A 55,980-nucleotide genomic window follows, 5' to 3' on the forward strand; every position below is an offset into this window, starting at 1 on the left:
GCTCCTCGTTGAACGTCCAGAGGTCCTCCACGGAGCCTCCGCCGCGCGTCACCACGATGACGTCCACGTCGGTGCGCGACAGCCGCTCAATCGCCCGCGCCACGTCCACCGCGGCACCCTCGCCCTGCACGCGCGCGTCCGCCAGCAGCACGCTCTGCCGGGGGTTGCGCGAGTGCAGCACGCGCAGGAAGTCCTGGAGCGCCGCGCCGGTGCGGCTGGTGACGATGCCGATGCGCCGGGGCAGGAAGGGCAGCGGGCGCGGCGCGCGCTTGCGCCGGTCGCCGATGAGCCCCTCCGCCGCCAACCGCTCCTTGAGCTGCTCGAAGGCGAGCGCCAGCGCGCCCTCCCCCACCGGCTCCAGCCGCTGGACGATGAGGCTGTAGCGCCCCTGCGGCTCGTACAGGTCCACGCTGCCCTCGGCCAGCACCTCCATGCCGTCGCGCAGCGCGAAGCGCAGCCGGGCCGCCAGCGACGCCCACACCTTCGCGTCGATGGCCGCGGACGCGTCCTTCAGCGAGAAGTACCAGTGCCCGCGCGCGTTGGGCCCGCGAAAGCCCGTCACCTCGCCGCGCACGATGACGCGCGCGAAGCGCGACTCCAGCGTCTGCTTCAGCTGGCGCGTCAGCTCGCCCACCGACAGCACCAGGCGCTCGGGCTTGGGCGGCGGCGGAGGCGCGCCCTCCAGCGGCCCCAGCAGCGCGGTGCCGTCCGCATCCACCGGCGGCGGAGGCGGGGGCGGCTTCCTGGGCATGGCCACCACGCGGCCCGCGGGCCGGACCTCACCCGAGTCCACGGAGGCCTCGGGAGCGGAGGCCGGCAGGCCGAACAAGTCGCCCTGGCCGGGGATGGCCGGCGGAGGAGCCCCGCCCGCGCCCTTGGACTTCTTCATCGCGAGAGCTTCTCGACCCAGGTCTGCGCCTTCTGGTGGTACTCGTCCTCGGCCGGCGTCATCGCCACCACGTCCTTGAACTTGGGCAGCGCCTCGTCGGGAGCGGAGTCCTTGATGGAGTAGGCGGAGAGGTACAGGTCCTTCGCCTTGGTCTTCATCTCGCTGATGATGTTGGTGGCGCCGGCATGGCCGGAGTCCGCCTGCAGGGCGCGCCGCGCGAACTCCATGGCCCGGCCCCACTGACCCGCCGCCTTCGCCGCGGTGGCGCTCTTGTAATAGATGGTGGCCGCGCGCGTGCCCGCATTGCGAGCCATCTTGCTGGGCCGCCCGTCGGTGATGTCCTTGTCCAACGCCAGCAGCTTCGTCAGCAGCTTGCCGTCCAGGTCCTCCAGGCGCTTGTACAGGTTGCTGAACTCGGTCATCTGCCCGAGCAGCTTCTTGCACTGCGGCGTCTTGCCCGAGCACGCGTTGAGGATGGCGCTCGCGCCGGACACGTCGCCGTCGCGGAAGCGGTCCACGGCCGGCTCCCACGGCTTGGGCGCCGCCGCCTGGTAGACCGGCTTGGGCGCGTCGCGCACGAGGATGGCCTGCGCCGCCTGCTCGTTGATGAGCTTCGCGTCGCGGTCCTCCGGGAAGGCCAACAGCACGTCGTCGGTGATGGCCTTGGCCTCGTTCAGCTGGTTGCCGTCCAGCGCCTTGCGCGCCTCCAGCGTGCGCTTCTGGGCCGCGGTCACCAGGTCGCGCTTCGCCGTGCGGACATGGTCGTCCAGGAACTGCGTCCTGCCCGTCTTCGCCAGCGCCGCCGAGGCCTTGCCCAGCTCGTTCTTCGCCAGCGCGGCCCGCGCGTCCGCCAGGCTGCGCTGGATGGGAATCTCCCGCTCCGCGTGCCCGAGGTAGTCCGTCACGCCCGGATACTCCGGGGCCTGCGCCTGGAGCTCCTCCAGCTTCGCCTGCGCCTCAATCCACTTGCCCTCGCGCACCAGGTTCTTCGACTCCTGGAACAGCGCGCTGAGCGCGTCGCGCCGGGCCTTGCCCTCCATGGCCTCCTGCATCTCCGCGGCCTGCTGGCGGCTCACGTTCATCCGCACCACGCCCAGGCCGGCGAACAGCAGCACCACCACGCCGGCCGCGGCCAGCTTGATGCGCATCTTCTTCTTCAGCTCCTCCGGGCTCGGCGGCGTGACGGCCGAGGTGCGCGAGGTGCGCACGCGCCCGCCCTCGGTGCGCGGCGGCGGACGGGCCGGCACCCCGGCGCGAGCGCCGGACGCGGAAGTCGAGGGCCGGGGCCGCGAGCCACTCGGGGGCGCGGACACCGACATCGTGGAGTTCGCCACGTCCTCGAAGCGCAGCTCCGTGTCGCCCAGCGTGACGACGTCGCCGTTGGCCAGCGGCGTCTCGTCGTTGATGACGTCGCCGTTGACGAGCGTGCCGTTGCCGGAGCCCATGTCGCTCACCGCCCAGCCCGCACCCAGCTTGCGGACCATGACGTGCTTGCGCGACACGGACGTGTCGGGGATGCAGATGGGGTTATCGGTGGCGCGGCCGATGGTGTACTCGCCGTCCTCCAGCGAGAACTCCTCACCGGCCTTGGGGCCGGCGATGCACACGAGCCGCGACGCGGCGGACACGGGGGCGGACCGGGAAGCGGAGGCGCCAGGGGACGTCCTGCGCACGGGCCGGGAGCCCGTTCCACCCGAGGGCGGGCCGCCGCCGGAAGGCGTTCCGGAAGTGGGCCTGCGACGCGCCGGAGGGGAACCGTTCGACATGGGAAATCACCGACTCACTGCGAGGGGGGCACGCGACTACAGCTCGTGCTCGTAAGCCAATTCCAACGCCCGATTGTGGCAGCGATGCTCGGCCGTAGGGAAGCGCCTGCTCACCTCTTGCAGGGCCGCCCGGGCCTTCCTGGCGTTGCGGTACTGTACGCTGCGTTGGAAATCGAGCATCAGCTGGCTGCACTTGTGGTCCAGCTCGGTTGTCACCTGACCAAGCTGGAAGCGCACGTCCTGGTACAGGTCCGGCTTCTCGTCCAGGGCCTCCAGGGTGATCCACGCGAAGCGGTACTGCTGCCATGCCTTGAAGAGGTTCTCCGCGCCCACGGCCTTCGTCTCGTAGAAGCGGGCACCCGTCTGGGCGTACTGTCGCGCCTTGGACAGCACGTCGTCCCGTGACAGCTCCGGCACGGGGATGATTTCCAGCCGGAGGTTCCACACCCGCCACGTCTCGTTGCCCGGCGGGTTGCGGACGTTGTCGAAGACGAGCGAGTTCTGCTCGCCGCGCTTGAGCGTGATGACCGGGAGGATGGACTCCAGCTCCCGCTCCGCGGTGCTCGTCGTATCCGGAGGCACCCAGCCCAGGTTGACCCCGTTGAGCACCAGCGCCACCTCCTCCTTGGAGATGCCGCTCGCCTGGTAGTGGATCAGCGCCACCGCCCGGGTGGGCGTGACGAACTGGAAGTCGAAGGCCTTCTGGTCCGGGCGCTCCCACTGGACGCCCTCGCCCAGGCCGAACGAGTCCGGCACCAGCTCCAGCCCGAGCTCCATCGGCTCGGGTCCGCTCGAGCCCAGGACTCCGCCGTGCGGCAGGAACACCCAGCCCACCGCGCCCAGGCCGCCGAGCAGCACCAGCAGCACCGGCACGCCCACCGCGATGCGGGCCCCCAGCGACAGCGCGCCCCACCACAGCGCGAGCTGCCCGCCACTGCTGCCGGCCAGCTCGCGGCGGCGGCGCGCGCGGTCGGCGGCGGACAGCCCGTCGGCCCCGGCGGGCACGGGCGCAGGCGCCGGAGCAGCCCTCGCGGGCACCGGGAGCGACGCCACCGGTGCCAGCGCCGCCGGAGCGGGCGACGGCGAGTCCGCGGGCCTTACCGGGCTGACGGCGGGGAGCCGCCCCGTGGGGACGTTCTCCGCCACGCCGTCGATGGGCGCCCCCAGCGGCGGGTGGCGGCGGATGGGGCGGGTGGCGTCCTCGTCGCCGTCGGGCGGAACCCAGACGAAGGTGAACTCCACCGGCCCCACGGTGATGCGGTCCCCGTCCCTCAGCTGCTGCTCACCCGGGAGCAGCGTGCCGTTGAGCGCGGTGCCGTTGGAGCTGCCCACATCCGCGGCGAAGTACAGGCCCGCACGCTCGAGGATGCGAGCATGCCGCCGGGACACGCCATGGTCATGCAGCACCAGGTCGTTCTCCGAGGTGCGGCCGATCTTCACTTCGGCCTGCTCGAAGACGAGCTCCCTCCCTTCCTGGAGCCCCTTGGTGATGGTCAGACGGATAGGCAGGGCAACAACCTCAGGAGATCTCGCCGAAGAAGAACTGGAACACGATGGGCCCGAACAGCACCATGAACACCGTCGGGAAGATGCAGGCGATGAGCGGGAAGAGCATCTTCACCGGGGCCTCGCCGGCCAGCTTCTCCGCCCGCTGGGTGCGGTCGATGCGCATCTGCGTGGACTGGATGCGCAGCACCTTGCCAAGGCTGGTGCCCATCTTGTCCGCCTGGATGAGCGCGGTGATGAACGTCGTCAGCGGCGGCAGGTCCACCCGGACGATCATGCTCTTCATGCCCTCTTCACGCGTCTTGCCCATCTTCAGCTGCTTGAGCACCAGCTGCAGCTCCTCGCGCAGCGGGCCCGCCTTGCCCTTCTCCACCACCTTCGCCAGCGCGGCGGTGAAGTCCAGGCCCGCTTCCACGGACAGCGTCAGGAGGTCGAGGCTGTAGGGCAGCGCGCGGCTGATCTGCAGGTGGCGCTTCTTCACCTGGTCGTTCAGCCACATGATGGGGTAGTAGGTGCCGAGCAGCAGGAACAGCACGCACCACGCCAGGTTCTGGCCCGTGCCGTTGAGGATGAACAGGCCCATCAGCAGGCCCACCACGGCGCTCACCTCCTGCAGCGCCATGATGTCCTCGGGCTTGTAGCCCTGCGGCTCACCGGCCTTGATGAGGTTGCGGCGCGCCTTGGCCTCGTAGCCCGGCCACATGAAGCGCCGGTTCATCGCGCCCAGCCGGCGGATGACCACGCCACCCGCGCCCTTCACACCACCCGCCGACTCCTCGCGAACCTCCGAGAGGAAGCGCTCCAACAGCGTCTGGTACAGGCCCAGGCCCAGGAAGCCCACGGCCCCCGCGAAGAGCAGCGCCGAGCTGCCGACCAGCACTTGCGTCAGGACATCCACGGTGCACCCCTCAGATATCGATGTTGACGATGCGCCGGATGATGAGGATGCCCATCACTTCCATGATGGCGATGATGACCACGAGGATCCATCCGAAGATGTGGTTCATCATGGGCTCCATCAGGTCCGGCCGCATGTAGTTGAGCACCATGCCCAGCACGCCCGGCATGGCCGCGACAATCCACCCCTGCAGCTTGCCCTGCGAGGTGAGCGCGTCGATCTTCCCCTCCAGGCGGAACCGCTCGCGAATCACCGTGGAGATGGTCTCGAACATCTCGGCCATGTTGCCGCCGAGCTGCCGGGCGATGTTCGTGGACACCACCACCAGCTCCAGGTCGTCGCTGCCCACCCGGCGCCCCATGTTGATGAGCGCCTCTTCCAGGGGCACGCCCAGCTTCACTTCCTTCACGAACAGGCCGAACTCCTGGGACAGCGGCGCCATCGCCTCGCGCGCCACGTGCTCAATCGCCTGAGGGAAGGTGAGGCCCGCCTTGAAGGCGTTGGCCATGGCCTGCAGCGCGTCCACCAGCTGGACGTTGAACTTCTTGATGCGCCGCTTGCGGTAGTGCTTGACCATCAGCATCGGCAGGAAGAAGCCGAACACCGTGGCCACCACCGCGAGGATGGGGTTGAAGATGATGTAGGAGAGGATCCCCAGCAAGCACATGCAGGCGATGTTGAGGATCAACATCTGCCGGGGGTCGATGAAGAGGAACATGTCGCTCAAGTCGTTCATCGACTTGGCGACGTAGCGCTCCTGGTACTGCTCATACGCCTTCGACAGGACGCTGAAGATCACCAGGCTGAAGAAGAAGACAGACCCGGTGACGAGGAGGAGGACGATTCCGGCGAGCATGGGCGTGGTTCCCTGGGAGGGGGGGAGGACCCGCGAGGAGCGCCGTTACGGCGCTCCGGCGCCGGCGGCCTTCTCCGCTCCGCCCTTGATGATCTGGATGATCTCCCGGCGCTTCTGCTCCAGCACCCGGGTGCGCTCGCCGGACAGCAGCGTGCTGATGGTGGCGCGGCCGCGCTCCTCGATGAGGTCCACGTCGTCCTCGTTGCGCAGGGTGAGCGTCAGCGCGCCCAGCTCCGTCGCCAGCACGAGGATTTCCGCCTCTTCCGGCAGCACCATCAGCGAGATGTTGTTGTACTCGCGCTGGCCCTCCGGAATCAGGTTCACGTTCGTGGTGCCTGTGATCTTGCCCGTGGCCACCACGATGACGTTCTGGAGCAGCGTCACGGCCACGCTCTCGTCCGTCTGCGGATCACGGAACGTGCCGATGACGTCCACCTTGTCGTTGGGGCGGATCCACCCGCCCACCGACGTGGTGTTCTTCGCCTCGATGGTGATGGCGCGAGCCTTGCGCTGCACCTTCGAGGACAGCCGCTCGGCGGCCTTGGTGGTCTCGAACTGGCTCCACAGCAGCGGATCACCCGACTGCAGCGCCACCAGCACCTTCTGGTTCACCACGTAGGAGGCCGAGTCCGGACGCACCACCGACGAGGTGACGAACTGCTCCGGCACCGAGCGCTGGGAGATCATCTCGAAAGTGATGACCGTGCCTTCGGGGACATCCTGGGCCGCGACGACAACCGGCACCAGGTTCCAACCGCGGCGGACATCCGCCTCCTTCTTCTTGATGGCGGAATACGCGATGACGCCGGCCAGCAGGCCCAGCACGAGCGCGACGACAAGCGGAGTCTTGCCCTTCAGCATGATTCAGGAACCTCCAAAACGGGGGGTGCCGTTCGGCGGTGAGGCGGGGTCCAGAGGGGGTGTTCGAATACAGTCAGGCGCAACAGGCGCGAATGGCGCGGGATGTTAGCCGTGCAATACGGCAGGTGTCAAAACCACCTCCCGCGATAGCCCCGCATCCCGCGCCAATCCGGAACGAAAGTCCCGGGGTTTTCAGAGGGAGTGCTACAGGTCGTCGATGTCGTCGCGGTCCGACGCCGTGAGGCCCTTGCCCTCGGTGATGCTGTAGATGGCGTCCTGCACCACGTCGGCGTCGTCCTCGCTGTCGATGCGCTTGTCCGCCAGCAGGCCGAGCAACTCCTGGAGGGCGGCGTCGCTGGTGACGGGCCCGATGCGGTAGGGGGTGCCCCGCTCGTTGGGGTTCTGCGACTCGTTGAGGCAGTACGTGAAGAGGGGCACCACCTCGGCCTCGGGGTCCGTGCCTCCATCCGGCGGCCCGCCGGAGCCATTGTCCGTGGGCGGCACCGTCACGACGACGCGCTCCACCAGCAGGCCGTTCTGGAAGCCCTCGGAGGCGGAGACGATGACGAGCCCCGGGGGGAACACCACCTGCACCGGCGCGCCCGTGCTGTTGCGCAGCGGCACGCAGACCTGCACGTACTCGCCGGAGCCGTTGCCCGGAACGCCGTTGCCACAGTCCGACGACAGGTCGTCCGCGCCGAACACCGTGCCGCTGACCGTCACGCCCGCCGGCAACGTGAAGGGCGTGCCCCGCGGCTCGCCCGGGTCGTCGCCCAGGCCGGGGCGGACTTCATTCTCGCCGGTGCCGGGCGGGTCGTCCGTCCCCTCGTCATCATCGCCACTGCACGCCAGCACTCCCGCTCCCACACCCACCGCGACGACCAGCCACTTCCAGGCCGCATGCGCCATTGCGCGCTCCTTGGTTTTCGTCAGTGCTGCGAGGGCGGCCCGTCCGGCCGCGAGCCGCCCCGTCCTCTGCCGCGCCAGGCCCGCCCCGCGAAGGGACGGAGGGCCTCGCGCGGATTACAGGTCCTTGAGGGCCTCGCGGTCCTCGGCCGTGAGGCCGTCGCCATCGGAGACGCTGAAGACGGCCTCCTGGACGGCTTCCACCGGATCTCGCTGGTTGGAGATGTCCTTGCCCTCCATCAGCGTGAAGATTTCACGCATCTTCGGGTGGTCGGTGATGGGGCCCAGCTCGAAGCGCGCGGACGAGTCGGACGGGTCACTCGACTTGTTGATGCAGTACAAGTGCAGGGGGATGCTCACCGTCTCCGACTCGGCGCCCCCGTCGACCCCACCGGGCCCGTTCGAGGTGGGAGGTATCGTGACGACCTCTCGCTCCACCAGGATGCCGTTCTGGTACGTCTCCGAAGCGGAGACGATGACGAGGCCCGGGGGGAAGACCACCTGCACCGGAGCGCCCGTGGTGTTCCTCACCTCGAGGCAGCCCCGCACATTGAGGCCACTGCCCACGGGGGCCACCTGGGACTCCGAGCAGTCGCCGTCATCGTTCGCGCCCTTGATGGTGCCGGACACCACCTGCACGCCCGCGGGGAACGAGAACGGCGTGCCCTTCGGCGCGCTCCGGTTCTTGCCGAAGCCGGGCTCCACCCCCGCCGGCGTGTCGTCATCCGGGTCCGTCCCGTCCCCATCGTCCTTACAACCCGCCGCCCCCACCAGGGCCGCGACCATCAGCCACGTCCAACGCGCCTTTGCCATATGCGCCTCTCCCTGAGCTGCCAGCAGCGCCCTCCGAAGGGAGGTGCCGCCGGGTCAGTATGAACCCGGAGCCTCGCCGGGCCTGCTTTCCGAGGCAACCCCGCAAGCATCCCCTCGTCAAGGAAGCAATGAAGCGGGGGGTTCAGCGGCAGGCAGGTCGGGGTTGAAGAGGCCGGTGAGGACGACAGGCTCGCCGGTGTCGTCGCGAAGGAGCGCGGGCTGCCCCTGCTCCAGGCCGACCACGCGCAGGGTGAAGGTGACGCCATCCGGGGAGACGAAGAGCCACACGTCTCCCGGGGTGGGCTGCTCCACCCGCGAGTCCGGCGCCTCGACGCGCACCACCCGCGGCGGCACGGCCTGGAAGGTCCGGTTCCGCACGCGGGCGTCCGCGCGGAGTCCCTGCTCCAGCAGGGCCTGCCAGGGCGCGGTCTCCACCGGCACCTCGGCCCGCGTCTGCAGCCGCTGCACCATCTCCAGGTGGACGCGGCGCGCGGAGGCGAGGATGGCCAGGTTGGCCCGCTGCTCGGAGCGCGCCGCGGGCGGCTCACGCCCCAGGGCGAGCGTCCCTCCAAGGCCCGCGAGCACCGCCAGCGAGGCCCACAGCGGCGCGGAGCGGCGCAGCACCAGTCCCACCAGCAGCCGTGCCGCGCCCACCGCCGCCGCCACCGAGCCCAGCAGCAGCACCCCCCGTGGCGGAGCGCCCACGTGGAAGGAGCGGGAGAGGGCGTCCAGCAGGTGCCGCCACTCGGGAAGCGCGGCGCCCAGCGGCACCGCCGACAGGGCGAGGAAGACGCCCGCGTGCACCAGGCGCAGGCCCCAGGACGAGGGGCCCCCTTCCCTGCTCCGGACCACCGCCGTCATGGGAACGGCAGGTTGAGCACGAAGTAGAACGAGTCGTAATAGACCTGGTAGGCCTCCATGAACAGGTCGATGACGTTGGACTGCCGGTCATCGGTCCACCGGACCTTCACCGACGCTCCGACGATGAGCGCCACGACGAGGACCCAGTTGAGCAGGGAGTATTCCAACATCGCCTGTCCACGCGAGGCACGGCGGCTGGAGCGCGGCATCTTCGTCGCGGGATTCATGGGCTCTCCTCTTCCTCTTCGCCTTCCTCCGACTGTAGCCAGGGAAGGTTGGCGAACTTCTGTTCGGCGTACTCGAGGCGGATCTGCGGCTCGTTCGGCAGCGGCATGCGGATGCGGGACTTCGCGTCCACACCATACTCCGCCACCTCCATGCTCTGGCCGATTCCTGGAATCTCGATTTTCGCCAGGTTGATGACGGGCAGCTCGCGGCTGATCCACATGCGCTTGATGACGGTGGAGCGCAGCACCACCTCCACCGGGACGGCGGTGACGGTGCCCGCGTGCGTCATCAGGCGCGACTGCTTGCCGGCGCGGACGGACGGGCGGGGCATGGCGCTCGGCGGCGGGGACGCCTTCGCCCGGGGGGCCTCCTCCGGGGGTGGCTTCTTCTTCAGCGAGTGCTCCAGCGCCTCGGGCGAGTACTCCTGCGGCTTGCCGTAGCCCGCGGAGGCGATGAGTCGGGTGATGGGGTGATGCTTCGGGTTCTCCTCCTCACCCAGGGCGACCAGCATCTTCATCTGCCCGAGGGGCGAGCGCATCGCCGGGTGGGTTCCGAACTCCACCTCCAGCCACACCGCGTCCCGCTCGTACCGGTCCTTCTCCTGCCCCACGACGGCCATGCGCCAGTAGTGCACGCGCGCGCCGCCCCCATCCATGCGGTAGGTGACCCAGTCGCCCACCCGCGAGGTCCGCGCGCCCTTGGACATGTGGTCCATCAAGGCCTGCATCGCGGGCTGCGGCGGCGCCGCGGCGCGGGCGGGCGCGGCGGACAGCAGCAGGGCCAGTGCGAGGCAGGTCACCCGGGCGTTCACTTCGAGCCCTCCTGGGGCGTGCGCTTCGAGCGCTCGTGGGCCTGCCGGCTCTCCCGCACGGCGTCGTTGTTGGGCATGGCATCGGGCCGGTCGGAGCCCACCCACATCTGTACCATGGCCGTCAGCCCCGCCTCCACGGGCCGCAGGGTCGTCACCACCTGCTCGCCCTTCCGGGCATGCTCCAGGGTGAGCTGCGTCTCCCCGCCCAGCTTCAGGGCGGCCTGGCGCACCGGCTCGTAGCCCTGCTTGCCGAGCTCCTGGCTGACACGCAGGCGCACCTCCTCCATGCTGCCTTTGACGAGCGAGGAGCGGTTCTGCGAGCCCCCGGGCGCGTCCCGCGTGGACATGTCCTGGGTGAAGAGCATCCCCTCCACCTTGACCAGCCCGGGAGACGGATTCTTCGGCGCGCTCACCCACAAGTCACGCAGCACGGTGAAGCCCACCGTCTTGCCCAGGTGCCGGCGGAGGACGACGCCCCGCTGCAGGCCCTCGCGCGTGTAGAGGGCGGACACCACCGCCTCGTTCTCCAGGTCCCCGTCCACCGACGTCGGGTAGCCCTGCGAGCGCCAGTGGCGCGTGAAGTAGTCCGCCACCTTCTGCAGGGAGTCGTCCGTGGTGAAGTACGCCATGCGGTAGTACTCACCGGCGATGACCAGGTCATTGCCGATGCGCGTGTGCACCGTGCCCGGGTAGACGGGCAGTTCCTGCTGGGCATGGGCGGCCAGGGCCCCCACCGTCAGCAGCAGCGCGCAGAGCCGGGCGAGAAGGCTACTCACAGTTGATGATGTCCTCGTTCTTGTCGCCCTGGGTGGAGTCGTTGCTGGTGGGCGCCGACGCATCCTCCGCCTGGGGGTTCTTGCAGCCCATGAAGTGCTCACCGCGGGCCGCGAAGATCTTCGCGTACTGCGCGTTCGCATACGTGTTGTCCCGGAACGGAGCGGTGTCGAAGCACTGCGGCCGCTCCGTGTCGAGCAGCTCGACGTCGTCCGACATCTGGTCCTGGAGGCCGTGCGCCGCGGGCAGTGGATAGCTGTCGACACCGGTGCAGTCGGACGGAGGCGCGTCCGGCAACCCGTAGTTCTTGGAGATGACGAAGGTGCCGAGGAAGGCCGGCGCGAAGGACTTGAAGAAGTCCAGCGCGGCCCCCACCGGCGAGCTCTCGATGCGCTCCTTGACGCCCAGGAAGGTCATCCGGTTGACCTGCGCGTACAGGCCATGGGGGTCGCTGCCCTCGGTATGACCGCCCGCCCGCCGGCCATTGATGACAGCATCGCCGCCGTCCGGCAGGTGCCACCCGGTGGCGTACATGGAGTGGCGGGTGCTCAGCTGCAGGCTGGCGAGCGACTGGCCTCCGAAGGTGTCCACCTGGGCGAAGCCGCCCTGGCCCCGCTCGAGATAGCGCTGGGGGAGGATGACGTTGTCGAAGCTCATCGACACCCGCGACTCCACCCAGCCCTTGGTGTTGAACCGCCAGAAGCCCAGCAGGCCGTTGGCGCCGCCGTTCACCGCGCCGAGGATGGTGTTGGCCATGCCGTCGCTGCTGTTGCCCAGCACCAGGCCGGCCTCGATGAAGGGCACGTCCTTGTTGGTCACATCCGCCTGGATGTTGGCGTAGCGCGCGATGAAGGAGCCGGGCTGGGCATTGGTCTCCACCGAGTCCATGTCCCTGAAGCGCTCCTGGACCTCTTCCATGGCCTCGCGCTTCGCGTCCTCGAAGGCGCCGTCATGGTCCGCGTTGCCGAAGTCGGACAGGGTGTAGCTGGTCATCTCCCAGGAGGAGTAGCGCGCCAGCTCCAGGAGCTTCACCTTCGCCCGCACCAGCTCGGTGAGATACATGCTGAACATCAAAATCATCACCAGCACCGGCACGGCGAGCGCGAACTCGACGGTGGCGGCGCCCCGGCGCGGGGCCCTGCGCTGTCTTGGAGAGTGCATCCGCGGGCTCCGCATCAGTGGGTGATGATCTTGGGGGCGATGCTCTGGAGCATGCCCGGCAGGCTGTCGTGCAGGCTGCCGACCAGGGGCAGGTTGTGGCGGCCCTGGTAGACGGAGGCCAGGCGCGGGCGCCAGTACGGATTGAAGAAGTTGGGGTGCTCCGTCCAGTTGCCGGGCCGGTGGTAGTAGGTCTGCCCGCGGGTGATGACGTTGAGACCCTCGGAGAAGCTGAGGAACTTCTTCCGGTTGTTCTCCATTTCCAGCCCGTCCGTGTCGGCGGTGAAGTTGAAGCGCACCTTGCCCTCCTCGTTCAGCAGCGCGGGGGCGTTGGTGCCGGCTTCCTTGTCCTTCAGGTCCCGGTTGGTGATTTCGTCCGGGGACTTGTTGAGCGCGACCCAGGTGGACGGCTGGTTGAAGTCGAACCTGTAGCGCGGCGCCGCTCCGTTGGTGGCCGTGCGGCCGCACACGCCCTGGAACTGGCCCGGCTCGAAGTGCATGAACGGGATGACGCCCTTCCACGGGTGGTTGCCGTCCTCCGCCGGGTGCACGTTCGCGGTGTAGACGTCCATCTCCCCAGCGCCGAGGATACAGACGGGGAGGACGCAGACCTCGTTCTTGGTGACGCCCACCTCGCCCTCGGGGCCCTCGGGGCGCCGGCGGTCCCGCCAGCGGCTGTCACCCGTCGGCAGCCGGTCGGGATGGACACGCCAGTGCACGCCGCCGTCGCGGTACGAGCCCTCCTGGTCGTTCATGGCCCAGATGCTCGTCTTGGCCATGAACTGGTAGGGCAGCTTCTTCCGAGAGGTGTCGTCCAGGCCCTTGCGAGGGTCACCCCAGCAGCGCCCGACGTTCCTCTCGTCGGTCTTGCAGGACAGCGGGTTGGTGACGCCGGGGAAGCCCGCCGGACCGAACTTGATCCAATACAGGTCGTCAGAGCCGAGGTTGTCTCCCTGGGCCATCATGCCGAGTGACGGAATGATGCCGTCATTCCAGTCGCGGATGGTGTTGCGCGTCCTGCGCGTGTTGACGGCCTTGTCGCGGTTCGGGTTGTTGTGCGTCAGCAGGCGCGTCTGCCCCAGCTTGCCGAAGCTGAAGACCCCGGGGATGTCGACCTCGTTGTTGAGCCACTCCCCGATGATGCCCAGGAAGTCCGGCAGGGGGATGAGGTCGCCCAGCCGACGCGAGGTGATGAACTTCTGCTGGCAGGAGATGAGGTCCACCCCGCCGACTCCCAGCCCGCCCTTCGAGTCACACGCATAGCGGGTCGCATTGGAGATGCCGCCCATGGAGCGCTTGGCGCGCGCCTCCTTGGACTCATAGGAGGTCGCCTTCGGGTCGATGGGCTTGAACGGATTGACGGGCATGCCCAGGGGGCGGCCTCCGGCCTCGGCGAAGTGGGCCTGGTCGAACAGGCACTGACTGATGACGCCGGTGACGCCCTGACTGATGAGCGAGTCGATGTTCTTGTCGTTGTCCGCGATGACCGAGTCCGTCGTCTGCAGCACGTGCGTGGAGGCGGACATCATCACCGCCTGCGAGGCGAAGAACAGCACGCTGTTGAGCACCCAGTGCGTGGGGATGACGAGCTTGCCGATGAGCTTGTCCGGGTTGGTCGTTGTTATCAGCGTATGGAAGGCCATCACGACGGCACGCCACGCCTCCATCGCCGTGTCGATGACCTTGAGCACCTGCCCCACCACGGGAATCAGCTTCAAGGCGGGACAGGCTATCTTCCAGAAGAGGCCGTCATCGTCTCCCGCGCAGGGATTCAAGGTCTTCATGAACCCGTAGGTGTCCGCCAGGAACGCCTCGGCGAAGTAGATGAGTGACAGCAACGACTGCCACAGCATCGCCGAGACGTAGTGGGACACCTGCGTGCGGTTGGCGTACGCGTAGAAGTTGAACGCGCGCGCCTCCATGGCGGCCATGGAGTAGGCGGCGGAGTCCGCCGTGTTCTGCAGGCGGATGCGCTCGTGCACCGTGTGGCCGATGTTGACGGTGGTCAACACGGCGATGGACATGACGAGCACCATCAGCGCGGCCAGCACCAGCGCCTGGCCTTCCTGGCGGCGGAAGCTCTGTCGGAGGGTCCGGGTAATCATGGTTACAGGCCCCAGTCGGGGTTGAGGTGCATGATCCACTTCCGGTGGAAGTTGGACTGCATGCGCATGGTGTACGTGGCCGTCAGCGGGATGAAGTAGCGCTTGCCGGCAAGGTCTGAGACGAGGGGGATGCTGCCGGTGGCCAGGCCCCAGAGCACCGCCATCTCCAGCGGGTAGACGGAGTCATAGCCCTTCTCGTGCTGGATGCCCCGGACGGACGCGGCGGCCAGGCCGGTGAGGTTGCCGTCGCTCATGATGTTGCCGCGAGGGTCCATCGTCGCCCGGTCGATGGCGCCGTGGAGGGCGAGGCCCGCGTTGGAGGCGAACCACGAGGTGAAGATGATCCAGTTCGCGAAGGGCACCCGCAGCTGGTACCAGTAGCGCAGGCGGATGGTGAGCCGCGTCGACTTGCGGAAGACGAGCTCCGACTCGTCCGGCTCCGGCAGGTTGAAGAACTTGCGGATGTGGTTCTCCAGCGTGGGCACCTCGGGGAAGCTGTCCGCCCCGTCGAAGTCCAGTTCCTGCCAGTTGACGCCGCTGCGCAGCTTCCAGATGGTGTTGATGGGCGTGAAGTAGGCCGGGTTGATGGTGTCCACCCGGATGATGCCCAGCAGGTTGGAGCCGTTGACGGTGCGGGGCACCACGCCGCCACCGAAGTTCAGCGCGCTCATGCCCGTGTCGTAGGCCGCGTGCAGCGCGAACGTCTTCGCGAGGTTCGGCAGGTCGTTCGTGGCGCCCATGGTGGGCAGCAGCGCGACGATGGCCGCGTCGTGCATGCGCTCGTTGTTGCCGTTCCACACGCTGCCGGCCCGCGCCGCCTGGTACGCGGCGTACTCGGTCATCAGCTTCGCGTGCTGCATCATCGTGAGCTGGATGATGCCCAACGTCATGAAGACGGTCAGTGGCATGATCATCGCCGCCTCGACAGCGGCCTGACCCGACTGTCTGCGGCGCGGCGCCCCCTGTGCCCGCCCTTCCTGTGCTTCCTGTCCCATGCCCACATTATCCGGGCAGGCAGCCTTCGAATGCATCGGTCAAATGGACAGCGATGCGAGCCCGCCTGCTCGCGATTTCTCAGTGCTCAGTAAGTCGCAGACCTTCATTTTCCGGGAGCAGCGGATTTCGCGGGTGCTTCGAGGCTCGTGGGCTCGCGGGAGAGACGACGGCGGGCGGCCTGGGCGGCACTGGAGCCCGGGGCCTCTGTCAGGATCTGGTTGCAGGCGGCGACGCCCGCGGCCTGACGCCCCAGGAACAGCTCCGCGTCACACAGGCGGTTGAGAAGGCCCAGCCGCTCCGTGCCGGTGGCCCCGGCCGCCAGCGCCGAGCGCAGCAGGCCCGCCTCCATGGCGCGGTCCCCGTCGTCGAACGCTTCCCGGGCCCGGCGTGACAGCTCCGCCACGCTCGGACGCGGCTCCGCCGCGGCGACCTGGGGGCGAGACGTCGGCGCCCTCGTCGGCGCGCTCACGGCCTCGCCCTTCTTCCGCTTCGCCGTCGAGAAGTCCTGCTCGGCGTTGGAGTCACTGCGCTCGGCCAACGCCTCCTGCACACTGGCCGCGCCACGGCCGGCGCTCGGAGCCGTGGGCATGGGGGCCGCCGCCACGACGGGCGCGGGAGGCGGCGGCGCGGCCGTGGCGGGCCCCGCCGCCGCATACCCGAGGGCCCCAGCCTGCGACTGCGCCGCGAGGGACTCGGGCTCGGCCTCCTCCGCCTGGGCGGGCTCGCCGTCGTCCGCGACGCCCCCGTAGGCCGGAGACGTTCCCCCCAGCCGCAGCGAGTCGCGCGGAGGCACCAGCTTCGGAGCCTGCGAGTCGGCCACGCGGCCTTCGGGCGCGGACAGGGCGTCTTCCTCGTCCAGGTCCTTCTGGAACAGGGCCATCTTCTTGCCAGGCGCCGGCTTCATCGTCGCCGCCTTGTCGCTCACACTGCGCGCGCGCTCCTTGCTGCTTCCGAAGTCACGCTTCGCCTTCGACTCATTCTCACGGACGAGGCGGGCGTCGAGTCCGCCCCCGCTGCCCTCCTTCTCCCAACCCTCGGCACGTCGCGGCGCCTCGTCCCCGGCGACCAGGGCCGAAGCGACCTCGGCGGGCGCCTCCTGCATCGGCGCGCCTTGAAGAGCGGGAGCGGGAGCCATGGGTCTCGGCTCCTGGCGCGCGGGAGCGGACTCCGCCTTCCGCGCCAGCTCCGGCTCCGCCGCGGCCATGCTCAGGTTGGGCCGCGTGAGGTCGGGGTTGCGCTGCTGGATGGCGAGGATGCCGAAGGTGCTCACCGAGGCCAGCCCCACCACCGGCAGCAGCCAGCGACGCCAGCGCGAGGGCCGGGGCGCGGGGCCGGCGGCGGCGCGACGCGCGGACTGCTGCGCGTAGGCCAGGAGCGACTCCAGGCCGGCGTCCGGCGCGGACTCCGAGGAGAGCTGGGACATGGTGGCGCGCACGCCGCGAATGTCGTCCAGGGCCTGGGTGCAGCGGGCGCAGCCCTGCAGGTGCGCTTCCACTGCCCGGGCCTCGGGGACGGGCAGCTCGCCGTAGACGAAGTCGAGGAGTCTGTCCTCGTGCGCGTGGAGGTTCTGCGGATTCATCCCGTCACCGTCCTTCCGTCCTCGGCGAGGTCGCCGTCCACGCCCATCTCCGCCAGGCGTCGGCGCAACCCGTCGAGCGCGTAGCGCATCCGGCTCTTCACGGTGTTCTCGGACACGCCCGTCACCTCGGCGATGTCCTTGAAGGGGATGCCGCTGTACTCACGCAGGATGAACACTTCTCGCTGCTCCTCCGGGAGGGACGCCAGGGCCCGTTCCAGCATCGGCCGCAGACGTGCGTTGTAGGCCCCCCGCTCGGGGCTGGCTCCGGTGTCCGGCAGCCCCTCGCCCAGCGGACGTCCCTCGTCCCCGTCCACTCCCGCGGCGGGGGCTTCCAGGGACGACGCCTGGCGGTAGCTCTCTTTGCGCGCACTGTCCACGCAGAGGTTCCTCGCAATCGTGTAGAGCCAGGTCGTGAACTTCGCCTTGGGCGTGTACTCGCCGGCGCTCCGTACCACCTTCAGCCACGTCTCCTGCAGCACGTCCTCCGCCCGTGCCCGCTGCCCGACGAATCGGAGGACGAAGTTGAACACCGGCGTCCGGTGCTTGCGCACCAACGCCTCGAACGCGCGCGCGTCCCCCGCCTGGAAGGCGAGCATCAGCCGCTCGTCTGAGGTCTCCGGTCCCAACACTCCCCCGTCTCTCCTGGAGCACCCGCTACCCCGACCCCTCCTCAACCCGTGCCGTCATAACGGACGAGGGGCCAAGAGGGTCTATCCCGAGCGCGGTCTCCGGTAAGTGGCGAGAATGACAGGGACCGCCACGGCTGTCACCAGGGCGGCCTGGGCCAGCAGCACGTCCGGAAGGGGCCGCTGGACATGCACCTGGAGCGAGCGTCCGAGCGCCAGCCCCAGCAGCACCCCGGTGAGCGTACGCACCGCGTTGGAGCCGGCCGCCGGGCGGAAGCGCCCCACCGCCCAGTCCACCAGGGCGGGCAGCGTGAGGCCCAGCACCACCGGCACGTCCCAACGCCACTCGCGCGGCGCACGCAGAATGAAGAGGCCCACCAGCGTGGCGAGCATCACCGGGTACGTGCCCAGGCAGCGCGCGCACACGCGCACTCCGCCCAGCACGTAGGTGCGGTTGTACTCATCCGGGTGGTGGTGGCTGAGCCAGAACACCGGCATCACCTCCGGAGGTGGGGGCGGAGCTGACTTCCCGCGCGTCTCCTTCCACGAGAAAACAAGCGGCCGTGTGCCCATCCCCGAGCGGGTACAGCGGCGGGGACTCGCGCCGGCAGCGCTCCATGGCGTGGGGGCAGCGCGGGTGGAAGGCGCACCCGGACGGCGGGTTGAGCGGCGACGGCGGCTCGCCCGGCACCAGCAGGCGGGTGCGCGCGCGGCCCGGGTCCGGCACCGGCACGGCGGACAGCAGCGCCTGCGTGTACGGGTGGCGCGGTCGGCGGTACAGCTCCGCGGCGGGCGCCAGTTCGACGATGCGGCCCAGGTACATGACGGCCACCCGGGTGGAGACGTACTCGACGATTTTCAGGTCGTGCGCGATGAAGACGTAGGTGAGGCCGCGCTCGCGCTGCAGGTCCACCAGCAGATTGACGATCTGCGCCTGGATGGACACGTCCAGCGCGCTGATGGGCTCGTCCGCCACCACCAGGTCCGGGCGCAATGCGATGGCGCGTGCAATGCCGATGCGCTGGCGCTGCCCGCCGGAGAACTCGTGGGGGTAGCGCTCCAGCGCCTCGCGCGGCAGGCCCATGGCGTCCACCAGGGCGGCCACCTCGCGCTCCCGCTCGCCGCGCTCGCGCGCGAGGCCGTGGATGGTGAAGGGCTCGCCCAGAATCTCCCGCACCGTCATCCTCGGGTTGAGCGAGGCATACGGGTCCTGGAAGACGAGCTGCATGCGCCGGCGCAGCGGGCGCAGCCTCCGCTGGGACTGGCCCGTCAGCTCCTGTCCGTCGAAGCGGATGGAGCCGGCGGTGGGCTCCACCAGCCGCAGCAGCGCGCGCCCGAGGGTGCTCTTGCCGCAGCCGCTCTCCCCCACCAGCCCGAGCGTCTCCCCGCGCACCACGTCGAAGCCCACGCCGTCCACGGCCTTCACCGCGCCGCGCACCCGGCCCAGCAGCCCGCCGCGCACGGGGAAGTGCACCTTCAAGTCCTTCACCTGGAGCAGCGGCCCGGAGCTCATGGCGCGGGCACCGGGTTGTGGCAGGCGGCGAGCTGCCCGTCCCGCTTCGGCTCCAGCGGCGGCACCACGCGCGCGCACACCTCCAGCGCGCGCTCGCACCTGTCGCGGAAGGCGCAGCCCGAGGGCAGCCTGCCCAGCGAGGGCACCATGCCGGGAATGGCCTGGAGCCGCCTGCGGCCCCCTGCCCCGCCCGCGTCCGTCGCCACCTGCAGGGACGGAATCGAGCGCAGCAGGCCCGCGGTGTACGGGTGCGCCGGCCGGGCGAACAGCTCGCGCACCGGGGCGCGCTCCACCACGCGGCCCGCGTACATGACGACCACGGTGTCGCAGCTCTCCGCCACCACGCCCAGATCGTGCGTAATCAGCATCACCGCCATGCCGCGCTCGGCCTGGAGCCGCTTGAGCAGGTCCAGAATCTGGGCCTGGATGGTGACATCCAGCGCGGTGGTGGGCTCGTCGGCGATGAGCAGCGCCGGGTCGCACGCCAGCGCCATGGCCAGCATCACCCGCTGCCGCATGCCGCCGGAGAGCTGGTGCGGATACGCGTCCACGCGCTCGCCCGGGGCGGGGATGCCCACCTGCCGCAGCATCTCCACCGCCCGCTCACGAGCCTGCGCCCGCGAGGCGCCCAGGTGCAGCCGCACACCCTCGGCAATCTGCTCCCCCACCGTGAAGACGGGGTTGAGCGACGTCATCGGCTCCTGGAAGACCATGGCCGCGTGACGGCCGCGCACGCGGCGCAGCTCCGCCTCCGGCAGCTTGAGCAAGTCACGTCCCTGGAAGCGGACCTCGCCGCCCACCACGCGCACGGGCGGCTGGGGGGCCAGCCCCAGGATGGACAGGGCGGTGAGGCTCTTGCCACAGCCGCTCTCCCCCACCACGCCCAGCGTGCCGCCCGGGGGCACGGCGAAGGACACCCCGTCCACCGCGCGCGCCGGGCCTGCCTCCAGCGACAGCTCGACGGTGAGCCCGCGGATGTCCAGCAGGGGCTCCCCGGCGGAGGGACGCTGAGCGGCGACTGTCACTTCCGCGCCAGCTCGTCCAGGAACTCCCCTTCCTGGATGAGGCCCTTGCGGATGAGCAGGCGGATGAGGCTCGCCACCATGCGGGCGGGCTTCACCTTCTCCGTGTCCAGCATGGCCTCCTCGCCCCGGGAGATGCGCTCGAGGTCGTCGAGGACGGCCAGGTCCTCGTCGGAGAACTGAGGCGTGGGCGTGAGCGGCACGGAGGGACGGGCACCCTGCGCCGCGCCGCCGAACAGCACCACCGGCACGCGCGGCTTGCCCCCGGCCCCGTCCGCGTCGGGAGGAGGAGGCGGCGGCCGTGACGGTGGCGTGGCCTCCATGCCCAGCAGGTCATCCAGCACGTCCACGCCCGGCGCGGGCGGCGGGGACTCCATGGGCGGAGGCGGCGGAGACGCCGAGCCCCGGAGCGTGGGACGCGCGGGCGCGGCCGGAGCGGCGGCCACGGGCCTGGGCGCGGGCTTCGCGGCGGGCGGAGGCGGCGGCTTGGGGGGCTCGGGGAAGTCCCACTCCAGGGACTGGCCCGCACCCACCGGCGGAGGCGGAGGGCCCTCCTCGTCCAGCGGCTCGGCCTCCACGATGTCCAGCGGCTCGCCCCGGGCACGCGCCAGGGCGGTGTCCAGGTCATCCGAGGCGACGACGAAGACGCGCACCTGCTTGCGCAGCTGGAAGCGCAGCTCGTCCACCAGCGTCAAATCCCCCGGGTCCTCCACGGCGATGTGGATGCGCTCGCTGCGCCCCTCCACCTCCACCCGGAAGGGCATGACCCGGTGCTCGGTCTGGAAGTCCACGGACACCAGCGCGGTGACGGCCGGGGGGATGTCCTCCGGCAACTCCACGAAGGGCAGGCCGTGCTGGGCGGACAGGGCGCGGGCGATGTCCGGGGGCGTGCACAGCCCCTGGGACAGCAGCACCTCGCCCAGCCGCTGGGCACCGGGAGCGCCACGGCGCCCGAGCGCTGCCCGCACCTGCTCCTCCGTCACCACTCCCGCCTCGATGAGCAGCTCGCCAATCTTCTTGCGCATGGGTCGGGCTACCGCTTGACCTTGGCGAGGTACTCCTCGCGGGAGAACACGCCCTTCTCGATGAGCAGCTCCACCATCGCCTTGAGGGCGGCGACCTCCTTGCGCTGCACGTCCTCCACGCTGCGCAGCAGCTCCGCGGGACTGCCGGTGGCGGCGGGGCGCGCGGCCTCCGGAGGCGGCGTGGGCGGGCGGGCGACGGGCGGAGGCGTGGGCCGGGACGCGGGGGCGGCGGCCACGGCGGCGGCGGCCGGGTCCAGGTCCTTCAGGTTCTTCACCACCGTGCGGCCCTGGGCGTCCACCACCTTGAAGTTGGTGTCCGCGTCCTCCAGCTCCGCGTTCTCCTCGTAGATGCGCGAGAAGGCACGGGCAATGGAGCTGCGGCCCGCCACGTTGGGGACGATGCGGCACTTGGTGACGGCGCGCAGCTCGTCCAGCATCCGCACGTTGAGCGGATCGGACATCGCCACCACCAGCGTCTTGCCGTCGTCGCGAAGCTGCAGCGGCAGCACGGAGAAGTCCCGCGCCATCTGCGAGGAGATCTTCGCCTTCACGTGCGGCGGCACCATCTGCACCGCGTCCAGGTTCACCGCCGGCATGCCGAGCTGCTTGGACAACGCGCGTACCAGGATGTCCTCGGAGACGAGGCTCATCCTGACCAGGATTTCGCCCAGCTTTCCGCCCCACTTCGCCTGTTCGGCGAGCGCGGCCTTGAGCTGGCTCTCCTGCAGCACGTTTGCCTTGATCAGCAGTTCTCCGAGCTTGATCTGTGCCATGTCGTGGGGGGCACTCTAGATCGACTCGGCGGGCAGCGCCCCTTCTTCCGCGCCTGCCCGGTCAGGAACCCGGCACGGCGGGCCCGGGGGAGGCGGGGGGCCCCGAGGGCACGGAGGACCCGGCCGGCAGCTCCCGGCCCCGCTCGTCCACCTCCACCACCTTGGCCCCCTCGGGAGGGAGCAGCTCGTAGAGCGTGAGGTCCGGCCGGCCGTTGAGGGTGATCTGCTGGTAGCTCAGCTGGAGCCGCGTGTCGGCCTGCGCGGCCACCAGCTCCACCTTCCCGGGGAAGATGAGGGTGCCCTTCTCCAGGAAGTCGTCGAAGGCCAGGTCGTACCCGGGGACGCCCCGCACCTGGCTCTTCACCACGCGCAGGTACTTCGTGTGCACCTGGAGCACCTGGGTGGCCTGCCCCTGGTGGAGTGTCAGCACGTAGAAGCCTTTCTTACGGTCCAGCTCCAGCTCCATCCGCTCCGGGGGGATGAGCGGCACCTGGCCGAGCATGATGGCCACCAGTTCCTGGCTCGGCAGCACCACCGGGAGGAAGCGCGACACGTTCTCCGGGCTGGCCGGCCCTTGATAGAAAGTGTTCGTTTCCGTCTGGTACAGCCCGAAGCCCTGCCCATCCGACACCAGGGAGGCGAGCGGCCGGTTGAAGAAGTCGAACGTCTCCAGGTGCAGCATGGCCGGCCGGGTGACGGAAACGAACATGCTGAGGGTGCCGCTGCCCTGTGGGGACTCGACGCGCAGCTTGGAGTCGCCCTCCAGTTGCACGATGTTGTCCTGGTTCTCCTTGACGCGTTGGTAGACGACATTCGCGTCGGTGAGCTCGCCCTCGGGCCCGAACTCGATTCGCTTGGGGCATGCGGAACTGAGGACTGCCAGGAAGATTGCGGCGGCTGCGCGGTTCATATCTCCTAGTCTGGGCCATGCCGCCCTGCCTGGTCACCCACCAATGAGCCTGAACGACATCCTCCATTACCTTCGGCTGGGCGGCGTCACCCTCGCCCTGCTGCTGCTGGCCTCCGTCGTCGCGCTGATTGTCGCCGTCGAGCGGCTCATCGCGCTGTGGGGGGTGAGCGAGCGCTCCCGCCTCCTGGGCGAGACGGTCAACAAGCACCTGCTGCGCGGGGACGTGGCCGCGGCCCGCACCGCCGCCGAGCGCTCGGACTCGGTGGCCGCCGACATCTTCCTCGCCGGCTTCGACCGGCTGGAGCGCGCCCGCACCACCGGAGGCGCGGGCGTGGAGGCCGCCGTGGAGCGCGAGCGCGCCCAGGTGGGCCTGAAGCTGCGCCGCAACCTGTGGGTGCTGGCCACCATCGGCTCGATTACCCCCTTCGTGGGCCTGTTCGGCACCGTGGCGGGCATCATGCGCTCCTTCAAGGACCTGGGCCTGGACGTGGAGGCCGGCGGCACCGGCGGCAGCGCGGCGGTGATGACGGGCATCTCCGAGGCGCTCGTCGCCACCGCGGTGGGCATCCTCGTCGCGGTGCAGGCCATGGTCTTCTACAACTACTTCCAGGCCCGCCTGTCGCGAGTGCTGGTGGAGCTGCGCCTGCTGGGCGACGAGTTCGTGGAGCTGCTCAAGGAGCGCGCCTCGGGCGCCCCCCTGCCCCCGGAGCCCGCCCCCACCCGCGAGTCCCCGCCGCCCGCGGTGACGCACCCCGACCCGAAGCTCGCGTAGGCCCGAGGACACGCACCATGGCCATGGGAAGGACTCCAGGGGACAACGAGGGCGACGAGGGCGTCTTCGCTGAAATCAACATCACCCCGCTCACCGACATCTTCCTCGTGCTGCTCATCATCTTCATGGTGACCAGCTCCGTCATCGTCCAGCAGGGGCCCGGAGGCGGCGCGAAGGCCGGCCTCAAGGTGAACCTGCCCAAGGGCGGCGCCGCGGACATCACCGCGCGCAGCACGGACCTGTCCGTGGCGGTGCTCGCCGACGGGCGCTTCGTCCTCGCCGGCAACGTCGTCTCCGAGGAGGAGCTGCGCAAGACGTTCGACGACGCGAAGATGAAGGACCCCGACACCGTGGTCATCGTCCAAGCCGACGAGGGCGTCCCCCACGGCACCGTGGTGCAGGTGATGGAGCTGGCGAAGAAGGCCGGTCTCGGGCAGCTCGCCATCGGCGTGCGCGAGGGCGAGTAGCCCCACTGAAAGCACGAAGGCCACCCGGGCAGCTCGCCCAGGTGGCCTTTGCGTTTCTCAGGGCCCCCGCTCAGGCGCCCTGGTTCAGCCGGAGCCTCAGATGGAGCCGAAGGCGGCGTCCGTGATGTCCATCGGCGAGGTGTCCTCGGAGGCAATCATCCGCGCGGCCTGCTCCACGCCGGGCAGCACGTTCCGGGCGTAGTAGAGGGCGCTGAACTTCTTGCCCTCGTAGAAGGCGCGGTCCGGGTGGTCCGCGGACACCGAGGCCTGGGCCTTGTCGGCGATGAGGGCGGCGTCCAGCAGCAGCCAGCCCACAGCGACCTCGGACATCATCTGCAGGAAGCGGTTGGCGGACAGCGGAATCAGCGGGAACTTGCCGCCGTCCTGGGACCAGCCGAACACCGTCATGGCGCTGGCCATGAGGGCCTCCTGCGCCGCGGCCAGCGTCTTCACGGCCTCGCCGTACACGGTGTGCTCGCGGTTGGCCTCGATGAAGGCGCCCACGTCACCCATGAACTGCTGGAAGTGCGTGCCACCGGCCTGGCCCAGCTTGCGGCCCACCAGGTCCATGGCCTGGATGTGGTTGGTGCCCTCGTAGATGGCGAAGATCTTCGCGTCGCGGGTGTACTGCTCCACCGGGTAGTCCTGGATGTAGCCGGCGCCGCCGTAGACCTGGATGGCCTGGGCGCACAGCCGGAAGGACTGGTCGGAGCCGTAGGCCTTCACCAGCGGGGTGAGCAGCTCCACCTGGCCCTTGTGGTAGGTGGCCGCGTCATCGTCCTTGCCGGACAGCTGGCGCGCCTTGTCCAGGTGCATGGCCAGCTTGATGATGAGCGAGCGGATGCCCTCCACGTGCGCCTTCATGTCCAGCAGCATCCGGCGTACGTCCGGGTGCTCGATGATGGCGGCGCGGGGCGCGGTGGGGTCCTTCCACTTGGTGAAGTGCGAGCCCTGCTTGCGGTCCTTCGCGTAGTCGAGCGCGTTGTAGTACGCGGCCGACGCCAGCCCGAGGCCCTGGATGCCCACGGCGATGCGCGCGCCGTTCATCATCTTGAACATCTGGCTCATGCCGACGTGCTCGACGGTGCCCACGAGCTCGCCCACACACGCGTCGCTCTCACCGAAGTTGAGGACACAGGTGGCGGAGCCGTTGATGCCCATCTTGTGCTCGATGGAGCCCACGCCCACGTCGTTGGGCTTGCCGGCGCTGCCGTCCGCGTTGATGCGCAGCTTGGGGACGATGAACAGCGACAGGCCCTTGGTGCCCGGCGAGGCGCCGTCGATGCGCGCGAGCACGAGGTGGATGATGTTGTCCGCCATGTCGTGGTCGCCGCCGGAGATGAAGATCTTCGTCCCGCGGATGTTGTAGGTGCCGTCGCCGTTGCGGCGGGCCGTGGACTTGGCCGCGCCCACGTCGGAGCCGGCGTGCGGCTCGGTGAGGCACATCGTGCCGCCCCACGTGCCGTTGAGCATGCGCTCCACGAACTGCTTCTGTTGGGCGGGCGTGCCGCACTCGGCGATGACTTCGGCGGCACCGAAGGCCAGGCCGGGGTACATGTTGAAGGCCGTGTTGGCGCCCGACAGCAGCTCCTCCACCGTCACCTGGAGCATCATCGGCGCGCCCTGGCCGCCGTGCTCGGGGTCCACGGACACCGTCTTGAAGCCCTGCTCATAGAGCTTCTTCCACGCGTCCTTGAAGCCGGTGGGGGTAAAGACGGCCCCGTTCTCCACCCGGCAGCCCTCCCGGTCGCCGACCGAGTTGAGGGGCCCGAGCACCTCGCGCGCGAAGCGGTACGTCTCGGTGAGCACCGCGCGGGCCTCGTCCGGGCCCCAGGCCTCGTACGGCGCCTGCCCGGACACCTGGCCGAAGCCGAACTGCTCGAACAGCGTGAAGAAGATCTCTCGAAGGTCGGTCTTGTAGGTGTTGATCCCGGCGGACATGGCCACTCCTGCGTGACGGCTCGCTGCCAGCCCCACGAGGAGGCGTCGGGGTCAGCGGCCCAGATGAGACACAGGAAGTGTGGCGGCGACTGATTTTTGAGTCAACCCTGAATGACACTCCGCGTTGAGGGGCGGTCAGAACCGCCCGTCAAGCGGGTGGGAAAGTGCCTACTTCTTCGCCTTCTTGGCGGCGGGGAGCGTGGCCGTCTTGGCGGCGGGCTTCTCGCGGGGGGCGGCCTTCTTGGAGCCGGTGCGGCGCTCGTCCCCTTCCTCGCCCTCCTCGGGAGCAGCCTCGCCCCCGGCGGTGGCGGTGGCGGCGGGCGCGGCGGTGGCCAGGCTCTCGCGCGGCACCTCCACGACGATGGGGGACTGGCCGGAGCGCTGCCGGTTCTCGTCCTCGAGCGAGAAGAACAGCTGGATTTGCGAGCTGCCCTTCATCACCAGCTCGCCGCGCTGGTTCTCCGCCCAGAGGTCGATTTCGACGAAGTAGCGGCCGCCGGTGCCGTGCCTGTCGCTGACGCGGCCCTTGCAGACCACGGTGTCGCCCGGCCACACCATCTTGATGAAGCGCACGTTGTAGCGCCGCATCTGGCCGCCGCGGGCCCAGTCGCTGATGAGCTGGCCCAGCATGCCCATGACGAGCATGCCCGGGGCGTAGACGCTCGGCATGCCCACGCTCTTGGCGTAGACCTCGTCCACGTGGACGGGGTTGTAGTCACCGGAGGCGCCGGCGTAGCGCGACAGCTGCACGCGGTCGACGGGGGCCTTGGCCAGCGCCGGCAGCTCGTCGCCAACGCGGATGGACTCGAAGTAGAGCTTGCGCGCGGGCATCACGGGGTCTCCTTGGTGGCACGGACCACCAGCGTCCGGCGGGCGCGGAACACGAGATTGCCCTCCTCGTCACGGCCCTCGTCCTCGATGACGGCGATGTCCATGCGCCCGGAGATGCCGGGCCGCTCGAACACGTCCGACACGCGCGTGGACACGTAGATGCGGTCGCCCGCGAAGATGGGCCGCTCGTAGTCGAAGCCCTGCTCGGCGTGCAGCAGGCTCTTGATGCCCACGCCCAACAGTTCCCTCAGGTCCGCCGCGGAATGGAAGGACGCGGGGAACGTGGGAGGCGCGATGATGGTGGGATAGCCGGACGCCCGCGCGTACTCCTCGTCGTAGTAGATGGGGTTGTAGTCGCCGATTGCTTCCGCGAACCGGCGGATGGCGCCCTTCTCGACCTCGTTGAGCGTCGGCGGCGAGGCGCGACCGATCGCGTTCTTGTCCAGCATTTCCCTCTCCTGACTCTAACGTCCGGCCGGAAGCTCAAGAACCGTGAGGAGCCCTGCTTCGGCAGCCGTCAAGCGTGGCGCGGCATTCACCAGCGCATTCGCGGTGGCCCGGTCACCCGCCACTCCCCCCGGGATTTCCAACACAAGCTTCGGGTCCGCGTCGATTTCGATGCGGTCCTTCGGGTCATCCGCCCCCATGGCGATGGTCAGCTCCAGCCGGACCCGCTCCTGCCCCTCCTCCAGACCCACCACCGACTGGAACATGCCCGCCACCCGCCCCTTCTTCACGGGAAATGCGCCGCCGGAGATGTCCTCCTCCGCGAACACGGGGGCTACTTCTTCTTCATAGTCGTCGCAATCGAGCCCGAGTCCCAGGGCCGCCAGCGCCGCGGACTCCACCAGTCCGACGTGACCCAGCTGCTCGCTGTCCACCAGCTCGAAGAACTCCTCTTCCGTCAGCCCCGCGCCCACCTTGCGCTGCAGCGCCTCGCGCCGCAGCCGCGCGTCCACCACCCGCGTGGCGGTGGCGCGGCGGACCGGGCCACACACCTGGCCGGCGACGGCCATCAGCCTGTCGAGCACGAAGCCGGGATTCACGCCCGTCCCCACCACCGCCACCCCGGCCTTCTGCGCGGCCTTGTCCAGCTGGTCCGCCAGCTCCGGGTACTTGAGGTACGGGAAGGCCAGCTCCTCGCACGTGCTGGCCACCGGCAGCCCCAGCTTCAGCGCCGCCAGCAACTGCTCCATCACCTGCGGCAGCCGCGAGCCGGTGGCGTGCAGCAGCACCGCGCCCTTGCGCTTCGCCACCGCCTTCTCCAGCGAGTCCACCACCTTCACGCGAGGGGCGGGACCTCCCAGCACGTCTCCCAACGCGCGCCCCACCAGCGAGGGCTGCGTGTCCACGGCGCCGATGAGCTCCACCTCGGGAGACGTCATCGCGGCCCTGGCAATCTCCTGACCGATGAACCCCAGCCCCATCACCACCACCGGCACTGGCCCTTCGGGGGCTCTAGCCATCGGAGATTGCTCCAGGATTCCAAGGGGTTAGAGACACAGCGTACACAGCGCGGCCACCATAAAACACACGTTGGCGGGCAGGCAAGCATCACTTGGATGTACGACTCTTCCGGACTGAGAGAACCTCCAAGGATTTCCGGGACTTGCGAGCACACAACCCCCGGGGCCCCCTATTTTGGGGGTGAGTGACGCGTGTATAAAGGGGAAGCAGGCACGCCACCCCCGGAGACCTCGCCAATATGGACCGCATCCTCGTGGTGGATGACGACGTTCTCATCCTCGCCGCGCTCTCGCGCATCCTGCAGGCGGAGGGGTACGCGGTCGTCACGCACAGCGACCCGGCGCTGGCCGCGCGCGAGGTGGGCTTCCACGTCGTGCTGACGGACTTCATGATGCCGTACCTCAACGGCATCGAATTGCTGGGGGCACTGCGCGAGCGGAACCCGAAGGCGGTGCGGTTGATGCTGACGGCGGCGGCGGACTTCCGCACCGCGTCCGAGGCCGTCAACCGCGGCGAGGTGTTCCGCCTGCTGGGCAAGCCGTGGTCGCTGAGCGAGCTGACCAGCAGCGTGCGGCAGGCCTTCGAGCACTACCGGCTGGTGGACGCCAACGAGCGGCTGACGCGCGAGGTGGCGGAGAAGAACGCGGAGCTGGTGGCCATCAACCGCGACTTGGAGCGCCGGGTGGTGGAGCGCACCGCGGGCCTGCTGGACGGGCTCATCAGCGCGCTGGACTACCGCGACACGGAGACGCAGTGGCACTCGCGCCGCGTCTCGCTCTACTCGCGGCGGCTGGCCCAGGAAGTGGGCCTGGCCGGGGCCGCGCTGGACGTGGTGGAGCAGGGCGCGCTGCTGCACGACATCGGCAAGATTGGCGTGCGTGACTCCATCCTCCTCAAGCCCGGACCGCTGACGCCGGACGAGTGGGTGGAGATGCGCAAGCACCCCGAGTTCGGCTACCGGATGCTGGCGAAGATGCCCTACCTGCACGAGGCGGCGCTCATCGTCCTGCAGCACCAGGAGCGCTGGGACGGCAAGGGCTACCCGCAGAACCTGGGCGGCGAGGACATCGTCCTCGGGGCGCGCGTCTTCTGCATCGCGGACACGGTGGACGCGATTACGTCCGACCGCCCCTACCGCAAGGGCCGGCCCATGAGCGTGGCCCGGGACGAAATCCGCCGCTGCGCGGGCACCCAGTTCGACCCGGCGCTGGCCGAGGCCTTCCTGCGCATTCCGGAGACGGAGTGGCAGCGCATCCGCCAGGAGGTGGAGGCGATGGAGGAGGTGGAGGTGAAGCGGTGGCACTCCCACCCGCTCGGCCTTCCATCCATGGCGAAGGCCAGCGGCGCCTGAGCCGGCCCGGGCCGGCGCCTCACTCGGACAGCTGCACCGCGCGCACCTCGCGGATGATGTCCCCTTCCAGCAGCGCGTCCACCACGTCCAGGCCGCTCACCACCTCACCGAAGGCCGTGTAGCGGCCGTCGAGGTGCGGCTGCGGTGCGTGGGTGAAGAAGAACTGGCTGCCGCCGGTGTCCTTGCCCGAGAGCGCCATGCCCACGGTGCCCCGTCGGTACGGCCGGCGCGTCATCTCGCAGCGGATGGAGTAGCCCGGCCCGCCCTCTCCGTCCCCGCGCGGGTCTCCGCCCTGGGCGACGAAGTTCGGCACCACGCGGTGGAAGGTGACGCCGTTGAAGTAGCCCTTGCGCGCCAGCGCGTACAGGTTGCCGGAGGTGAGGGGCGCCTCGTCGACGTCCAGCCGCACGGTGATGTCGCCCTTGGCGGTGCGGAACACGAGGCCGGCCCGGGCCGGGGCGGGCTCCGGGCGGAAGGTGTCCGCCGGCAGCTCCACGCGCTCGGAGCGCACGGGCTGGCCGGTCAGCTGCGTGAGGGACTCGGCCGCCACGCGGCGCACGTTGGCGTGCGGGTGCTTCAGCCACTCGCGGAAGCGGGGCTCCGCCGCCGGCCCCTGGAGCGCGACGAGCGCGCCGGCCACGGGCTCCGCTAGGTCTCCCGGCTCCCTCGGCACGCGCTCGGCGAGGGCCTCCACCAGGGGGAGGGCTCCCGGGGCCTTGAGCTTGCCCAGCGTCGTCACCGCGGCGCCGGCCACCACCAGGTCCTCGCCCTCCGCCAGGGGGCGCACCGCGGTGGCCGTCCGGAGCACGGGCCTCGCGGCCAGGACCTCCAGCGCCGCCATGCGCACGCGCGCGTCGCGGTGGCTCAGGTAGCCCACCGCGAAGTCCGCCGAGCCCTTCCCCTTCGACAGCGCCACCTCGCGCAGGCCCAGCGCCAGCCGCCGCTCGTCCTGCACGCGCCCGAAGCCGCAGCTGCGCGAGTCCCCCGGCACGCCGCGCTGCCTGTCCAACGCCGCCGCCAGCCGGCAGTCCAGCCACCCGAGGTCCGTGCGCGCCAGGTCCGAGGCCGCGCTCCGCTCCGCGTCCGCCAGCGCCAGTCGCAGCGACACCAGCAGGGGCGCGCCGAAGTCGGGCAGCCCCTGCTGCGTGAGCGCCAGCAGCGCATGGCCCTCCGAGGACCGGGCCAGCGTCTCCACCTTCGCCTCCGCACCCGTCACCTCGGGCGCGTCCATGCCCCGCGCCACGCGCTTCGCCCGGGGCACCAGCGCCTCCAGTGCATCCAGCGCCGTGCACGGCCCGCTGCACATCGCGGTCAGCTTCGCCAGCGAGCGCGCCGCCTCCGCCGCCACGCGCGGCACCGAGTCGTCCAGCAGCTTCCCCAGCACCACCGCGTCCTCCGGCCCGCCCATGTCTCCAAAGGCCTTCGCGCACAGGCCGCGCACGTCGGCGTCCGCGTCCCCCAGGCAGCGGCGCAGCGCGGGCAGCGCCTCTGGCCGCTTCGCCGTCGTCAGGAGGTAGGCGCCGCCGTACCGCGCTTCCACCGGCCGCTCCGCCGCCAGCAGCGCCGCCGCGGGCTCCAGCGGCACGCCCGCCACCACCGCCGCCCCGGCCCGCCGCGCGGCCACGCCCAGCGCCAGCGAGGCCCGGCCCGCCACGTCCACATCACTCCCCTGGAGCCGCTCCGTCAGTCGCGCGACCGCCTCCGGAGTCCCCGTGCGGCCGAGCGAATCCAGCTGCGTGAGGCGGACCCACCCGTCGCGCTCCTCCCCTTCCGCCGCCAGCAGCGCCTCCGCCAGGGCCCCGCGCTCCGCCTCCGTCAACGGCTCCCAGGACAGGGCCAGCTCGCCCGCGGCGAAGGCGGCCTCGTCGCGCACGAGGGGGTCTCCGTCCCTCAGCCCCGCGCGCACCGTGTCCAGCGTGGCCACGTCCTGGATGCGGGCCAGCGCGCGCTGGGCCCGGGCTCGCACGCGGGCATCCGGCGCGTCGGTGGCCAGCGACACGAGGGCGCCGTCTCCCAGCGAGCGCCGGTCCTCCCAGTCCTGGATGCGGGCGAGCGTCGCGGCGTCCACCGGCTCCGGCCCCGGCGTCGGGACGGAGCGGGTACAGCCGGAGGACAGCGCGAGGACGACGAGGCAGGCGGACAGTGCACGGACGGTACGCGGGCGGCTCATGCGCTGGGGCGTAGGCCAATTCTCCGCGAAAATCCAGGGGTTAGAGCGCATCGGGTTTGACAGGCGCGGGGCGGGGCTCCGAAGATGCGGCCTTCGTTTCTCTCCTCGGGAGCGCTGGTCCTGAACTGCCCTGGCTGCGGCTCGAAGGTGGCCGCCAACACCTCCATCTGTTCCGTCTGCGACTTCATCATCGACGGCTCCTTCCTGTCCGCCGAGCCCCCCGCCGACGCCGACGACGAGCCCACCGGCGCGCAGGAGGACCCTCGCCCGGCGAAGCCCGCCGCCGACGCGCGCCCCAAGGGGAAATCCGGGAGCCGCGCCGCGGCGCCGGTCCAGGCGCCGGACGAAGAGGAGGCCACCAACATCCGCAGCAGGGATGAGATTCTCCGTTCCGCGCCCGCACCCGCGCGCACCGCGAAGCCGGCCCGTCCCGCGCCGCGCCCGGCCCCCGCACCCCGTCGCGCGCCGGAGCCCGCGGCAGCGCCCGTGGACAGCGGGACGGACCCGTGGGACCGCTCGTCCAAGGGCTCCTCCTCCGGAGGCGGCCCCATCGCCGACCCCGAGGAGCTCATCCGCGACGCGAAGGAGCTCTTCCGCATGCTGGCCGGCGGGGACAAGGTCGCCTTCTGGAGCGCGGCCGTGGTGCTGCTCTCGTGCTTCCTGCCGTGGAAGGAGACGGCCGCGGACGGCGACGTGCTGGGGTTGATGAGCATGGGCGCTGGCGCCTTCGTGCTGTCCATCCTGGTGATGATTGCCGTCGGCATGCGCGTGACGGGCACCCTCCAGAAGTGGAACCCGGTGGTGCCGTGGATGGGCCAACTGGTGGCCGCCTTCACGTGCCTCGTCTGGTGCATCATCTTCATCAAGGTGTCGGCCGACACCACGCGCGTGCCCACGCCCGTCGGCAACGCGGAGATGATGAACTCTTCCCCCAGCTTCGGCGTCTTCGTGGCCGTGCTGGGCTCCATCGCGATGCTGGGCGGGACGCTGCTGGGCCTGAAGAGCAAGCCCGGCGCCTGAGCCGCCCCACGCCGTCACGAAACCGCTGCCGCGCCCCGCGGCGGCGGGCTACCGTCCGCCGCCACCATGTCCGACGCCTCTCCCCTCTCCCGCCTCACCTCCGCGCTCGGCGCGGCCGTCTTCGGGCAGCAGCGCGTGCTGGCCGACCTGGTGACGGCCTTCCTCGCGCGCGGCCACGTGCTGCTGGAGGGCGTGCCCGGCGTGGCCAAGACGCTCACCGCGCGCAGCATGGCCGGGGCGCTGGGGCTGCTCTTCACCCGCGTCCAATTCACCCCGGACCTGATGCCGGCGGACATCCTCGGCACCAACGTCTTCCAGCCGCAGGACAACGCCTTCCGGCTGGTGAAGGGCCCCATCTTCACGGAGGTGGTGGTGGCGGACGAAATCAACCGCACCCCGCCCAAGACGCAGGCCGCGCTGCTGGAGGCCATGGAGGAGCGGCAGGTCACCATCGACGGCGTCTCACACCCGCTGCCGCCGCACTTCTTCGTGGTGGCCACGCAGAACCCGCTGGAGCTGGAGGGCACCTACCCGCTGCCCGAGGCGCAGCTGGACCGCTTCCTCATGCGCGTGCGCGTGGGCTACCCGGAAGGCGACGCGGAGACGACCATGCTGCGCGCCTTCCACCAGCGCGAGGGCCGGCCGCCCACCACGGAGCGGGTGCTGGACGCCCCCACGCTCCTGGAGTTGCAGGCGCGGGCCGCCCGCGTGTCGTGTGACGACTCCATCCTCCAGTACGTCGTGAATGTGGTGCGTGACACCCGCGCCAACCCCCGGGTGCGCCTGGGGGCCAGTCCCCGCTCGGCCCAGGCCCTGCTGGCGGCCGCCAAGGCTCGCGCGGCGCTGAACGGCACGGACTTCGTCACCCCGGACAACGTGAAGGACGTGGTCTTCAGCGTCCTCAACCACCGCCTCCTCCTCAAGGCCGAGGCCGAGGTGGAGGGAGTCACCGCGGACGACGTCCTCCGGCAGACGCTCGAGCGGGTACGAGTGCCCCGGTGAGCGTGGGCCGTCCCGTCCCCACCGGCCTCGCCGTTGCGCTGCTGGCGGCGGGGCTCGTCCCGGCCGCGCTCGCGGTGGCCAGTCCCGCCTTCGGCTGGCTGGCGCTGACGGTGGACGTGGCGGTGCTGGCCCTCTGCGCCGTGGACTTCCTCCGCGCCCCGCGCGCGGACGCCGTGGCGGTGCACCGCCGCGTGGAGCCCATCCTCTCCTCCGGCACGCGCAACGCCGTGCACCTGGACTTCGAGCGCACGGACGACAGCGCCAGCCCCCTGCGCCTGGAGGCGCGTGACGAGCCCCCCGGGGACGTGGCCAGCACCGGCCACCGGCAGGCCCTCACGCTCCCCCCTCGGGCGCAGCACGCGGACGCGCCGCCCCGGCTCACCTACTTCGTCACCCCGCCGTCGCGAGGCGACGCACGCTTCGGAGACGTCCACCTGCGGCTGGCGGGCCCGCTGGGGCTGTGCGCGCGGCAGGTCCGCGTGCCGGCCGCGCAGGCGGTGAAGGTGTACCCGGACCTGACGGCGCTCTCCCGCGAGGCGCTGGCGCTGGCGCGGGCCTCGGAGTCCCCCTCCGCGCGCACCCAGCGGCGCCGCGCGGCGGAAGGGCGCGAGTTCGAGTCCCTGCGCGAGTACCGCCCGGGCGACGACTACCGCCACATCGACTGGAAGGCGTCCGCGCGCCACGGGGACACGCTGGTGCGCACGTGGCAGCCGGAGAAGCACCAGCCGGTGCTGCTGCTGCTGGACTGCGGGCGCCACATGGCGGGCCAGGTGCAGGGCCGCCGCAAGCTGGACCACGCGGTGGACGCGGCGCTGCGGCTGGCGCGCGTGGGGCTGGACGCGGGGGACGTGGTGGGCGTGCTCGCCTTCGCCAGCGACGTGCGCACCTTCCTCCCGCCGCGCAAGGGGCGCGAGCACCTGCGCCTCATCACCGAGTCCCTCTACCGCACCGAGGCCGCGCTGGAGGAGAGCGACTACGGCCGCGCCTTCGACTTCGCCTTCGCCCGGCAGACGCGCCGCGCGCTGGTGGTGCTCTTCACGGACCTGGTGGACCCGGACGCCTCCGCCAGCCTCCTCACCCGCACGCTGGCGCTGCGCCCCCGCCACCTGCCCGTCGTCGCCTCGCTGCTGGACGAGGATGTGGAGGCCGCGGCGACCGCGGTGCCCCGGGAGGCGCAGGACGCCTACTCGCGGCAGGCCGCGGCGCGCCTGGAGGCCGAGTACCGCCGCACCGCCACCACCCTGCGGGACTCCGGGGCGCTGGTGGTCCGGGCCCCCGCGAGGGGCTTCGGCGCGGCGGCGCTCAACGCGTACCTGGACGTGAAGTCGCGCGGGCTGCTCTGACTCCCTCCGTCAAGTCCAGCGGAAAGTTTGTAGGAAGCGCGCATGTGCTTCGTGTGCACGTCGCTCGCGCGGAAGCGTGCCAATCGCGCCGAGGCCGAATTCTAGGCTCCGGAGACGACCCCCTTTACAGACACGTCTCCGTCAACAAAATGGCGCGTCTCTCTCGCCCACCGCACAGGTGGGCGACCTCGAACATCACGGATGGAGACGGTCTTGGCGGAGGGCGCGAGGGGCTTGAGGGTTGAGGTGGAGGTCGACGCGGCGGCGGCGGCGATGGCGTCCCGGATGGAGTCCGAGCCCACGAGGACGCTGACCCCCTTCCACGAGCGGCTGCTGGCGGAAGAGCTGCTGGCCCGCAGTGGAGACACGCAGCAGCGGCTGGCCGGCGCGCTGTCGGACGCGAAGGTGGACCTCAACCCGCACCAGGTCGAGGGCGCCATGTTCGCGCTCGACTCGCTGTCGCGCGGCGGCTGCATGCTGGGCGACGAGGTGGGGCTGGGGAAGACGATTGAGGCGGGCCTCGTCATCGCCCAGCTGATGGCCGAGGGGAAGAACCGCATCCTCATCCTCGCGCCGGCCACGCTGCGCGCGCAGTGGAACAGCGAGCTGCGGGAGAAGTTCGACCTGGACAGCGTCCTGGTGGACGGCCGCACCGTGCGGGCCACCGGCAACTGCTTCGACCAGCCCTTCCCCGTCATCTGCTCGCACCCGTTCGCGGCCAACAAGGCGCACCTGACGTCGGAGATTGCCTGGGACCTCGTCGTCATCGACGAGGCGCACCGCCTGCGCAACGCGTACCGGGCCAACAACAAGATGGGCCAGGCGCTGAAGGCGTCGCTGGCCGGCAAGCCCAAGCTGCTGCTCACCGCCACCCCGCTCCAGAACGACATCATGGAGCTGTTCGGGCTGATGTCCCTGCTGGACGAGCAGATTCTCGGCCCCGAGCACGCCTTCCGCAGCCGCTACCGCGTGGACGAGGGCGGCGGCATGTCCGAGGCCGCTGTCTGCGAGCTGAAGGAGCGGCTGGCCCCGGTGGTGCAACGCACCCTGCGCCGGCAGGTGCGCGAGTACGTCCGTTACACCAACCGCCGCTCCATCGTGGAGGACTTCACCCCCTCCCCCGAGGAGCACGACCTCTACGAGAAGGTCAGCGAGTACCTCCAGCGCTCGGAGGCCGCGGCCATCGAGCCCGGCAAGAAGACGCTGCTGACGCTCTGCTACCGCAAGCTGCTGGCGTCCTCGACGTACGCGATTGCTCCCACCCTGCGCCGGCTGTCGGACAACCTGGAGAAGCGCCTCCAGGCGGCGAAGCTGGGCCAGCAGGCGCTGGCGATGTTCGAGCCCGAGGAGGCCAAGCAGTTCGTCGAGGAGGGCGAGGAGTGGTCGGACGACCCGGCCAAGGCGCCCAACGTCCGCGCGCTGGAGCAGGAGGTCTGGGAGCTGCGGCAGTACGCGGACCTGGCCGACTCCATCAAGGTCAACGCCAAGGGCGAGGCGCTCAAGCGCGGCCTGGACCGCACCTTCGGGGTGATGCGCGCGCACGGTTGGCCGGAGAAGGCGCTCATCTTCACCGAGTCCAAGCGCACGCAGCAGTACCTCTTCAACCTCCTCTCGGAGAACGGCTACCGGGGGAAGATCTCCCTGCTGTCCGGTGACGCGGGCACGCCGGAGGACCGCCGGGCGCTGGTGGAGGACTTCCGCAGCAAGTCGCAGATCCTCATCTGCACCGAGGCCGGCGCCGAGGGCCTCAACCTCCAGTTCTGCAACCTGGTAGTGAACTACGACCTGCCGTGGAATCCACAGCGGGTGGAGCAGCGCATCGGCCGCTGCCACCGGTACGGGCAGCAGCGGGACGTGCTGGTCATCAACTTCCTCAACCGGATGAACGCGGCGGACGCGCGCCTGTTCGAGCTGCTGGAGAAGAAGCTCAACCTCTTCGACGGCGTCTTCGGCGCGTCGGATGAAATCCTCGGCGCGCTGGAGAGCGGCGTCGACTTCGAGCGCCGCATCCTCGACATCTACCAGTCCTGCCGGAAGCCGGAGGACATCAACACGGCTTTCGACAAGCTGCGCGAGGAGCTGGAAGGCCGCATCAGCAAGCGCATGACGGAGATGCGCTCGGTGGTGCTGGAGCGCTTCGACGGCGACGTGCGGCGGCGGCTGCGCGGGCAGCAGGACCAGACGAAGGAAGCGCTCGCGAAGCGGCAGCAGGAGGCGCGCGCGCTCACCAGCTCCGTGCTGGGCAGCCGCACGTCGGGGCGGCTCGAAATCGCGAAGGCCGCGTACGCGGTGAAGGGGCGGACGCAGGACGCGGTGGCCTACCTGCAGCTGGACGCGTCCGAGCTGCCCTCACGGCTGGCCCGGCTGGCCGGCTGCGAGGGCTGGTGGTTCGCGTACAAGTTCGAGACGACGGGCCTGAAGCCGGAGGAGAAGCTGGTGCACCTGGTGCTGGTGCGCGAGCGGGACGGCGGCTTCCGGGCCCTGCCCCTGCAGGATGGGGCGCACTTCGTGAAGCTGACGGCGAAGGAGGAGAAGCGCCGCCAGCCCGCCCCGGTGTCCGTGCAGCTCATGCAGGAGCAGGCGCTGGTGCTGGCCAAGGAGGAAATCATCCGGGCCGCCGAGCGCCGCAACGCGCTGGAGCTGGACAAGGCCAAGGAGCGCGCGGACCGGTACGTCGAGGACTGCCTGATGGAGTCCCGCGAGGCCGTGGACGCCGCGCGGCAGGTCTGGTTCGACGCGCGCAAGGAAGTGACGGCGGCCGGGGAAGTGGCGGACAAGGCGAAGGCGCGCGCGCATTCGGACCGGATGGAGCGCGAGTACCGGCGAAAGCTGTCCTCCCTCCGCAACGAGGAGGAGAAGCGCTACGCCGCCAAGGACCGGCAGCTCGCGGACCTGGCCCAGAAGGCGAAGGTGACGGAGAAGCGCTCCCTCATCGCCTCCGCGTACTTCTGGCTGTCCTGAGCGGAGCCCGACGAAGGGGCGTCCGGAACGCACACCTACATCAGCCCCTGCGAAGCGCCGGTGGCACTCCCTGCGAACGGGATTCCACACCTGGCGAGTCTTCCCGGGGAGCTAGGCCCCACCCGGTTCCGCCGGCTTCAGCCGTACCCACGTCGCGCCCCAGCCCCCGTCGCCCTCGGTAGCGGAGCGGAACGACTCCACCTCCGGCAGCTTCGGGAGCAGCGAGTGCACGGTGCGGCGCAGCGCCCCGGTGCCCTTGCCGTGGATGATGCGCACGTCGAGCAGCCCCTTCTGACGGCATGCCCAGAGGTACTCGATGACCAGGTCCTTCACCTCTTTCGGATGGAAGAGATGCAGGTCCAGCGTCCCATCGATTGGAATTTCTACAGCCTCGTCCTCAGTGGGAGGAGGCTCCGGCCCCTCGGGAGGGAGCGGCGGCTCGCCCGGCGGTAGAGGCGGCAGGCGTCGTGGGCCCAAGTTTCCACTCCTCCTCCTGGCGCTTCTTCTGCTCCGCCTCCATCCGGCGGCGCTCCCGAGCGGCCTTGAACTGCTCGGACACGGAGGACAGCTCGCTCTTCAGGGCGGAGAGGTTCTTGCCCAGGTCATCCGCGGCGGCATCCCGGCGCTCCGCCGTACGCTCTCCGTGCGCACCGGCTCCTCCGGATGCCATCAGCTGAACCATCATCGCGGCTACGGCCATGGACTTCATGTTGCCTCAAGTAAGCAAGCCCCGTGCCTGGGGGCAAGCGTCGTTCACGAGGAAACGCCCTGCTGCCTGCCCTCCTCCGTCTTGCGCGCGACGATACGTTCCGCGAGTCGGATGGCGGACAGGGGGGCGCTGCCCTCGGCTTTGTTGTTGATGGTAACGAAGGCGGGCTTGCCGCGCCGCTCGGCCGCCAGGCACACCCGGGCCAGCACGTCGCGGGTGCCCACGTCCTCATCCACCAGCTTGTCGAAGGGGGCGTAGCGCGCGCGGGCCTCCTCGTAGCCCAGGTTCGGCGGCAGCATCCACCGCACCACCAGCGCGCGCGCCGCCTCGAAGGCGCGGGTGCGCTTCGCCTGCTGCGCCACCGGAGGCATGTCGCGCCACACTGCCAGCACGGGGCTGGCCCCCACGTCCTCCAGGGCCTGTGCGAAGCCCTCCGTGAGCAACCCCTCGTTGCGGACCTCCACGGCGTACAGCGGGCCCTTGGGGAGCGCGGCGAAGAAGGCGTGCAGCCGCTCCACGAAGCGCGCGGGGCCGCCGAGCGCCTGCGGGTCCTGGGGCGGGAACTGGAAGACGAGCGGCCCGGCCTTGTCCCCGAGCCCCTCCACGAAGGGGGCCACCACGTACTCGGCGGCATACGCGGCGTTGAGGAACCGGTCATTGGCCTGTCCCCGGTGAGCGCCGTAGCGCTCGTGCAGGGGGAAGCGGGCCATGGTGCAGACCTCGTGCGCCTTCACGAGGAAGCGGAAGCCGTCCGGCACCTGCTCCGCGTACTCGGCGAAGGCGCTGGCGGGGATGGGGGCGTAGAAGGTGCGGTCGATGCCCACCGTGCGCAGCACCGGGTGGTGCGCGTACGCGGCCAGGCCCTCGCGCGCGAGCTGCGAGGCAGGGGCCTCGTGGTCCCAGAGGATTCCGGACCACCCGGGGAACGTCCACGAGGACGTCCCGAGGAAGGTGCCCGTGGGCAGGTGCTGGCCCAGGGCGGCGAGCTGCTCGGAGATCGGGGCGGGCCCTACCGGCTGGGTTCCCTTGCGGCCACGGGCCGGTGCCTCCACGGGAGCGCCCGTGAAGAGGTCGAGCTGGGAGGGTTCTCGTTGCTGGGGCATCGACAATCACTCCTGCGGTCGGCGGGCACCGGGACCTGGTGCCCTGCGTCCGGTTGGAATAACGCCGGGCGCTACCTGATGCAGGAGGTTGCCTCACTTCCGGCCCACTCTCCAAGTGGTATGTCCGGTCTACAGGCAGCTAGGCGCCATGGCCCGGAGGACGGCGCGGGTGCGGTCCCTCACGCCCAGCTTGGAGAGGATGCTGGAGGTCTGATTCTTCACAGTCCCCCTCCGTACCGAGCGCCTGGGCAATCTCGCGGTTGCTCAGTCCCCGAGCGATGAGGCGGAGCACCTCCACCTCGCGGCGGGTGAGGCTCTCGGGCAGGTCCGCGTGGGGGAAGTCGTCTGCCACTCCATAGCCCCAACCACAGTCCATGGAGCGACTGTGGCAACAGCTCCGGCACGACGTCAGTCAGAGCGTCCTGACGACGCCATGCCGAAGCTGTCCGGCGCACTGCCTTGCCGGCTGCGCGAGTAGAAGCGCAAGCCGCACGCCGTCCTGCGCGCAGTGGGACTCCCGAGGGAGAGTCCCGCGTCCTGAATCAGCGGGTGCGGCTCACTGCACGTCGAAGTGGTAATTGGCGCCGTAGTTGTTGTCGTAGCGCATGCAGGAACTGCGGTCCGTGTTGCGGAACCACATCTCCAGGTGGCGGGCGCCGACCGGAGCGGTGATGGGCGTCGCCACGGACGTGCCGCTGCCGGTAACGACCGTCTCCTGGATGGGGCCGTTGTCGAAGCGGTACTGCGCGACAATCACCCAGGCCGGGCCGTTGTACGTCGCGCGGCACTCGGGCAGGCGGGCCACGTCGTAGTTGACGATGAACTGCTGGCCGGCGCGCAGCGTGCCTGCCACCATCTCGTCCCAGTTCGAGTTGAAGGAGAGGGTCGGCGCGCCGATGGGGAAGTGGTAGTTGCTCCCCAGGTTGGAGTCCCAACCCTGGCAACCCTGGCTCGAGATGTCGAACCACATCACCAGGGCGCCGCTCAAGCCCGCGGGGAGATGCAGGGTGCGCTGGGAGGGATTGCCATCCGGCGCGTGGCCGGCCACCCAGAAGCTCACCACCGGACCGCGGTTCACCTGGACGTGGCCGGTGATGGTCCAGGTCGGGTTGCCCGTGGAGGTGGTGCCCCGGCACTGCGGCAGGCGGCTGGTGTCGTAGTTGACGACCACCTGGCCGCCCGCGGGGATCAGCTCCACCGACGGCGTCTCGTTCCAGTAGCCATCGAAGGTGATGGAGGTGGGAGCAGTCTGCGCCGCGGCGGTGGAGGCCACCAGCAGCAGCGGCAGCAGGGAGGGAAGAAATCGACGGCTCATGTTGCGCTCCTTTCGAGCGGAAGAGGGACCGGACGGCGCTAACCGGTCCCGCGCAGCAGGTCAATGGTCCCCCTTGCGGACCCGTCGCTACACCTTGAGGCGGATGGCGGCGGGGACGAGGGTCATGGTGCACGGGAGGCGTCCGGGCGTCTCACCGTCCACGTCGAGGAACACGTCCTCGCCCTCCACGACGGGCTCGACGCGCAGGGTGCGGCAGCGCAGCCGGCGCGTGCCCTTCCAGGTGACGTGGTCGCCGTTGTAGACGCCCTTCGACTTGAGGACGAAGTCGCTGAGCCCGTAGCCGGACCAGATGGTGACGTCGAAGAAGCCGTCATGGGTGACGGCCTCGGGCGCCACGAACATGCCGCTGCCGAAGTAGCGGCCATTGGCCACGGCCACCGTGGTGATGTCGAGCGTCTCCTCCGGGCCACCGTCGAAGGACATTCGCACCTTCTTCTCGGAGTACTTCACCAGCCCCTTCAGCGTGCCCCACACGAAGCTGAAGTTGCCGCCCAGCGCCTTGCTGCCGCTGTTGACCTCGCGAGCCACCAGACCGCTCACGCCGAACGAGGCGATGTTGGCGAAGTAGCGAGTCTCCGGCTGGCCCTCGTTGTTGACGAAGTCGAGCCGGCCCACGTCGAAGGGCTCTGTCTTCTCCGAGCGCAGGCGCGCGAGGGACGAGTCCAGGTCCAGCTCCCACCCGAAGGTGCGCCGGAAGTCGCCGCCGGTGCCGCGAGGGATGAGGCCCAGCGCCGCCTTGGGGTTGATGGGCTTGCCGTCACGGAAGAAGCCGTTGGTGACCTCGTTGAGGGTGCCGTCGCCGCCGACCGCGACGATGCACTCGTAGCCCTCCTCGAGTGCCTGGCGGGCGATGCGCGCCGCGTCCATGCCGCCCTGGGTGAACCCGTGTCCGAAGTCACCGAGAGCCTTGCCCACCTGCGCGCCAATCTCCGCCCAGCGCTTTCCCGTCTGCCCATTGGCGCTGCGCGGATTGACCACGAGGAACGTCTTCATCGGAACCTGCCCCTCCCTTGAGCCCCCCTGTTTACGCGGTTGCGCGTCAGCACTCCACTCCGTGGCCAGTCCATGACGCGCCGGGTCCATGCCCACCCTTGGCCGTGCCATGCTGAGGACGGACGCACTCCCAGAGGGAGCCCCACCCTGGAAGCCACCGAGAAACTCGTGCCGCACCTGAAGGCCACCCTCGCCGTGGACTGGGCCCTTCCGCACCTGCGCGCCGACCTGGAGGCCGCCAGCGCCCGCCCCTTCGAGGAGACACGGGCCATGGAGGCGTACCTCACCGGGCACGACACGCCGGCCCACGGAGGGGACGCCGTCCGGGAGGCCCGCTTCCTGTCCGCCCTGGCCCGGGTCCGCGTCCTGGCCGACGCGCAAGCGCCCCTCACCTGGGCGCGGCTCGCGGAGGTGCAGGCGGAGGTGCTTGGAAAGCAGGTGGCCTTCCGCGCGGGTGAGGCCTTCGCGCATGGTGGGGCGCACCGGTACCTGTACGCACCTGAGCTGGAGGAGATGTTCACCCGGAAGGTGGAGGCGGATGCGGCGGATGGCTGTCATCCCGTTGCATGTGCGGTGAGGCTGTACCTGGACCTCGCCTTCTTCCACCCGTTCCCGGACGGCAATGCCCGGGCGGCGCGGCTGTGGTTCGAGTACTGCCTGCGCCGCGCGAGGCTGCCCACGCCACCGCTGGCACCGTGGGTGCTGCTGCCCAAACCGCCCGGGGATGCGGAGCGCTATGGACGGTTCGTCAGGCTCGTGGCGCGGAGCATCTCCGGACCTTCGCCGTGCGAGGAGGACTCATGAGACGCAAGCAGAGGGAGCGGAGGGAGGAGTCCGGCTGGGAGGTCATCCAGCGCAGCCTCGACAGCTACCAACCGGAGCGCATCGCCACCCTGCTGCGGGAGTACCTGAACCCGCGCATCCCGCAGCGAGTGCGCAAGCTGGAGGAATCGCTCCGTGAGGAATTGAGGGGAGGCGTCGAGGCCATCCTCGATGCCAACCTGGGCCCCTGGTACCACGAGACGGGGGTGTATCTCGGGAACGAGAGGGTCGCGGGCTACTGCTGGTGCCACACCTTCTTCAACCACAAGCCCGTCCCGGAGCTGGGGGTGGAGCACAACGTCCAGCTCATCGTGAAGGCGCTGGGACAGGGCCATGGCTGGCTGAGCGCGCTCGACGCCGCGTATCGAGGGGCGGAGCTGCTCGATGACGAGGATGAGGGCATCCGCCAGCTGGGCCTGTCGGACGCGGTGGTGCGCGCCATCGAAATCACCGTGGAGGCCACCTCGACGGAAGACGCCTGGTACACCTATGCCTACGACGCGGTGGACTGGCTGCTCCAGGCGAGGGGCGTGCCCGCCAACCACGAGGTGCGGAAGGCGATGAGACACACGCTGGGCGCGTTCGAGTCCTGGGTGGGGCCCTCGGAGGACCAGACCCGGGCCGCCGGAGACGCGGTGGCACTCGCGGCGGTGCGGACGGGCTTCAACGCGCGCTATCCGAAGCGGAAGTAACGGACCTGCGCTGCGCGAAGGCTTGTTGCCGGATAGGTCGACTGGAGCATGCGAGCACCTCCGGAAGAGCGGAGCCCGGCGACTATCCGTTCCCGGAGACATGGACCATGCGCCGGGGGGCGATGTTCCAGGCAGCGGGCAGGTCGGCATCACAGAACACACAGACGAACCAACCCTCCTTCACCAGGTTGATTTCACCGCACCGGGTACAGCGCCGGAAGACAACCTCCGGTGTGAAGGCGCGGGGCGGCTCCAGGCCCGCGCCGCGAATGGCCAGGACCACTGCGTCCCAGCACGAGGTGTCCGGGCAGTAACCCGTGGACTGGTTCGACACCTCCGCCACCGCAAGTCGAGCGCCTGCTCCCTGGAAGCGAACCTCGCCGGCGGCCAGGACCTCCACACCTCCGGAACAGGCGACGTGCTCGGACCGTCGCGGCGCGAGCCTCAACCGTCCTTGGAGGTCTACGACGTACGTCGCGCCCTCGGTACGGGCGTCGGGGTAGGCCTGAAGCCAGGCCGCTGCATCGTCCCTCGAAGCGATGGGCGTGCCGGCGGGATGCGAGGCCGAAGCGCGACGGATTTCCTCCGGGCCGACGTAGGTGTACGCGTAGAGATCCATTCCGCACCTGAGAGATACACGCGAGCAATGCAGCTACAGCCCCACCCTGCCAGGTGAAGTACCGCCGTCCTCGCCCCTCCAGAGTAGGGGGAGACTGGAGCAGTGGATGTGCCCGCGGAAGCACACCCAGGGGACGGCACCGGACCCCGGGGGCCTGACATGCTTCCTAATCCCAGGCGGAGAGCCGGTCGAAGTCCTCCGAGGTGTACCGACCGGTCTCGAGCCCGTTCGTTACCCACGCGCCCCGAAGCCCGAAGCTCTCTCGCATCTGGCGGAACGCCTGCACGTCGGTGAGGCTTGGAGCCACCCCGCCGCCGACGTCGTTCACCGTCTCCGGCGTGGTCCACATGCGGTCGCCCGGCGTCCGGTCGAACATGAACGGATGGTTGTGCAGATGAGCCACGGGCGCGAAGCCCTTCGCGACATCCGCCATCACCCGGTCTCGCACTTCGTGGCTCAGCCGACCGCCAACGCGATCCGCCCCCGAGAGGTAGACACGAATCCGCTCATGGCCGCGCAGCACGTACGCCCCGAACTCGGTGGGGCGTTCAATCATCGGAAAGCGCCGGGCCTGATGCTGGAAGAGCCTCCACTCCAGGCATGAGCTGGGCCCCACCGAGCCAGCGGTGCCCGCGAGCACACGCGAGGTGTTCTCCGCCTCCCGCCCCATCGGGCTGCCCGTGAGGGCCTCGTGGATGGCATGGACACGCTCCAGCAGCACACGATGACCGAGCCCCGGCTCTCCGAGTCGTGCCGCCAGGGCCGTGCGATAGCGCTCACGCTCGGCATCTGGCGGCGCCGGCACCCACCACGCCGGAGCGTCAGGCACGTCGAAGACCTCGTTGTATTCGCCCGGGTACGGCTTGTCCGACAGGGGAACGAACTCGGCGGGCGAGGCCGGGAGCTCGCACGGAACGGCGGCGGCTCGAGACGACTCCGAGGCCACCTCCGGCTGCGCGGTACGGCAAGCCACGAGCCCCAGGAACCCCACGGCCAACAGCCAACGAGTCACGCTCATGCGGCCCGGAACATCGTGGCCAGCTTCGGATTCCCAATAGCCGCACGTCCCGGGCGCTCCACGCTGTCGCTCAGGCGCGCAGCGTGCCTTCCAGCACCGTCACCGCCACCCCGCCGATGCGCGCCCGCTCGGGCTCTCCCGCCCGGCCCGTCACCTCCACCTCGATGCGCCCCGGCTTGCCAATGGCATCGCCCTGCTCGATTCGCGCCCGCACCGTGCCGCCTTCCGCGGGCAGCGCCAGCAGTCCCCGCGTCGCCAGGTACATCCCGAGCGGCCCGGCCGCGGAGCCCGTGACGGGGTCCTCGGCCACGCCAATCCCCGGCACGAAGTAGCGCGAGTGCGCCACGCTACTGGCGTCCTTCGTCTCTCGAGTGAACACGTACACGCCGCTCAGCCCATGCGGCCGCAGCACCTCCGCCAGCGCTCCGGGACGCGGCGCCAGGTCCCACACGTCCTCACGGCGCCGCAGTGGAATCACCACCCGGTGCCCGTTGCGGAGCACCGGCAGCGAGCGGTCCACCATCTCCACCCTTCCACCCACCAGCCCCATCAGCGTCTCCAGGGGCACCGGGCTCTCCACCCACGGCTGCTTCGGCGTGACAATCCACGCCCGAGTCCCACCCGCGCCCAGGGATTCCAGTTCCACGTCCAGGACGCCCGCCGCACACTCCAGCCGATACGAGCCCGGAGCCTTCAGCACGCCGCGCTCCACCAGCAGGTGGAACGTGGCCACGGTGGCATGGCCGCAGAAGGGAATCTCCTCCGAGGGCGCGAAGTAGCGCAGGCGCACCGGGCCCTCGCCCGGAGGTGACAGCAGGAACGCCGTCTCGGACGCCCCCACCACGGCCGCGATGCGCTGCATGGCCTCGCCGTCCAGCCCGGCTGCGTCCAGCACCACGCCAGCGCGATTGCCGGCCCCCGGGGTCTGCGTGAAGGCATCGACGATGGTCAGCTGCATGGCGTGCACCTCTCCCTGGCGAGGCGGAGCCAGGCCCCACCTCGCTCGAATTGTACCGATACAATCCCCGGCAAGAATCAACACAATGGATGCATTGCGCGCGGGCCGGCGTCAACCGTATGAATTGTCACCATGACAAGCTGGACGCCGCAGCTCCGGGGCCGGGACGGCCCGCTGTACCGGGTCATCGCGGAGGCACTGGCCGCTGACATCGACGAAGGGCGCCTCGCGCCGGGCACGCGCCTGCCCACCCACCGCGAGCTGGCGGAGAAGGTCGGCGTCACGGTGGGCACGGTGACACGCGCCTACGCGGAGGCCGAGCGCCGGGGCCTCATCGGCGGCGAGGTGGGCCGGGGCACCTTCGTGCGGCACCGGGACACGCCTCGTCACCTCCCGGCCCCCGCGCCGGACACGGGAGACGACACCCTCGTGGAGCTGGGCCTCAACTGGCCGGCCACGCCTCCGGGAGACCCGGCGGGCACCGCGCTGCGGAAGACGCTGGAGGCCCTGCAGCGCTCCCCTCGCCTGTCCGAGCTGCTCGACTACCAGCCCCACGCGGGGCTGCTCGCGCACCGCGAGGCCGGCGCGGCGTGGCTGTCCCGCTTCGGCCTGGAGGTGGAGCCTCGGCAGGTGGTGGTGTGCTCGGGCGGGCAGCACGCCATGGAGGTGGCCCTCACCGCGCTCACACGCCCGGGTGACACGGTGCTGTGCGAGGCCCTCACCTACCCGGGCCTGAAGGTGCTCGCGAACCGGCTCCACCTGAGCCTCCACGGCGTGGCCATGGACGAGCAGGGCCTCAAGCCGGACGCGCTGGAGGCCGCGTGCCGTGGCGGCGCGAAGGTCCTCTTCTGTCTGCCCAACCTCCAGAACCCCACCGGCGCGGTGATGCCCGAGGAGCGCCGCCGCCGCATCGCCGCCGTGGTGCGCAAGCATGGGCTCACCGTGGTGGAGGACGACGCCTACGGGCTGCTGCTCGACAAGCGCCCTCCCCCGCTGTGCACGCTGGTGCCGGAGTCCGGCTGGTTCATCGGAGGAGTGTCCAAGCTGCTCGCGCCGGGGCTGCGCATCGGCTACCTCGCGGCGCCGCTGGGCATGGGCACGGAGCGACTCGCGGAGGAAGCGGGCCTGGCCGTGCGGATGACGCCGCCCCTGCTGGCAGAAGTTGCGGCACGCTGGGTCCATGACGGCACCGCGGACGAGCTGGTGGTCCGCCGTCGCCGTGAAGCCCAGGAGCGGCTGGAGCTGGCGCGCGAGGTGCTCGGGGACGTCCTGCCGAAAGCGCCGCGCGCCACGTACCACCTGTGGCTGAAGCTGCCCGCCGGCTGGCGAGCGGAGTCCTTCACCGCGCAGGCCCGGCGGCGCGGCGTCTCCGTCACGCCCGCCGAGCTGTTCACCGTGGGCCCTGCCACCGCGCCGGCCGCGGTGCGCGTGTGCCTGGGAGCACCGCGCACCCGCGCCTCGCTGGAGAAGGGCCTCAGGCGACTGCGGGAGACGCTGGAAGGCGGGCCGGAGCCACTCGCCTCCATCGTCTGAAGCCAGGGCACGGGGCCATCCCCGCGCCCGTACCCACGGAAGGGTGGCGCATACCGCGCCTGCCTCCGTGGAAGCCGAGCGCGCGCCCGGCTTCCGTGAGTCCGCTACTTCTGCGGCGGAGGAACGGGCCGCACGTGCAGCTCGCGGAGCTGCCGGTCGTCCACCTCGCCGGGGGCGCCCGTCATCTGGTCCGTGCCCGTCTTCGTCTTCGGGAACGGAATCACGTCGCGCAGGGACTCGGCGTTGGTCAGCAGGAAGGCGAGCCGGTCCATGCCCAGGGCGATGCCACCGTGCGGCGGCGCGCCGAACTTCAGCGCGTCCAGCAGGAAGCCGAACTTCGTCTGCGCTTCCTCGTCGGAGATGCCCAGCGCCTTGAACACCTGCGCCTGCACCTTCGGGTCATGCAGGCGGATGGAGCCGCCGCCAATCTCGAAGCCGTTGAGCACCACGTCGTAGCGGTGGCACTTCACCCGGCCCGGATCCGTGAGCAGGAAATCCACGTCGCCGTCGTGCGGCCGCGTGAAGGCGTGGTGCGCCGCCGCCCAGGTGTTCGTCTCCTCGTCGAACTCGAACAGCGGCGGGTTCACCACCCACAGGAACTTCCAGTTGCCGCCGCTGCCGTACTCGGGAATCAGGCCCAGCTTCTTCGCCACGTGCACGCGCAGGTTCGCCATCACCGTGTGCACCAGGGCCTCCTTCCCGAACTGGAACAGGATGAGGTCGCCCGTCTTCGCGCCCACGGCCGCGTTGATGGCCTGCCGCAGCGCGGGGGTAATCGTCTTCGACAGCGGCGACTGCGTCCACTCACCGCCCTCGGCCACCTTCGCGCGGGCCAGGCCCTTCGCGCCCGCCTGCTTCGCGAACTCCTCCAACTTGTCGCTCTCCGCGCGGCTCATCGCCTTGTCCGCGGGGATGACCATCGCCTTGACGATGCCCTTGTTCTGCACCGCCTCGAACATCATCGGCACCCCGCCCGCCTCGCCGTGCTCGCGGATGAGGTCGGTGAGCACCACGTGCTCCAGCCCGAAGCGCAGGTCCGGCTTGTCGTTGCCGTACTTCGCCATGGACTCGTAGAAGTCCATGCGCATGAAGGGCGTGGGGACGTCGATGCCGAGCACCTCGCCCCACAGCGTCTTCACCAGTCCCTCGATGATGGTGAAGATGTCGTCCTGCGTGACGAAGCTCATCTCCACGTCGATCTGGGTGAACTCCGGCTGCCGGTCGACGCGCAGGTCCTCGTCGCGGAAGCACTTGACGATCTGGAAGTACCGGTCGAAGCCGGCCACCATGAACAGCTGCTTGTAGAGCTGCGGGCTCTCCGCGAGCGCGTAGAACTTGCCCGCGTTCATGCGGCTCGGGACGAGGAAGTTGCGCGCGCCGCCGGGCGTGTACTTGCCCATGAACGGCGTCTCCAGCTCCAGGAAGCCGTTGGACACCATGTACGAGCGCGTCAGCGCGTTCATCTTCGAGCGCGTCATCAGCGACTTCTGCAGCGGCGCGCGGCGCAGGTCCAGGTAGCGGTGCGCCAGCCGCTTCTCCTCCGAGGTGTCGATGTTGTCCTCGATGGGGAACGGCGTCGGCTCCGAGCGGTTGAAGATGGTGAGGTCGGTCGCCTTGACCTCGATTTCACCCGTCTTCATCTTCGGATTCACGTTCTTCCCGCGCGACACCACCTTGCCGCGCACGCCGATGCAGAACTCCAGGCGCAGGCTGCCGGCCAGCCCGTGGGCCTCGGCGGCGTCGGGCTCGAACACCACCTGGGTGAGCCCCTCACGGTCTCGCAGGTCGATGAAGACCGCGCCGCCGTGGTCTCGACGGTTGTGCACCCAGCCGAAGAGGACGACCTCCTCGCCGACGTTGGTCGCGGTGAGCTGACCGCAATTGTGGGTACGCTTGACCTCGGTGATGAACGGGACCGCCATGGACAAGACCGCCTGCTGGGTTCGAAGGATGGGAAAGCGCGGCACCATACGGATCGTGGAAACGATGCGTCAAGGAATCCGCGCAGGCCTGACTCCTCTCAAACGGTCGGATTTTCGGGCGATTCCTGACGCTTCCCTGGCTCGGCCGACCGGCCCGCAACTTCGGGAGCGCCCGCGGGTTGCAGTGCCCATGCAGGGGGAATCCAGCGTCGCCGCCCAGGCCTCCTTCCGGCCCGGGCGGAGCCTCGCCCTGCTGGCGCTCGTGGCGTCCGCGCTCGCCGCCCGCCCCGCGCTCGCCGAGCCCGGAGACGTCACCGCCTCCGTCGAGGCCAGCGCCGGCCGGGGCTACCGCGCCTGGAGCTTCCTGGGCGACGTGGAGCTGCGCGAGGACACCACCTTCCTCACGCTGGGCTACACCGCCGCCCGGCCCGAGGCCGGCACCGCGCCCACGCACCAGCTGTCCCTCGGCGTGGACCACCTGCTGGGGACGCACTGGCTGGTGTCCGCCACGGCGAGCCTGGGGCTGCCCAAGAGCACGCTCACCCCGCTGTCCCCCGAGCGGCCGAGGCTCTCCCTGCCCGCCGTGGATGCCCGTACCGGCTACGCCAGCCAGGCGCTCCTCCTGTCGGCGGCCTGGGACTCGGCGGGCTTCTCCGACGTCGAGTACGGCCTGGACACCAGCCTCTCCTTCACCCGCTACCCGCTGAGTCGCGAAGTCGGCGTCCTCACCCGGACGGGGGCCACCCTGCGATTCGTCCGCGAGGACCTGCTCTGGGTGGCCCGGCCCTCCCTGGGCGGCCGGCTGCTGCTGGGGACGCGCTGGGAGGTGGGCCTGCGCGCCGGCCTCACCCTCTACAGCCAGGACCCGCTCACCGCCGGCCAGTTCACCGACGAGGAGACGGCGGAGCTGGCGCGCCGCTTCGAGACGGCCCTGGAGGCCCGCCGAGCCATGCTGGGCCTGCGCACGCGCGTCAACCGGGACCTGGGCACCGGGGTGGCGCGGCGGGTGTCGGACCTCAACGCCACCACCGGCATCCCCACCGCCCCCTCGCGCTTCGACTTCAAGCCCTCCCTCACCTGGCGCCCCGGCCGCGTCGTCCGGGGGCAGCTCTCCTACGCCTTCACGCGGTACGTGGCCGGCGAGGGCCTGTCCCACGTGCTGGCCACCCGCTGGACGGTGCGTCTGGGCGGGTCGGCGCGGGTGTGGGCCGCGGTGGCATTGCAGGAGGACCGGCGCGAGCCCCTGGAGGGCGAGGCCGACGCCGGGGAGCCCTCCCGGGTCCGTTCCGGGCTCATGACGGTCGGGGGGGAATACACGTTCTGACCGGTCCGGAGTAAAACGGCGTCATGCTCCGAACAGTCATTACCGCCACCGCCACCGCCGCGCTGGGCCTGGCCGTCGGCTGTGCGCCCGACACGGGTGCCCCCGTCAAGGTCAGCGCGCTGGTGCTCAACAGCAACGGCGAATACGTCCCCCAGGAAGTCGAACTCAAGACGGTCTCCGACATCATCAGCCTCAATGGCTCGGTGGCCGACTTCCGGGGCGGGGCCCGCATCGTCCTCGACTCCGAGGACCAGGACCTCGCCACCGCCACCACGCCCGAGGCCTTCGCCAACGCCCTGCTCAAGGAGAAGGGCCATGACGTCAAGGCCAGCTACATCGAGCAGGACGGCGTGCTCTGGCCGGCGGACTTCCACACCTGGAACATGGTGACGGCGTACCACGGCCTCGAGCGCGCCTTCGACTACTTCCAGACGGTGGGCAACATCCCCTCGGCGGACTTCAAGAAGCCCGTCACCACGTACTACTTCCCCGAGTTCGTCCTCGCCGACGTGGACAAGGACCCGCAGCGCGACAACGCGCTCTACTTCTCGGTGATGGAGTCGTTCCTGGTGCTGCCGTTCGACCAGCTCCAGCGCGCCCCGCTGGCCATCAACGCCGGCATCATCGCGCACGAGTACTCGCACCGCGTCTACAACCTGAAGGTCTACAACGGCCAGGCGTTCCCCCAGACGCTGAGCCTCTGGTCGACCTCCACCCCCAGCCCGGGCGCCAACATCCTCAAGTCCTTCGACGAGGGCCTGGCCGACTACCACGCGTACGGCACCACCTGCCGGACCACCACCGGGTGTGATCCGCGCTTCTTCAACACGTCCTTCCACGACGACCCGTACGACGACATCGCCACCGCCCGGGACTTGTCCAACACCAGCCGCTGCATGACGGACAACCTGCGCACCCAGCTGAACAACCAGGGCCTGGGCGAGTTCAGTGGCAAGGAGTACACGGTGGGCACCCTGCTGGCGACGGCGCTGTACCAGGCCGGCCAGAACGCGGGACAGCGCGAGGTGCTCATGCGCGCCGTCGTCGCCGCCTACAGCGACACGAATCCCCAGACGCCCGGCCTTCGGCAGCTGTCCGAGCAGTACCTCAATGAGCAGGGCAAGTTCACCCTGGCCGTGGCCGCGGGCGCCATCATCACCCACGTCACCGACCCGAAGCTGAAGGAGGCCGTCTGCAACGAGCTGATGGACCACCTCCAGATTCCGCGAGACGAGCTCGTGGGAACGCCGAACCCCAACCTGTGCCCGCCCAGCTCGCTGCCGGGGACCACCTGCCCGACGCTGACCACTGAAGGATGAGGACCCACCCCGTGAAGACCTGGCTCGTACGCTGCCTCCTGGGTGGCCTCGCACTCTCCACGCCCGCGCTCGCGCAGGACGAAGACGACCCCTACGCCTACCCGGACGAAGAACCCGCCCGCACCAACGAACAAGACGACTATGAGGAGCGCCGCAGGAAGAACGTCGACCAGACGGACGACTTCCGCGAAGCCGCCGAGCAGGAGGGCGAGGACGGCGACTTCAAGACGCTCTCCCGTCTGGACGACCCGAACCTGGGCGTGGCCATCGAGTTCATCAGCGGCGCCCTGCTGCTGGACAGCTCGCGCGGTGAGACGTTCGACACGCGCCTGGGGCTCGGCGTGCGCGCCACCTGGGAGTACGGCCGCATCCTCGACAGCGAGCCCCTGCGCGAGGCGCTCTGGGCGGACCTGCGCTGGACGTACGGCAGCGTCAGCGACGGCACCAACTTCATCAGCGGCGACACCCGCCTCCACTACTTCACCATCGCCCCGGCCTATGAGCTGAAGCTGGGCAAGTCCGACTTCGGCTTCTTCGCCCAGGCCGGTGGCGGCGTGGCCTACCAGGCCACCTCCATCACCGTGGACGCGGACGTGACGAAGGTGAATGGCCTCAAGCCCCTGCTCCAGTACGGCGTGGGCTTCCGCGGCCGCCCCCGCATCGGCTCCGGCAACCTCCGCCTCGCCTTCCGCGTGGAGGCGCTGGGCTTCCGCCGCGGCTACATGAACGACTTCTTCCTCGGCGGCAGCCTCGGCACCGCCTTCTGAAGAACACTCCGCCCGCCGCGCCCTGCTCGAAGCCAGGGTGCGGCGGCGGAAGTTTCTTCACCCTTCCCACCCCTGCCTGCCCCCGACTCCTTGGCAGTCCAAGGAGTTGGGCACTGGCACGTCCCGTGCTTATTCATCTCTCCGGGTGGGGGCGCGAGCTCCCTGGGGTCGGGGAGGCGTGAATGAAGAGCGTGCAGCAGGGACAGGGACAGCACTGGGATCCCGTGTGTGGGAAAGAATTGGGCACACCGGAGGGCCGGCCCACGGCGGAGTACAAGAAGCGCCGGTACTTCTTCTGCTCGGAGCGGTGCCGTCACGCCTTCGAGCGGCAGGCGGAGCGCTTCCGGCTCAACGAGCTGGCCCGCGTCGGCGCGCTGCTGACGCCAGGCCGGGTGCGCTGGGGGATTTCGTAGGGCCCGGGGCCGACAGCGGCCCCGGAACCACGCCTACGCCGCCCTGCGAAGGTCCTTGAGGCGCAGCGACAGCTTGCGCTGGCCCCGGAAGGTGTCGAAGCCGGCCTGGAAGGCCAGGTCCACCGGCCCCTCCACCAGCGTCACGCGGTCCGCCATGTTGAAGCCGATGGCGTCCAGCTCCGGAGCGTCCGCCAGCGCCAGCTTGAGGTGGCCGCGGCCGGTGCCCGACTTGGGCTGCAGCACGCGCGGGCGGGCCACCTGGCTGCGCAGCACCAGCACCGGCTCCGGGTTGCCCTGGCCGAAGGGCCCCAGGCGCTGGAGTGACTCCACCGCATGGGCGTCCAGCTCGCGAGGGCTCACCACCGCGTCCACCCGGCACCGCGGGATGAGGTCCTCCGGCGTGAGGCGCTGGTAGGCAATCTTCTCGAAGGCCTCGCGGAAGGCCGGCAGCCGCTCCGCGTCGATGGTGAGGCCGGCGGCGTGCTTGTGGCCTCCAAAGCGCGTCATCAGCTCCGAGCAGCCGCTGAGCGCGTCGAAGAGGTGGAAGGCCTCGATGCTGCGCGCCGAGCCCTTCCCCACCCCGTCCTTCACCCCCACCATGACGGTGGGCCGGTGGTAGCGCTCCACCACGCGCGAGGCGACGATTCCGATGACGCCCGGGTGCCAGCCCTCGTCGTAGAGGACGAAGCCGCGCGAGTCCTTGCGGGACTCGGCCTGCGCCAGCGCCTGCGTGAGGATGCTGCTCTCGATGCCCTGGCGCTCCGCGTTGGCGCGGTCCAGCATCGTCGCCAGCGAGCGCGCCGTCTCCGGCGACTCCGTGCAGAGCAGCTGCAGGCCCAGCGACGCGTCATGCAGCCGGCCCGCGGCGTTGATGCGGGGCCCCAGGCGGAAGCCCACCTGGCCGGCGGTGACGACGGTGTCGGGGTCCATGCCCGCCGCTTCCTTCAGGGCGCGCACGCCCGGACGGCGGCCGGCGCTGAGTTCCTGGAGGCCGTGGGACACGAGGATGCGGTTGGCGCCGGTGAGGGGCACCACGTCCGCCACGGTGGCCATGGCCACCAGGTCCATCATCGAGCGGAGGTTGGGCTCCTTGCGGGTGGCGAAGAAGCCTTCGTCGCGCAGCCGCTTGCGAATGCCCATGCAGAAGTTGAAGGCCACACCCGCGGCGCACAGCGCCTTGGTGGGGTACTCGCAGCCGGGCTGGTGCGGGTTGAGCACCGCCACCGCCGGGGGCAGCGTGGGCGGCACCGTGTGGTGGTCCACCACCACCACGTCCAGCCCCAGCTCCTTCGCGCGCGTGATTTCCGCCACGGAGGTGATGCCGCAGTCGAGCGTCACCAGCACCCGCGTGCCGTCCGCGGCGATGCGCTCCACCGCGGCCAGGTTGAGTCCGTAGCCCTCATCCAGGCGGTGGGGAATGTACGTGGCCGGTGGGGCGCCCAGCTCCTTGAGGAACAGGTAGAGCAGCGAGGTGGAGCACACCCCATCCACGTCGTAGTCCCCGTAGAGGGTGACCTTCTCCTTCGAGCGCAGCGCCCGCGTCAGGCGCTCCACCGCGGCCGGCATCCCCTTCATCCGGAACGGGTCCGGCAGGTCCGCCAGCTTGTCGGACAGGAACGCGGAAGCGGACTCCGGGGTGCGGTAGCCGCGGTGCAGCAGCACCCTCGCCGCGAGCGGGTGCAGCGACAGCTCCCCCGCCAGGGACGCCACCTCCTCCTCGACCACATCTGGCAGCAACCACCGCACGCTTGTCGCTCCTCCTCGGGCCTCCCTAACAGGGAGGTGAGCCGGGACGATTTCTTGACAAGCAGACAGTACCTCAGACGTCTGACGAGGGAAGGTCAACCTTGGGAACGACCTTTCCCCTCCTGCACAAGCGTTCAGGCGTGCGCTTGCTGGCCCGACTGCTCCCGGCAGACTCGCGGGCGACCGGTGCACAGCTTGAACCGCACACCACCTGACAGGAGGACGGCATGGTTCCAAGAGGCCTCATGGCGGCTGCGCTCGCCCTGACATTCGCGGGCGCGAGCACCGCCGCGGCGCAGGAGCGCAAGGAGGGCAAGCGGGGAGACGTGAATGTGTTCCTGCGAGGCGGCGTGGGCGACTACACCGGCGGGCTGGGGGATTTGACCAGCACCGGGCCCGCCTGGGGCCTCACGCTCAACGTACAGCCCACCACCTTCATCGGCTTCGAACTCGGGTACGAGGGCTCGCAGAACAGCGTGGACGACGTCCGCCTGCTGGAGGGGCC

The 55,980-nt window shown here is 70.2% G+C and carries 54 protein-coding genes (2 of these 54 only partly in view); 15 read left to right on the top strand and 39 right to left on the bottom strand.

What is annotated here, in order from left to right:
• The 23 genes from xseA to G4D85_RS34895 all read right to left on the bottom strand — a co-directional run.
• On the bottom strand, positions 1-889 hold the 5' portion of the coding sequence (gene xseA / locus G4D85_RS34785) for an exodeoxyribonuclease VII large subunit (RefSeq protein WP_164018388.1). It extends 857 nt beyond the left edge of the window; only the first 889 of its 1,746 coding nucleotides appear in the window; the start codon lies at positions 887-889; the stop codon falls past the left edge of the window.
• Entirely contained in the window at positions 886-2,655 is a 1,770-nt protein-coding gene (locus G4D85_RS34790) for an FHA domain-containing protein (RefSeq protein WP_164018389.1), read from the bottom strand. Before G4D85_RS34790 ends, xseA begins: the two co-directional genes overlap by 4 nt.
• A gap of 36 nt (positions 2,656-2,691) precedes the next feature.
• Positions 2,692-4,095, bottom strand: coding sequence for an FHA domain-containing protein (locus G4D85_RS34795; protein WP_240359666.1), 1,404 nt, complete (start codon positions 4,093-4,095; stop codon positions 2,692-2,694).
• A 79-nt stretch (positions 4,096-4,174) separates the two neighbouring features.
• Positions 4,175-5,059, bottom strand: coding sequence for a type II secretion system F family protein (locus tag G4D85_RS34800; protein ID WP_164018390.1), 885 nt, complete (start codon positions 5,057-5,059; stop codon positions 4,175-4,177).
• Positions 5,060-5,069: 10 nt separating this feature from the next.
• Entirely contained in the window at positions 5,070-5,915 is an 846-nt protein-coding gene (locus G4D85_RS34805) for a type II secretion system F family protein (RefSeq protein ID WP_164018391.1), read from the bottom strand.
• 45 nt (positions 5,916-5,960) lie between these two features.
• Positions 5,961-6,776 (bottom strand): Flp pilus assembly protein CpaB, encoded by an 816-nt coding sequence (gene cpaB / locus G4D85_RS34810; RefSeq protein ID WP_164018392.1) that lies wholly within the window; start codon positions 6,774-6,776, stop codon positions 5,961-5,963.
• Between the two features lie 204 nt (positions 6,777-6,980).
• Entirely contained in the window at positions 6,981-7,685 is a 705-nt protein-coding gene (locus G4D85_RS34815) for a hypothetical protein (protein WP_164018393.1), read from the bottom strand.
• A 114-nt stretch (positions 7,686-7,799) separates the two neighbouring features.
• Positions 7,800-8,495 carry a hypothetical protein gene (locus tag G4D85_RS34820; protein WP_164018394.1) on the bottom strand — a complete coding sequence of 232 codons (696 nt, stop codon included), beginning with the start codon at positions 8,493-8,495 and terminating at the stop codon, positions 7,800-7,802.
• Positions 8,496-8,612: 117 nt separating this feature from the next.
• Positions 8,613-9,356, bottom strand: a complete 744-nt coding sequence (locus tag G4D85_RS34825) for a hypothetical protein (protein WP_164018395.1) — start codon at positions 9,354-9,356, stop codon at positions 8,613-8,615.
• Complete coding sequence (locus G4D85_RS34830; protein WP_240359667.1) at positions 9,353-9,583, bottom strand: hypothetical protein; 231 nt, start codon at positions 9,581-9,583, stop codon at positions 9,353-9,355. The genes G4D85_RS34825 and G4D85_RS34830 overlap by 4 nt, the downstream gene beginning before the upstream one ends.
• Entirely contained in the window at positions 9,580-10,395 is an 816-nt protein-coding gene (locus G4D85_RS34835) for a hypothetical protein (RefSeq protein ID WP_240359668.1), read from the bottom strand. The genes G4D85_RS34830 and G4D85_RS34835 overlap by 4 nt, the downstream gene beginning before the upstream one ends.
• The gene (locus tag G4D85_RS34840; RefSeq protein WP_164018396.1) at positions 10,392-11,171 is read right to left on the bottom strand and encodes a hypothetical protein; all 780 of its coding nucleotides are present in this window, start codon (positions 11,169-11,171) and stop codon (positions 10,392-10,394) included. The genes G4D85_RS34835 and G4D85_RS34840 overlap by 4 nt, the downstream gene beginning before the upstream one ends.
• Positions 11,164-12,330: a TadE/TadG family type IV pilus assembly protein gene (locus G4D85_RS34845; protein ID WP_164018397.1), complete on the bottom strand. Its 1,167-nt coding sequence runs from the start codon at positions 12,328-12,330 to the stop codon at positions 11,164-11,166. The genes G4D85_RS34840 and G4D85_RS34845 overlap by 8 nt, the downstream gene beginning before the upstream one ends.
• Before the next feature lie 14 nt (positions 12,331-12,344).
• Complete coding sequence (locus G4D85_RS34850) at positions 12,345-14,432, bottom strand: Tad domain-containing protein (RefSeq protein ID WP_164018398.1); 2,088 nt, start codon at positions 14,430-14,432, stop codon at positions 12,345-12,347.
• 2 nt (positions 14,433-14,434) lie between these two features.
• Positions 14,435-15,427, bottom strand: a complete 993-nt coding sequence (locus tag G4D85_RS34855) for a TadE/TadG family type IV pilus assembly protein (RefSeq protein WP_164018399.1) — start codon at positions 15,425-15,427, stop codon at positions 14,435-14,437.
• Between the two features lie 104 nt (positions 15,428-15,531).
• Positions 15,532-17,007 carry an anti-sigma factor family protein gene (locus tag G4D85_RS34860; RefSeq protein WP_164018400.1) on the bottom strand — a complete coding sequence of 492 codons (1,476 nt, stop codon included), beginning with the start codon at positions 17,005-17,007 and terminating at the stop codon, positions 15,532-15,534.
• Positions 17,004-17,636 carry an RNA polymerase sigma factor gene (locus tag G4D85_RS34865; RefSeq protein ID WP_164018401.1) on the bottom strand — a complete coding sequence of 211 codons (633 nt, stop codon included), beginning with the start codon at positions 17,634-17,636 and terminating at the stop codon, positions 17,004-17,006. The genes G4D85_RS34860 and G4D85_RS34865 overlap by 4 nt, the downstream gene beginning before the upstream one ends.
• An 81-nt stretch (positions 17,637-17,717) precedes the next feature.
• Positions 17,718-18,125: a DUF2085 domain-containing protein gene (locus tag G4D85_RS34870; protein WP_164018402.1), complete on the bottom strand. Its 408-nt coding sequence runs from the start codon at positions 18,123-18,125 to the stop codon at positions 17,718-17,720.
• Entirely contained in the window at positions 18,094-19,146 is a 1,053-nt protein-coding gene (locus G4D85_RS34875) for an ABC transporter ATP-binding protein (protein WP_164018403.1), read from the bottom strand. Before G4D85_RS34875 ends, G4D85_RS34870 begins: the two co-directional genes overlap by 32 nt.
• A complete protein-coding gene (locus G4D85_RS34880; protein ID WP_240359669.1) occupies positions 19,143-20,171 on the bottom strand; it encodes an ABC transporter ATP-binding protein in 1,029 nt (342 codons plus the stop codon). The genes G4D85_RS34875 and G4D85_RS34880 overlap by 4 nt, the downstream gene beginning before the upstream one ends.
• Complete coding sequence (locus G4D85_RS34885; protein ID WP_164018404.1) at positions 20,168-21,193, bottom strand: GspE/PulE/PilB domain-containing protein; 1,026 nt, start codon at positions 21,191-21,193, stop codon at positions 20,168-20,170. The genes G4D85_RS34880 and G4D85_RS34885 overlap by 4 nt, the downstream gene beginning before the upstream one ends.
• A gap of 8 nt (positions 21,194-21,201) precedes the next feature.
• Positions 21,202-21,966 (bottom strand): GspE/PulE/PilB domain-containing protein, encoded by a 765-nt coding sequence (locus G4D85_RS34890; protein WP_164018405.1) that lies wholly within the window; start codon positions 21,964-21,966, stop codon positions 21,202-21,204.
• Between the two features lie 61 nt (positions 21,967-22,027).
• On the bottom strand, positions 22,028-22,876 hold the full coding sequence (locus G4D85_RS34895) for a DUF4292 domain-containing protein (RefSeq protein ID WP_164018406.1): 849 nt from the start codon (positions 22,874-22,876) through the stop codon (positions 22,028-22,030).
• A gap of 43 nt (positions 22,877-22,919) precedes the next feature.
• Here G4D85_RS34895 and G4D85_RS34900 point away from each other — a divergent pair, with 43 nt between their 5' ends.
• A complete protein-coding gene (locus tag G4D85_RS34900; RefSeq protein ID WP_164018407.1) occupies positions 22,920-23,648 on the top strand; it encodes a MotA/TolQ/ExbB proton channel family protein in 729 nt (242 codons plus the stop codon).
• A gap of 17 nt (positions 23,649-23,665) precedes the next feature.
• Positions 23,666-24,115 carry an ExbD/TolR family protein gene (locus G4D85_RS34905; RefSeq protein ID WP_164018408.1) on the top strand — a complete coding sequence of 150 codons (450 nt, stop codon included), beginning with the start codon at positions 23,666-23,668 and terminating at the stop codon, positions 24,113-24,115.
• A 96-nt stretch (positions 24,116-24,211) separates the two neighbouring features.
• On the opposite strand, the gene G4D85_RS34910 is transcribed toward G4D85_RS34905, so the two are convergent.
• The 4 genes from G4D85_RS34910 to G4D85_RS34925 all read right to left on the bottom strand — a co-directional run bounded on the left by G4D85_RS34910 (position 24,212) and on the right by G4D85_RS34925 (position 28,353).
• The gene (locus G4D85_RS34910; RefSeq protein WP_164018409.1) at positions 24,212-26,056 is read right to left on the bottom strand and encodes an acyl-CoA dehydrogenase; all 1,845 of its coding nucleotides are present in this window, start codon (positions 26,054-26,056) and stop codon (positions 24,212-24,214) included.
• Positions 26,057-26,224: 168 nt separating this feature from the next.
• On the bottom strand, positions 26,225-26,887 hold the full coding sequence (locus G4D85_RS34915) for a MaoC family dehydratase (protein WP_164018410.1): 663 nt from the start codon (positions 26,885-26,887) through the stop codon (positions 26,225-26,227).
• Positions 26,887-27,336 (bottom strand): MaoC family dehydratase N-terminal domain-containing protein, encoded by a 450-nt coding sequence (locus G4D85_RS34920; RefSeq protein WP_163998343.1) that lies wholly within the window; start codon positions 27,334-27,336, stop codon positions 26,887-26,889. Before G4D85_RS34920 ends, G4D85_RS34915 begins: the two co-directional genes overlap by 1 nt.
• 15 nt (positions 27,337-27,351) lie before the next feature.
• Positions 27,352-28,353 carry an NAD(P)H-dependent amine dehydrogenase family protein gene (locus tag G4D85_RS34925; protein WP_164018411.1) on the bottom strand — a complete coding sequence of 334 codons (1,002 nt, stop codon included), beginning with the start codon at positions 28,351-28,353 and terminating at the stop codon, positions 27,352-27,354.
• A gap of 239 nt (positions 28,354-28,592) precedes the next feature.
• On the opposite strand from G4D85_RS34925, the gene G4D85_RS34930 reads away from it, so the two are divergent.
• Entirely contained in the window at positions 28,593-29,705 is a 1,113-nt protein-coding gene (locus tag G4D85_RS34930; RefSeq protein ID WP_164018412.1) for an HD domain-containing phosphohydrolase, read from the top strand.
• A gap of 19 nt (positions 29,706-29,724) precedes the next feature.
• On the opposite strand, the gene G4D85_RS34935 is transcribed toward G4D85_RS34930, so the two are convergent.
• A complete protein-coding gene (locus G4D85_RS34935; protein WP_164018413.1) occupies positions 29,725-31,875 on the bottom strand; it encodes a peptidylprolyl isomerase in 2,151 nt (716 codons plus the stop codon).
• 84 nt (positions 31,876-31,959) lie between these two features.
• On the opposite strand from G4D85_RS34935, the gene G4D85_RS34940 reads away from it, so the two are divergent.
• The 4 genes from G4D85_RS34940 to G4D85_RS34955 all read left to right on the top strand — a co-directional run bounded on the left by G4D85_RS34940 (position 31,960) and on the right by G4D85_RS34955 (position 38,201).
• Complete coding sequence (locus G4D85_RS34940; RefSeq protein ID WP_240359670.1) at positions 31,960-32,895, top strand: hypothetical protein; 936 nt, start codon at positions 31,960-31,962, stop codon at positions 32,893-32,895.
• Between the two features lie 66 nt (positions 32,896-32,961).
• Positions 32,962-33,897: an AAA family ATPase gene (locus tag G4D85_RS34945; RefSeq protein ID WP_164018414.1), complete on the top strand. Its 936-nt coding sequence runs from the start codon at positions 32,962-32,964 to the stop codon at positions 33,895-33,897.
• The gene (locus tag G4D85_RS34950) at positions 33,894-35,240 is read left to right on the top strand and encodes a DUF58 domain-containing protein (RefSeq protein ID WP_164018415.1); all 1,347 of its coding nucleotides are present in this window, start codon (positions 33,894-33,896) and stop codon (positions 35,238-35,240) included. Before G4D85_RS34945 ends, G4D85_RS34950 begins: the two co-directional genes overlap by 4 nt.
• 201 nt (positions 35,241-35,441) lie before the next feature.
• The gene (locus G4D85_RS34955; protein WP_164018416.1) at positions 35,442-38,201 is read left to right on the top strand and encodes an SNF2-related protein; all 2,760 of its coding nucleotides are present in this window, start codon (positions 35,442-35,444) and stop codon (positions 38,199-38,201) included.
• A gap of 111 nt (positions 38,202-38,312) precedes the next feature.
• Here the strand turns inward: G4D85_RS34955 and G4D85_RS34960 are convergent, their stop codons facing one another.
• The 6 genes from G4D85_RS34960 to G4D85_RS34985 all read right to left on the bottom strand — a co-directional run bounded on the left by G4D85_RS34960 (position 38,313) and on the right by G4D85_RS34985 (position 42,342).
• Positions 38,313-38,678 (bottom strand): Smr/MutS family protein, encoded by a 366-nt coding sequence (locus G4D85_RS34960; protein WP_164018417.1) that lies wholly within the window; start codon positions 38,676-38,678, stop codon positions 38,313-38,315.
• Positions 38,599-38,910, bottom strand: coding sequence for a hypothetical protein (locus G4D85_RS34965; RefSeq protein WP_240359671.1), 312 nt, complete (start codon positions 38,908-38,910; stop codon positions 38,599-38,601). Before G4D85_RS34965 ends, G4D85_RS34960 begins: the two co-directional genes overlap by 80 nt.
• A gap of 44 nt (positions 38,911-38,954) precedes the next feature.
• A complete protein-coding gene (locus G4D85_RS34970; RefSeq protein ID WP_164018418.1) occupies positions 38,955-40,013 on the bottom strand; it encodes a DUF72 domain-containing protein in 1,059 nt (352 codons plus the stop codon).
• A 139-nt stretch (positions 40,014-40,152) separates the two neighbouring features.
• Entirely contained in the window at positions 40,153-40,365 is a 213-nt protein-coding gene (locus tag G4D85_RS34975; protein WP_240359672.1) for a helix-turn-helix domain-containing protein, read from the bottom strand.
• A gap of 204 nt (positions 40,366-40,569) precedes the next feature.
• Entirely contained in the window at positions 40,570-41,328 is a 759-nt protein-coding gene (locus G4D85_RS34980) for a DUF6209 family protein (RefSeq protein ID WP_164018419.1), read from the bottom strand.
• An 87-nt stretch (positions 41,329-41,415) separates the two neighbouring features.
• The gene (locus tag G4D85_RS34985) at positions 41,416-42,342 is read right to left on the bottom strand and encodes a diacylglycerol/lipid kinase family protein (protein WP_164018420.1); all 927 of its coding nucleotides are present in this window, start codon (positions 42,340-42,342) and stop codon (positions 41,416-41,418) included.
• A 168-nt stretch (positions 42,343-42,510) separates the two neighbouring features.
• Here G4D85_RS34985 and G4D85_RS34990 point away from each other — a divergent pair, with 168 nt between their 5' ends.
• Positions 42,511-43,146 (top strand): Fic family protein, encoded by a 636-nt coding sequence (locus G4D85_RS34990; RefSeq protein WP_164018421.1) that lies wholly within the window; start codon positions 42,511-42,513, stop codon positions 43,144-43,146.
• Entirely contained in the window at positions 43,143-43,856 is a 714-nt protein-coding gene (locus G4D85_RS34995) for a hypothetical protein (protein WP_164018422.1), read from the top strand. Before G4D85_RS34990 ends, G4D85_RS34995 begins: the two co-directional genes overlap by 4 nt.
• 82 nt (positions 43,857-43,938) lie before the next feature.
• On the opposite strand, the gene G4D85_RS35000 is transcribed toward G4D85_RS34995, so the two are convergent.
• The 3 genes from G4D85_RS35000 to G4D85_RS35010 all read right to left on the bottom strand — a co-directional run bounded on the left by G4D85_RS35000 (position 43,939) and on the right by G4D85_RS35010 (position 46,451).
• Positions 43,939-44,475 (bottom strand): hypothetical protein, encoded by a 537-nt coding sequence (locus tag G4D85_RS35000; RefSeq protein ID WP_164018423.1) that lies wholly within the window; start codon positions 44,473-44,475, stop codon positions 43,939-43,941.
• Between the two features lie 166 nt (positions 44,476-44,641).
• The gene (locus tag G4D85_RS35005) at positions 44,642-45,493 is read right to left on the bottom strand and encodes a hypothetical protein (RefSeq protein ID WP_164018424.1); all 852 of its coding nucleotides are present in this window, start codon (positions 45,491-45,493) and stop codon (positions 44,642-44,644) included.
• A 70-nt stretch (positions 45,494-45,563) separates the two neighbouring features.
• Positions 45,564-46,451 carry a PhzF family phenazine biosynthesis protein gene (locus G4D85_RS35010; RefSeq protein WP_164018425.1) on the bottom strand — a complete coding sequence of 296 codons (888 nt, stop codon included), beginning with the start codon at positions 46,449-46,451 and terminating at the stop codon, positions 45,564-45,566.
• 132 nt (positions 46,452-46,583) lie between these two features.
• Between G4D85_RS35010 and ehuR the strand changes: the two genes are divergently transcribed.
• Complete coding sequence (ehuR, locus tag G4D85_RS35015) at positions 46,584-47,984, top strand: MocR-like ectoine utilization transcription factor EhuR (protein ID WP_164018426.1); 1,401 nt, start codon at positions 46,584-46,586, stop codon at positions 47,982-47,984.
• 104 nt (positions 47,985-48,088) lie between these two features.
• Here ehuR and aspS read toward each other — a convergent pair whose 3' ends face one another.
• Positions 48,089-49,906 (bottom strand): aspartate--tRNA ligase, encoded by a 1,818-nt coding sequence (aspS, locus tag G4D85_RS35020; protein WP_164018427.1) that lies wholly within the window; start codon positions 49,904-49,906, stop codon positions 48,089-48,091.
• Positions 49,907-50,096: 190 nt separating this feature from the next.
• Here aspS and G4D85_RS35025 point away from each other — a divergent pair, with 190 nt between their 5' ends.
• From G4D85_RS35025 to G4D85_RS35040, 4 genes are all read left to right on the top strand, one after another.
• Positions 50,097-51,230 carry a hypothetical protein gene (locus G4D85_RS35025; protein ID WP_164018428.1) on the top strand — a complete coding sequence of 378 codons (1,134 nt, stop codon included), beginning with the start codon at positions 50,097-50,099 and terminating at the stop codon, positions 51,228-51,230.
• Between the two features lie 23 nt (positions 51,231-51,253).
• On the top strand, positions 51,254-52,549 hold the full coding sequence (locus G4D85_RS35030) for a hypothetical protein (RefSeq protein ID WP_164018429.1): 1,296 nt from the start codon (positions 51,254-51,256) through the stop codon (positions 52,547-52,549).
• 11 nt (positions 52,550-52,560) lie between these two features.
• Entirely contained in the window at positions 52,561-53,316 is a 756-nt protein-coding gene (locus G4D85_RS35035; protein ID WP_164018430.1) for a hypothetical protein, read from the top strand.
• A 182-nt stretch (positions 53,317-53,498) separates the two neighbouring features.
• Complete coding sequence (locus G4D85_RS35040) at positions 53,499-53,729, top strand: YHS domain-containing protein (protein WP_164018431.1); 231 nt, start codon at positions 53,499-53,501, stop codon at positions 53,727-53,729.
• Between the two features lie 33 nt (positions 53,730-53,762).
• On the opposite strand, the gene recJ is transcribed toward G4D85_RS35040, so the two are convergent.
• Complete coding sequence (gene recJ / locus G4D85_RS35045; RefSeq protein ID WP_164018432.1) at positions 53,763-55,475, bottom strand: single-stranded-DNA-specific exonuclease RecJ; 1,713 nt, start codon at positions 55,473-55,475, stop codon at positions 53,763-53,765.
• Positions 55,476-55,702: 227 nt separating this feature from the next.
• Here recJ and G4D85_RS35050 point away from each other — a divergent pair, with 227 nt between their 5' ends.
• Positions 55,703-55,980, top strand: the 5' portion of a protein-coding gene (locus G4D85_RS35050; protein WP_164018433.1) for a porin family protein. Its footprint extends 322 nt past the window's final position; the window shows 278 of its 600 coding nt (coding positions 1-278); it begins with the start codon at positions 55,703-55,705; the stop codon falls past the right edge of the window.

It is taken from the genome of Pyxidicoccus trucidator, from assembly GCF_010894435.1.
GTDB classification, from domain to species: Bacteria; Myxococcota; Myxococcia; order Myxococcales; family Myxococcaceae; genus Myxococcus; species Myxococcus trucidator.

Coding starts and splice junctions, on each gene's coding strand:
- G4D85_RS34790 (WP_164018389.1), bottom strand. CDS start 2,655: ATGTCGAACGGTTCCCCTCCGGCGCGTCGCAGGCCCACTTCCGGAACG.
- G4D85_RS34805 (WP_164018391.1), bottom strand. CDS start 5,915: ATGCTCGCCGGAATCGTCCTCCTCCTCGTCACCGGGTCTGTCTTCTTC.
- cpaB (WP_164018392.1), bottom strand. CDS start 6,776: ATGCTGAAGGGCAAGACTCCGCTTGTCGTCGCGCTCGTGCTGGGCCTG.
- G4D85_RS34815 (WP_164018393.1), bottom strand. CDS start 7,685: ATGGCGCATGCGGCCTGGAAGTGGCTGGTCGTCGCGGTGGGTGTGGGA.
- G4D85_RS34820 (WP_164018394.1), bottom strand. CDS start 8,495: ATGGCAAAGGCGCGTTGGACGTGGCTGATGGTCGCGGCCCTGGTGGGG.
- G4D85_RS34825 (WP_164018395.1), bottom strand. CDS start 9,356: ATGACGGCGGTGGTCCGGAGCAGGGAAGGGGGCCCCTCGTCCTGGGGC.
- G4D85_RS34830 (WP_240359667.1), bottom strand. CDS start 9,583: ATGAATCCCGCGACGAAGATGCCGCGCTCCAGCCGCCGTGCCTCGCGT.
- G4D85_RS34845 (WP_164018397.1), bottom strand. CDS start 12,330: ATGCACTCTCCAAGACAGCGCAGGGCCCCGCGCCGGGGCGCCGCCACC.
- G4D85_RS34850 (WP_164018398.1), bottom strand. CDS start 14,432: ATGATTACCCGGACCCTCCGACAGAGCTTCCGCCGCCAGGAAGGCCAG.
- G4D85_RS34855 (WP_164018399.1), bottom strand. CDS start 15,427: ATGGGACAGGAAGCACAGGAAGGGCGGGCACAGGGGGCGCCGCGCCGC.
- G4D85_RS34860 (WP_164018400.1), bottom strand. CDS start 17,007: ATGAATCCGCAGAACCTCCACGCGCACGAGGACAGACTCCTCGACTTC.
- G4D85_RS34875 (WP_164018403.1), bottom strand. CDS start 19,146: ATGAGCTCCGGGCCGCTGCTCCAGGTGAAGGACTTGAAGGTGCACTTC.
- G4D85_RS34885 (WP_164018404.1), bottom strand. CDS start 21,193: ATGCGCAAGAAGATTGGCGAGCTGCTCATCGAGGCGGGAGTGGTGACG.
- G4D85_RS34890 (WP_164018405.1), bottom strand. CDS start 21,966: ATGGCACAGATCAAGCTCGGAGAACTGCTGATCAAGGCAAACGTGCTG.
- G4D85_RS34895 (WP_164018406.1), bottom strand. CDS start 22,876: ATGAACCGCGCAGCCGCCGCAATCTTCCTGGCAGTCCTCAGTTCCGCA.
- G4D85_RS34900 (WP_164018407.1), top strand. CDS start 22,920: ATGAGCCTGAACGACATCCTCCATTACCTTCGGCTGGGCGGCGTCACC.
- G4D85_RS34905 (WP_164018408.1), top strand. CDS start 23,666: ATGGCCATGGGAAGGACTCCAGGGGACAACGAGGGCGACGAGGGCGTC.
- G4D85_RS34910 (WP_164018409.1), bottom strand. CDS start 26,056: ATGTCCGCCGGGATCAACACCTACAAGACCGACCTTCGAGAGATCTTC.
- G4D85_RS34915 (WP_164018410.1), bottom strand. CDS start 26,887: ATGCCCGCGCGCAAGCTCTACTTCGAGTCCATCCGCGTTGGCGACGAG.
- G4D85_RS34920 (WP_163998343.1), bottom strand. CDS start 27,336: ATGCTGGACAAGAACGCGATCGGTCGCGCCTCGCCGCCGACGCTCAAC.
- G4D85_RS34925 (WP_164018411.1), bottom strand. CDS start 28,353: ATGGCTAGAGCCCCCGAAGGGCCAGTGCCGGTGGTGGTGATGGGGCTG.
- G4D85_RS34930 (WP_164018412.1), top strand. CDS start 28,593: ATGGACCGCATCCTCGTGGTGGATGACGACGTTCTCATCCTCGCCGCG.
- G4D85_RS34935 (WP_164018413.1), bottom strand. CDS start 31,875: ATGAGCCGCCCGCGTACCGTCCGTGCACTGTCCGCCTGCCTCGTCGTC.
- G4D85_RS34940 (WP_240359670.1), top strand. CDS start 31,960: ATGCGGCCTTCGTTTCTCTCCTCGGGAGCGCTGGTCCTGAACTGCCCT.
- G4D85_RS34945 (WP_164018414.1), top strand. CDS start 32,962: ATGTCCGACGCCTCTCCCCTCTCCCGCCTCACCTCCGCGCTCGGCGCG.
- G4D85_RS34955 (WP_164018416.1), top strand. CDS start 35,442: ATGGAGACGGTCTTGGCGGAGGGCGCGAGGGGCTTGAGGGTTGAGGTG.
- G4D85_RS34965 (WP_240359671.1), bottom strand. CDS start 38,910: ATGAAGTCCATGGCCGTAGCCGCGATGATGGTTCAGCTGATGGCATCC.
- G4D85_RS34970 (WP_164018418.1), bottom strand. CDS start 40,013: ATGCCCCAGCAACGAGAACCCTCCCAGCTCGACCTCTTCACGGGCGCT.
- G4D85_RS34980 (WP_164018419.1), bottom strand. CDS start 41,328: ATGAGCCGTCGATTTCTTCCCTCCCTGCTGCCGCTGCTGCTGGTGGCC.
- G4D85_RS34985 (WP_164018420.1), bottom strand. CDS start 42,342: ATGAAGACGTTCCTCGTGGTCAATCCGCGCAGCGCCAATGGGCAGACG.
- G4D85_RS34995 (WP_164018422.1), top strand. CDS start 43,143: ATGAGACGCAAGCAGAGGGAGCGGAGGGAGGAGTCCGGCTGGGAGGTC.
- G4D85_RS35000 (WP_164018423.1), bottom strand. CDS start 44,475: ATGGATCTCTACGCGTACACCTACGTCGGCCCGGAGGAAATCCGTCGC.
- G4D85_RS35005 (WP_164018424.1), bottom strand. CDS start 45,493: ATGAGCGTGACTCGTTGGCTGTTGGCCGTGGGGTTCCTGGGGCTCGTG.
- G4D85_RS35010 (WP_164018425.1), bottom strand. CDS start 46,451: ATGCAGCTGACCATCGTCGATGCCTTCACGCAGACCCCGGGGGCCGGC.
- ehuR (WP_164018426.1), top strand. CDS start 46,584: ATGACAAGCTGGACGCCGCAGCTCCGGGGCCGGGACGGCCCGCTGTAC.
- aspS (WP_164018427.1), bottom strand. CDS start 49,906: ATGGCGGTCCCGTTCATCACCGAGGTCAAGCGTACCCACAATTGCGGT.
- G4D85_RS35025 (WP_164018428.1), top strand. CDS start 50,097: ATGCAGGGGGAATCCAGCGTCGCCGCCCAGGCCTCCTTCCGGCCCGGG.
- G4D85_RS35030 (WP_164018429.1), top strand. CDS start 51,254: ATGCTCCGAACAGTCATTACCGCCACCGCCACCGCCGCGCTGGGCCTG.
- G4D85_RS35040 (WP_164018431.1), top strand. CDS start 53,499: ATGAAGAGCGTGCAGCAGGGACAGGGACAGCACTGGGATCCCGTGTGT.